The organism is Cellulomonas gelida (assembly GCF_006538725.1).
Classification (GTDB): domain Bacteria; phylum Actinomycetota; class Actinomycetes; order Actinomycetales; family Cellulomonadaceae; genus Cellulomonas; species Cellulomonas gelida.
The window spans coordinates 1-56,874 of record NZ_BJLQ01000022.1 but is presented as its reverse complement, the minus strand read 5'-3'; the positions used below and the strand labels follow the sequence as shown (position 1 = coordinate 56,874).

48 protein-coding genes and 1 pseudogene are annotated in these 56,874 nt (G+C 74.2%); 36 read left to right on the top strand and 13 right to left on the bottom strand.

Annotated elements, in window-relative coordinates; translation table 11 throughout:
• The first annotated feature begins 280 nt into the window (after positions 1-280).
• On the top strand, positions 281-1,795 hold the full coding sequence (arfA, locus tag CGE01nite_RS10965; protein ID WP_141370909.1) for an arabinosylfuranosidase ArfA: 1,515 nt from the start codon (positions 281-283) through the stop codon (positions 1,793-1,795).
• A 27-nt stretch (positions 1,796-1,822) separates the two neighbouring features.
• Here the strand turns inward: arfA and CGE01nite_RS10960 are convergent, their stop codons facing one another.
• Both CGE01nite_RS10960 and CGE01nite_RS10955 read right to left on the bottom strand, forming a co-directional pair.
• Complete coding sequence (locus CGE01nite_RS10960; RefSeq protein WP_048343192.1) at positions 1,823-2,359, bottom strand: GNAT family N-acetyltransferase; 537 nt, start codon at positions 2,357-2,359, stop codon at positions 1,823-1,825.
• 98 nt (positions 2,360-2,457) lie between these two features.
• Positions 2,458-3,297, bottom strand: coding sequence for an HAD family hydrolase (locus tag CGE01nite_RS10955; protein WP_082156378.1), 840 nt, complete (start codon positions 3,295-3,297; stop codon positions 2,458-2,460).
• A gap of 117 nt (positions 3,298-3,414) precedes the next feature.
• Between CGE01nite_RS10955 and CGE01nite_RS10950 the strand changes: the two genes are divergently transcribed.
• Positions 3,415-3,684 carry a glutaredoxin family protein gene (locus tag CGE01nite_RS10950; RefSeq protein ID WP_048343171.1) on the top strand — a complete coding sequence of 90 codons (270 nt, stop codon included), beginning with the start codon at positions 3,415-3,417 and terminating at the stop codon, positions 3,682-3,684.
• Between the two features lie 24 nt (positions 3,685-3,708).
• Positions 3,709-4,341 (top strand): redox-sensing transcriptional repressor Rex, encoded by a 633-nt coding sequence (locus CGE01nite_RS10945; RefSeq protein WP_048343172.1) that lies wholly within the window; start codon positions 3,709-3,711, stop codon positions 4,339-4,341.
• Positions 4,342-4,428: 87 nt separating this feature from the next.
• Here CGE01nite_RS10945 and CGE01nite_RS10940 read toward each other — a convergent pair whose 3' ends face one another.
• A complete protein-coding gene (locus tag CGE01nite_RS10940; RefSeq protein ID WP_048343173.1) occupies positions 4,429-4,989 on the bottom strand; it encodes a YceI family protein in 561 nt (186 codons plus the stop codon).
• Positions 4,990-5,218: 229 nt separating this feature from the next.
• Here CGE01nite_RS10940 and CGE01nite_RS10935 point away from each other — a divergent pair, with 229 nt between their 5' ends.
• From CGE01nite_RS10935 to ccsB, 6 genes are all read left to right on the top strand, one after another.
• A complete protein-coding gene (locus tag CGE01nite_RS10935) occupies positions 5,219-5,746 on the top strand; it encodes a MarR family winged helix-turn-helix transcriptional regulator (protein WP_229747484.1) in 528 nt (175 codons plus the stop codon).
• A 49-nt stretch (positions 5,747-5,795) separates the two neighbouring features.
• A complete protein-coding gene (locus CGE01nite_RS10930) occupies positions 5,796-6,536 on the top strand; it encodes a histidine phosphatase family protein (RefSeq protein WP_048343175.1) in 741 nt (246 codons plus the stop codon).
• 100 nt (positions 6,537-6,636) lie between these two features.
• On the top strand, positions 6,637-7,200 hold the full coding sequence (locus tag CGE01nite_RS10925; protein WP_141370923.1) for a TlpA family protein disulfide reductase: 564 nt from the start codon (positions 6,637-6,639) through the stop codon (positions 7,198-7,200).
• On the top strand, positions 7,197-8,159 hold the full coding sequence (locus CGE01nite_RS10920) for a cytochrome c biogenesis CcdA family protein (protein ID WP_417282011.1): 963 nt from the start codon (positions 7,197-7,199) through the stop codon (positions 8,157-8,159). The genes CGE01nite_RS10925 and CGE01nite_RS10920 overlap by 4 nt, the downstream gene beginning before the upstream one ends.
• 1 nt (position 8,160) lies before the next feature.
• A complete protein-coding gene (resB, locus tag CGE01nite_RS10915) occupies positions 8,161-9,978 on the top strand; it encodes a cytochrome c biogenesis protein ResB (RefSeq protein WP_141370907.1) in 1,818 nt (605 codons plus the stop codon).
• The gene (ccsB, locus tag CGE01nite_RS10910; protein WP_141370905.1) at positions 9,975-11,087 is read left to right on the top strand and encodes a c-type cytochrome biogenesis protein CcsB; all 1,113 of its coding nucleotides are present in this window, start codon (positions 9,975-9,977) and stop codon (positions 11,085-11,087) included. Before resB ends, ccsB begins: the two co-directional genes overlap by 4 nt.
• 26 nt (positions 11,088-11,113) lie before the next feature.
• Here the strand turns inward: ccsB and CGE01nite_RS10905 are convergent, their stop codons facing one another.
• On the bottom strand, positions 11,114-12,589 hold the full coding sequence (locus tag CGE01nite_RS10905) for an HNH endonuclease signature motif containing protein (protein ID WP_141370903.1): 1,476 nt from the start codon (positions 12,587-12,589) through the stop codon (positions 11,114-11,116).
• Positions 12,590-12,675: 86 nt separating this feature from the next.
• Positions 12,676-13,017 carry a PLD nuclease N-terminal domain-containing protein gene (locus tag CGE01nite_RS10900; protein WP_141370901.1) on the bottom strand — a complete coding sequence of 114 codons (342 nt, stop codon included), beginning with the start codon at positions 13,015-13,017 and terminating at the stop codon, positions 12,676-12,678.
• A gap of 112 nt (positions 13,018-13,129) precedes the next feature.
• Between CGE01nite_RS10900 and CGE01nite_RS10895 the strand changes: the two genes are divergently transcribed.
• Positions 13,130-13,513: a DUF4229 domain-containing protein gene (locus CGE01nite_RS10895; protein ID WP_141370899.1), complete on the top strand. Its 384-nt coding sequence runs from the start codon at positions 13,130-13,132 to the stop codon at positions 13,511-13,513.
• A 4-nt stretch (positions 13,514-13,517) separates the two neighbouring features.
• Here CGE01nite_RS10895 and CGE01nite_RS10890 read toward each other — a convergent pair whose 3' ends face one another.
• Together CGE01nite_RS10890 and menE are read right to left on the bottom strand one after the other, a co-directional pair.
• Complete coding sequence (locus tag CGE01nite_RS10890) at positions 13,518-14,387, bottom strand: 1,4-dihydroxy-2-naphthoate polyprenyltransferase (protein ID WP_048343179.1); 870 nt, start codon at positions 14,385-14,387, stop codon at positions 13,518-13,520.
• A complete protein-coding gene (gene menE, locus CGE01nite_RS10885) occupies positions 14,384-15,589 on the bottom strand; it encodes an o-succinylbenzoate--CoA ligase (RefSeq protein ID WP_141370898.1) in 1,206 nt (401 codons plus the stop codon). Before menE ends, CGE01nite_RS10890 begins: the two co-directional genes overlap by 4 nt.
• A gap of 158 nt (positions 15,590-15,747) precedes the next feature.
• Between menE and CGE01nite_RS10880 the strand changes: the two genes are divergently transcribed.
• Both CGE01nite_RS10880 and CGE01nite_RS16980 read left to right on the top strand, forming a co-directional pair.
• Positions 15,748-16,839, top strand: coding sequence for a DUF3048 domain-containing protein (locus CGE01nite_RS10880; protein WP_048343180.1), 1,092 nt, complete (start codon positions 15,748-15,750; stop codon positions 16,837-16,839).
• A 141-nt stretch (positions 16,840-16,980) separates the two neighbouring features.
• Positions 16,981-17,139 carry a hypothetical protein gene (locus CGE01nite_RS16980; RefSeq protein ID WP_170210946.1) on the top strand — a complete coding sequence of 53 codons (159 nt, stop codon included), beginning with the start codon at positions 16,981-16,983 and terminating at the stop codon, positions 17,137-17,139.
• Positions 17,140-17,175: 36 nt separating this feature from the next.
• On the opposite strand, the gene CGE01nite_RS10875 is transcribed toward CGE01nite_RS16980, so the two are convergent.
• Positions 17,176-18,135 carry a 1,4-dihydroxy-2-naphthoyl-CoA synthase gene (locus CGE01nite_RS10875; protein WP_369796550.1) on the bottom strand — a complete coding sequence of 320 codons (960 nt, stop codon included), beginning with the start codon at positions 18,133-18,135 and terminating at the stop codon, positions 17,176-17,178.
• A gap of 44 nt (positions 18,136-18,179) precedes the next feature.
• Here CGE01nite_RS10875 and CGE01nite_RS10870 point away from each other — a divergent pair, with 44 nt between their 5' ends.
• The 3 genes from CGE01nite_RS10870 (at position 18,180) to CGE01nite_RS10860 (ending at position 22,893) form a co-directional block, all read left to right on the top strand.
• Entirely contained in the window at positions 18,180-19,151 is a 972-nt protein-coding gene (locus CGE01nite_RS10870) for an o-succinylbenzoate synthase (RefSeq protein ID WP_141370896.1), read from the top strand.
• Positions 19,151-21,055: a 2-succinyl-5-enolpyruvyl-6-hydroxy-3-cyclohexene-1-carboxylic-acid synthase gene (menD, locus tag CGE01nite_RS10865; RefSeq protein WP_371857581.1), complete on the top strand. Its 1,905-nt coding sequence runs from the start codon at positions 19,151-19,153 to the stop codon at positions 21,053-21,055. The genes CGE01nite_RS10870 and menD overlap by 1 nt, the downstream gene beginning before the upstream one ends.
• A 119-nt stretch (positions 21,056-21,174) precedes the next feature.
• The gene (locus CGE01nite_RS10860) at positions 21,175-22,893 is read left to right on the top strand and encodes a S1C family serine protease (RefSeq protein ID WP_141370892.1); all 1,719 of its coding nucleotides are present in this window, start codon (positions 21,175-21,177) and stop codon (positions 22,891-22,893) included.
• A 198-nt stretch (positions 22,894-23,091) separates the two neighbouring features.
• Here CGE01nite_RS10860 and CGE01nite_RS10855 read toward each other — a convergent pair whose 3' ends face one another.
• Positions 23,092-24,468 carry an isochorismate synthase gene (locus tag CGE01nite_RS10855; protein ID WP_141370890.1) on the bottom strand — a complete coding sequence of 459 codons (1,377 nt, stop codon included), beginning with the start codon at positions 24,466-24,468 and terminating at the stop codon, positions 23,092-23,094.
• A 103-nt stretch (positions 24,469-24,571) separates the two neighbouring features.
• On the opposite strand from CGE01nite_RS10855, the gene CGE01nite_RS10850 reads away from it, so the two are divergent.
• The 19 genes and pseudogenes from CGE01nite_RS10850 (at position 24,572) to CGE01nite_RS10765 (ending at position 46,772) form a co-directional block, all read left to right on the top strand.
• Complete coding sequence (locus CGE01nite_RS10850; protein WP_048341904.1) at positions 24,572-25,273, top strand: demethylmenaquinone methyltransferase; 702 nt, start codon at positions 24,572-24,574, stop codon at positions 25,271-25,273.
• Between the two features lie 161 nt (positions 25,274-25,434).
• Positions 25,435-26,727, top strand: coding sequence for a geranylgeranyl reductase family protein (locus CGE01nite_RS10845; RefSeq protein WP_141370888.1), 1,293 nt, complete (start codon positions 25,435-25,437; stop codon positions 26,725-26,727).
• A 34-nt stretch (positions 26,728-26,761) separates the two neighbouring features.
• The gene (locus CGE01nite_RS10840; RefSeq protein ID WP_048341902.1) at positions 26,762-27,124 is read left to right on the top strand and encodes an NADH-quinone oxidoreductase subunit A; all 363 of its coding nucleotides are present in this window, start codon (positions 26,762-26,764) and stop codon (positions 27,122-27,124) included.
• A gap of 87 nt (positions 27,125-27,211) precedes the next feature.
• Positions 27,212-27,763, top strand: coding sequence for a NuoB/complex I 20 kDa subunit family protein (locus tag CGE01nite_RS10835; protein ID WP_013882779.1), 552 nt, complete (start codon positions 27,212-27,214; stop codon positions 27,761-27,763).
• The gene (locus CGE01nite_RS10830; RefSeq protein ID WP_141370886.1) at positions 27,760-28,554 is read left to right on the top strand and encodes an NADH-quinone oxidoreductase subunit C; all 795 of its coding nucleotides are present in this window, start codon (positions 27,760-27,762) and stop codon (positions 28,552-28,554) included. The genes CGE01nite_RS10835 and CGE01nite_RS10830 overlap by 4 nt, the downstream gene beginning before the upstream one ends.
• Complete coding sequence (locus CGE01nite_RS10825; RefSeq protein WP_141370884.1) at positions 28,554-29,897, top strand: NADH-quinone oxidoreductase subunit D; 1,344 nt, start codon at positions 28,554-28,556, stop codon at positions 29,895-29,897. Before CGE01nite_RS10830 ends, CGE01nite_RS10825 begins: the two co-directional genes overlap by 1 nt.
• Positions 29,897-30,775, top strand: a complete 879-nt coding sequence (gene nuoE / locus CGE01nite_RS10820) for an NADH-quinone oxidoreductase subunit NuoE (protein WP_048341898.1) — start codon at positions 29,897-29,899, stop codon at positions 30,773-30,775. Before CGE01nite_RS10825 ends, nuoE begins: the two co-directional genes overlap by 1 nt.
• Position 30,776: 1 nt before the next feature.
• On the top strand, positions 30,777-32,117 hold the full coding sequence (gene nuoF / locus CGE01nite_RS10815; protein ID WP_048341897.1) for an NADH-quinone oxidoreductase subunit NuoF: 1,341 nt from the start codon (positions 30,777-30,779) through the stop codon (positions 32,115-32,117).
• Positions 32,114-34,717, top strand: a complete 2,604-nt coding sequence (locus CGE01nite_RS10810) for an NADH-quinone oxidoreductase subunit G (RefSeq protein ID WP_141370882.1) — start codon at positions 32,114-32,116, stop codon at positions 34,715-34,717. Before nuoF ends, CGE01nite_RS10810 begins: the two co-directional genes overlap by 4 nt.
• Entirely contained in the window at positions 34,717-36,081 is a 1,365-nt protein-coding gene (gene nuoH, locus CGE01nite_RS10805) for an NADH-quinone oxidoreductase subunit NuoH (protein WP_141370880.1), read from the top strand. The genes CGE01nite_RS10810 and nuoH overlap by 1 nt, the downstream gene beginning before the upstream one ends.
• A gap of 154 nt (positions 36,082-36,235) precedes the next feature.
• Positions 36,236-36,946, top strand: coding sequence for an NADH-quinone oxidoreductase subunit NuoI (gene nuoI / locus CGE01nite_RS10800; protein WP_141370921.1), 711 nt, complete (start codon positions 36,236-36,238; stop codon positions 36,944-36,946).
• Positions 36,943-37,938, top strand: a complete 996-nt coding sequence (locus CGE01nite_RS10795) for an NADH-quinone oxidoreductase subunit J (RefSeq protein WP_141370878.1) — start codon at positions 36,943-36,945, stop codon at positions 37,936-37,938. The genes nuoI and CGE01nite_RS10795 overlap by 4 nt, the downstream gene beginning before the upstream one ends.
• On the top strand, positions 37,935-38,234 hold the full coding sequence (gene nuoK / locus CGE01nite_RS10790; protein ID WP_048341894.1) for an NADH-quinone oxidoreductase subunit NuoK: 300 nt from the start codon (positions 37,935-37,937) through the stop codon (positions 38,232-38,234). The genes CGE01nite_RS10795 and nuoK overlap by 4 nt, the downstream gene beginning before the upstream one ends.
• 10 nt (positions 38,235-38,244) lie before the next feature.
• On the top strand, positions 38,245-40,248 hold the full coding sequence (gene nuoL / locus CGE01nite_RS10785) for an NADH-quinone oxidoreductase subunit L (RefSeq protein ID WP_048341893.1): 2,004 nt from the start codon (positions 38,245-38,247) through the stop codon (positions 40,246-40,248).
• Positions 40,249-40,256: 8 nt separating this feature from the next.
• Positions 40,257-41,795 (top strand): NADH-quinone oxidoreductase subunit M, encoded by a 1,539-nt coding sequence (locus CGE01nite_RS10780; RefSeq protein ID WP_141370876.1) that lies wholly within the window; start codon positions 40,257-40,259, stop codon positions 41,793-41,795.
• Positions 41,792-43,519: an NADH-quinone oxidoreductase subunit NuoN gene (nuoN, locus tag CGE01nite_RS10775; protein ID WP_141370874.1), complete on the top strand. Its 1,728-nt coding sequence runs from the start codon at positions 41,792-41,794 to the stop codon at positions 43,517-43,519. The genes CGE01nite_RS10780 and nuoN overlap by 4 nt, the downstream gene beginning before the upstream one ends.
• A 94-nt stretch (positions 43,520-43,613) precedes the next feature.
• Positions 43,614-44,621: a polyprenyl synthetase family protein gene (locus CGE01nite_RS10770; RefSeq protein WP_048341890.1), complete on the top strand. Its 1,008-nt coding sequence runs from the start codon at positions 43,614-43,616 to the stop codon at positions 44,619-44,621.
• 51 nt (positions 44,622-44,672) lie between these two features.
• Positions 44,673-44,846 (top strand): annotated as a pseudogene (locus tag CGE01nite_RS17545) (zinc ribbon domain-containing protein); the annotation flags it as partial.
• Between the two features lie 474 nt (positions 44,847-45,320).
• Positions 45,321-46,772 (top strand): RDD family protein, encoded by a 1,452-nt coding sequence (locus CGE01nite_RS10765; protein ID WP_229747483.1) that lies wholly within the window; start codon positions 45,321-45,323, stop codon positions 46,770-46,772.
• Positions 46,773-46,780: 8 nt separating this feature from the next.
• Here CGE01nite_RS10765 and eccCa read toward each other — a convergent pair whose 3' ends face one another.
• A complete protein-coding gene (gene eccCa / locus CGE01nite_RS10760; RefSeq protein ID WP_048341887.1) occupies positions 46,781-50,749 on the bottom strand; it encodes a type VII secretion protein EccCa in 3,969 nt (1,322 codons plus the stop codon).
• Positions 50,750-50,894: 145 nt separating this feature from the next.
• Between eccCa and CGE01nite_RS10755 the strand changes: the two genes are divergently transcribed.
• Positions 50,895-52,283, top strand: coding sequence for a hypothetical protein (locus CGE01nite_RS10755; protein ID WP_141370868.1), 1,389 nt, complete (start codon positions 50,895-50,897; stop codon positions 52,281-52,283).
• The gene (locus tag CGE01nite_RS10750; RefSeq protein ID WP_141370866.1) at positions 52,283-53,533 is read left to right on the top strand and encodes an RDD family protein; all 1,251 of its coding nucleotides are present in this window, start codon (positions 52,283-52,285) and stop codon (positions 53,531-53,533) included. The genes CGE01nite_RS10755 and CGE01nite_RS10750 overlap by 1 nt, the downstream gene beginning before the upstream one ends.
• A gap of 85 nt (positions 53,534-53,618) precedes the next feature.
• Here CGE01nite_RS10750 and CGE01nite_RS10745 read toward each other — a convergent pair whose 3' ends face one another.
• From CGE01nite_RS10745 to CGE01nite_RS10735, 3 genes are all read right to left on the bottom strand, one after another.
• Complete coding sequence (locus tag CGE01nite_RS10745; protein ID WP_141370864.1) at positions 53,619-55,004, bottom strand: hypothetical protein; 1,386 nt, start codon at positions 55,002-55,004, stop codon at positions 53,619-53,621.
• A complete protein-coding gene (locus tag CGE01nite_RS10740) occupies positions 55,004-56,353 on the bottom strand; it encodes a S8 family serine peptidase (RefSeq protein ID WP_141370862.1) in 1,350 nt (449 codons plus the stop codon). The genes CGE01nite_RS10745 and CGE01nite_RS10740 overlap by 1 nt, the downstream gene beginning before the upstream one ends.
• A partial coding sequence (locus CGE01nite_RS10735; RefSeq protein ID WP_218022618.1) for a hypothetical protein occupies positions 56,350-56,874 on the bottom strand: 525 nt, incomplete at its 5' end. The genes CGE01nite_RS10740 and CGE01nite_RS10735, both read right to left, overlap by 4 nt.

Sequence of the window (56,874 nt, the reverse complement as noted above, 5' to 3'; positions counted from 1 at the left end):
CTCGCGCTGCCCCGGCAGCGCGTGGCAGAAGGGCTCGGCCGACCACGGCCGGGCCCTTCTGCGCATCCGGACCGTTCTGCGCATCCGGACCCATCTCGCATCCGGACCTTGGCGGCGCATCCGGGCGTTCTGCGCGCCGGGCGTGGCTTTTCTCGCGAGTTTCTACAACGATGGAGAAGCCGGGCCGACCCCGCCCCGTCGGGACCGCGTCGCGTCACGTCACTGCCGTCGTGACGGTCCGGTCCCACGACACCCGTTCGCCGTCCCAGAAGGTCCTCGCATGATCCCCGTGAGCATCACCCTCGACCCTGCGTTCCGTGTGGGCCCCGTGCGACGTCGCACGTTCGGCTCGTTCGTCGAGCACCTCGGCCGCTGCGTCTACACCGGTATCCACGACCCGGCGCACCCGACGGCCGACGCCGACGGCTTCCGCAAGGACGTCATCGAGCTCACGCGCGAGCTCGGGGTGAGCACCGTGCGCTACCCGGGTGGCAACTTCGTCTCGGGCTACCGCTGGGAGGACGGCGTCGGTCCGGTCGAGCAGCGGCCGCGTCGGCTGGACCTCGCGTGGCACTCGACCGACCCGAACACCGTCGGCGTCGACGAGTTCATGCGCTGGACCAAGGCGGCCGAGGTCGAGCCGATGATGGCGGTCAACCTCGGCACGCGCGGCGTGCAGGAGGCGCTCGACCTGCTCGAGTACTGCAACGTCAAGGGCGGGACGCGGCTGTCGGACCAGCGCCGCGCGAACGGCTCGCCCGAGCCGCACGACATCCGGATGTGGTGCCTGGGCAACGAGATGGACGGCCCCTGGCAGATCGGGCACAAGACCGCCCACGAGTACGGGCGCCTGGCCGCCGAGACCGCCCGCGCGATGCGGATGGTCCAGCCGGACCTCGAGCTCGTCGCGTGCGGCTCGTCGGGCGTGGGGATCCCGACGTTCGGCGAGTGGGAGCGGGTCGTGCTGTCCGAGGCGTACGAGCACGTCGACCTGATCTCGGCGCACGCGTACTACTGGGAGGAGGACGGCGACCTCGGGTCGTTCCTGGCCTCCGCGGTCGACATGGACCACTTCATCGACTCGGTCTCGGCGACCGCCGACGCCGTGCGGGCGCACAAGAAGCTGTCCAAGCGCATCCACATCTCGTTCGACGAGTGGAACGTCTGGTACCAGCACCGCGCCGAGTCCCAGCCGCCGGTGGGCGATGACTGGCCGGTCGCCCCCGTGCTGCTCGAGGACACGTACAACGTCGCGGACGCGGTCGTCGTCGGGAACCTGCTCATCAGCCTGCTGCGGCACACCGACCGCGTGCACGCCGCGTCGCTCGCGCAGCTCGTCAACGTGATCGCGCCGATCATGACCGAGCCCGGTGGCCGGTCCTGGAAGCAGACGATCTTCCACCCGTTCGCCCAGGCGTCGCGGTTCGCGCGCGGCGACGTGCTGCGCGTCGCGCTCGACGTCGCGACGTACGAGACCGCCAAGTTCGGCGACGCCGCGCTCGCGGACGCGGTCGCGACCTACGACGCCGAGACGGGCGACGTCGCCCTCTTCGCGGTGAACCGGTCGACGACCCAGCCCGCGCTGCTCGACGTGGACCTGCGCTCGATCCCGGGCCTGCGGCTCGTCGACGCGAGCACGCTGGCCAACCCGGACCACACCTGGCAGGCGACCGCGGACGACGACACGTCCGTCGCGCCGCGCGCCAACGCGACCGCTCAGGTCGCGGACGGGCGCCTGCGCGTCGAGGTGCCGCCGGTGTCGTGGAACGTGGTGCGCCTGCGCACGGGGGAGTGAAAGCCCGCGGCCGTCACAGGAAACGGGTCACAGGACGCGCTCGAGGACGTAGTCGTCCTCGATGCGCGACCCGACCCGGAAGTGCTTGGTGCCCACGCGCCGGAAGCCGTGCCGGTGGTAGAAGCGCTGCGCGCGCTCGTTGAGCTGGTTCACGCCCAGCCAGCAGCCGACGGCCCGGCGGTCGCGCGCGTCGTCGAGGGACGCGCCCATGAGCAGGTCCGCGACCCCGGCGCCGTGCCGCTGCGGGCGCACGTAGCACTTCGAGAGCTCGACGGTGGGCCACAGCGACAGCGCCGACCGCACGTCGGTGTCCGCGGGCATGCCCGAGACGAGCATCGCGTACCCCTCGAGCTGCTCGCTCTCGTCGTCCTGCGCGACCAGGACCGTCCGCCGGCCGTCGGTGAGGTAGCCCTCGAACGAGGACTGCGACAGCACGGTCTCGACGAACACGCGCTGGTCCTCGGGGGTCGAGCCGGGCGGGCACGCCAGGGGGAACGTCAGGGCGGCGAGCTCCGCCAGGGCGGCGGCGTCGTCGCGTCGAGCGGGGCGGACGAGAACGGTCACGACGAACCACACTAGGCGCCCTCGTGCCGCAGATCGGGCCCTGACCAGGGCGCTGGCACCCAGGTGCGGCGACGAGTTCGGCGTCTGCGGTGCGGGGATCAGCGGTCGGTGCGCGCGGTGAGGGCGCGGCGCGCCGCCCGGGCGGTCACGGCGAGCGCCCAGGCCGTGCCGGCGTAGGTCGCCGCACGCGCGCCGCGCCGCACGCGGTGCCGCGCGGGCCGGAAGTCGCGCATGGGCCAGCCGAGCTCGGTTGCGCGGCGGCGCAGCCGGCGGTCCGGGTTGATCGCGCACGGGTGCCCCACGGTGCTCAGGAGCGGCACGTCGTTGGTCGAGTCGCCGTACGCGAACGACTGCGCGAGGTCTAGGCCCGCGCGGTCGGCGAGCTCGCGCACGGCGCGCGCCTTGGCCTCGCCGTGCAGCAGGTCCCCGACCAGGCGTCCGGTGTAGAAGCCGTCGACCTCGTCCGCGACGGTGCACAACGCGCCCGTCGCGCCCAGCCGCCGTGCGAGCAGCTCGGCGATCTCCCGCGGCGAGGCGGTCACGAACCAGACCGGGACGCCCGCCGCGCGGTGCGCGTCGAGCAGGGCCCGCGTGCCGGGGTAGATGCGCAGGTGCAGCACCTCGTCGTACACGTCCTCGGCGATCGCCGTGACCTCGGCGACCGAGTGGCCGCGCATGATCGTCAGCGCCTCACCGCGGAGGCGGTCGATCTGGCGGCGGTTCTCTCCGAGCATCCGGTACCGCAGCTGGTGACCGGCGAACCGCACGAGGTCCCACGGCCGGAAGAACCCGCGCCGGTACAGGCCCACGGCCAGGTGGAACGCGCTCGCGCCGCGCACGATCGTGTTGTCGACGTCGAAGAACGCGGCCGGCCGGGGCGTGCTCGCGGCGTCGGCGACGGGGTCGTCGGCGCTGGACGCACCACGCGGCTCGGACACCCGGTCACTGTAACGAGCGCGCGGGCCCGCAACGATCCGGGGCCGGGCCGGTGCGTACGGGCAGGCGGGTGCCGCTCGTCGCCCCACGCGGGGCCCCGGCGGGTCTAGTGTCGGCACGTGCACGACGAGCCGACGACCGCCCCCCGTGTGGTGCTCTTCTCTCGCGACGGCTGCCACCTGTGCGCCGACGCACGCGCGCTCGTCGCGGCGGAGGCGGCGCTCGCGGGCACGACGTGGCGCGAGGTCGACGTGGACCGCGACACCGAGCCCGGCCGCGACCTCGGCGAGCTGAGCGAGCTGGTCCCCGTGGTCGAGGTGGACGGCGTCCGGCAGGGCTACTGGCGGATCGAGTCGGCGCGGCTGCGGCGCGCGCTGGCTGCGCGCTGAGCCCGGTCCGGAGCGCGTGACCCGATGAGCACGGCCCAGGTCCCCGGCGCCACCGTGGCGCGCCTGCCCGGGTACCTGCACGCGCTCGAGGCCGTGCGCGGGACGGGGGTCGTGACCTCGGAGGAGCTCGCGCGCGCCGCGGGCGTCAGCCCGGCCCAGCTGCGCAAGGACCTGTCGTTCCTGGGCTCGTACGGCCGACGAGGCGTGGGGTACGACGTCGCGCACCTCGAGCGGCAGATCGGTGCGGTGCTCGGTGTGCAGACGCGGCGCACGGTCGTGATCGTCGGGATCGGGTACCTGGGTCACGCGCTCGCGAGCTACGGCGGGTTCGCCGAGCGGGGGTTCGACGTCGCGGCGCTCGTCGACGCGGACCCGCAGGTCGTCGGGACGCGCGTGGCCGGGCTCGTGGTCGAGCCGGTCGACGCGCTCGCACAGGTCGTGGCGCGCACGGGCGCGACGGTCGGGGTGATCGCCGTGCCGGCGCCGTACGCGCAGGACGTGTGCGACGGGCTCGTCGGGGCGGGTGTGACGGGCTTGCTGACGTTCGCCCCGCGCGCCCTGCGCGTGCCGGACGGCGTGACGGTGCGCGCGGTCGACGTCGCGAGCGAGCTGCAGATCCTCGCGTTCCACGACGCGCGCCGGCACGAGGGCGTCTGACCACGACGAAGGGCGGGCCCGCGCGCGTGTGCGACGGACCCGCCCTGCGGCGGTGCGGACTCGCTCAGAGGCGAGCCGACGCGACGCTCAGGCCTGCTTGATGGCCGAGACGTCGAGCGTGATGGTGACCTTGTCCGAGACGAGGACGCCGCCGGCCTCGAGGGCCGCGTTCCAGGTGAGGTCGAAGTCCTTGCGCGAGATCGTCACGGACGCCTCGAACCCGGCGCGCGTGTTGCCGAACGGGTCGACCGCCGAGCCGTTGAACTCGGTGGCGAGCTCGACGGGGCGCGTGACGCCGTGGATCGTGAGGTCACCGGCGATGACGTAGTCGCCGCCCTCGGCGCGGATCGCGGTCGAGGCGAACGTCCACTGGCCGAACTTCTCCACGTCGAAGAAGTCGCCGCTCTTGAGGTGGCCGTCGCGGTTCGCGTCGCCGGTCGAGACCGTCGACGGGTCGAGCGTCGCCGTGACGGCGGTCGAGGCGAGGTCCTCGCCGACCGTGATCGCGCCGTCGGTGACCGCGACGGTGCCGCGGACCTTGGAGATGCCGGCGTGGCGGACCGTGAAGGCCGCCTCGGTGTGCGACGGGTCGATGGCCCAGGTGCCGGTGGTGAGGCCGGTGGGGAGGGTGCTGGTGGCGGTGCTCATGGGGTGCTCCTCGTCGTGGGGGCCGCGTCGCTCGTGGTGCTCGGGGCTGCGGCTCTCGGGTCGATCGTTGAAGTCTCAACAACCTGTTAGTTCAAAGTTGTACTACAGTGGTGGGTGGAGCGCAAGCCGACGTGTCGCGCGTCACAGCCCCGCTCACGACGCTCGACCGGCCCGTCCCCCGCGCCGTCGACCCCCCGCGCGGCCTGTGCTCGACCGAGAGAGGTGACCCGTGACCGACCCGACCACCGTCGAGCGCGCACCCGACGCTCCCGACGCGCCCCCGCAGGCTCCCGTGCGCTGGCTCAGCGCCGACGAGCAGCTGTCCTGGCGTGCGTTCCGCACGGCGACCGCGATGCTCTCCGACGTGCTCGCGCACGAGCTCGAGAAGGACTCCGGACTGTCCGTCCACGAGTACGAGGTCCTGGTCCGGCTCTCGGAGGCGCCCGGCAGGACCATGCGGATGTCCGAGATCGCGACGGGCCTCGCGCACTCGCGCAGCCGGCTCACCCACACCGTCCGGCGCATGGAGGAGCAGGGCCTCGTCGAGCGGCAGCAGTGCCCCTCCGACGCGCGAGGCGTCGACTGCACCATGACCGAGCTGGGCTGGCGCCGGCTCGTCGACGCCGCGCCCGGCCATGTGCGGTCCGTGCGGGCGCACCTCGTCGACGTCCTGACGCCCGCGCAGTTCGCCGCGCTCGGCGAGGCGATGGAGGCCGTGCGCGTCCACCTCACCGGTGGTGCGTGTCACCCCGCGTGAGCCGGGACGGGGCCCCGAGCACACGGGTGCGTGAGGGACACTGACTGCCATGGTCGCGACCACCGTCCACCTGATGCGTCATGGCGAGGTGCACAACCCCGAGGGTGTGCTCTACGGCCGTCTGCCCGGCTACCGCCTGTCCGAACGCGGCCGCGCGATGGCGCGCATCGTCGCGGTGCACCTGTCGGGCCGTGAGTACGACGGCGCGTGGCTCAGCGAGCTCGGGCAGGACGACGAGGCCGCCGACACCGTCGCGCAGAGCGCGGGGAGCGGGCTGAGCGCGGGTCCGCGCCGCGACGTGGTCGCCGTGATCGCCTCGCCGCTCGAGCGTGCGCAGGAGACCGCGACGCCGATCGCCGCCGCGTTCGGCGTCGAGATCGGCACGGACGCGCGCCTGATCGAGGCCGCCAACCACTTCCAGGGCATGACGTTCGGCGTCGGCGACGGCTCGCTGCGCCACCCGCAGCACTGGCCCTACCTGCGCAACCCGTTCCGCCCGTCGTGGGGCGAGCCGTACCGCGAGCAGGCCGACCGCATGCTCGCGGCGGTCGACGACGCGCGCGCCGCTGCGCGCGGTCACGAGGTCGTGCTCGTCTCCCACCAGCTACCCGTGTGGATCACGCGGCTCGCGCTCGAGAACCGCCGGCTGTGGCACGACCCGCGCAAGCGGCAGTGCTCGCTGGCCTCGCTGACGAGCCTGCGCTACGAGGACGACGAGCTCGTCTCGATCACCTACACCGAACCCGCCGCGGCGCTGCTGCCGGGCGCCGCGACCGTGGCCGGGGCGTGACGTGAGCGCGTCGGAGGGCCGTCGTCCGCGCGCCCGCACCGGAGCGGCCCGTGCCGGAGCGCCCCGTGCCGTGCGCCGGGTTCCGGTCCTGGCCGCCGTGATGGCCACCGGGCTGGTCGGCGTGCTCGCGGGCTGCGGCTCGGCCGACGAGTCGGCGTCGAACGACGTCGTCGGGCAGAACTACCAGTCGGGCGACGGCTCGACGAAGACCTGGGCCGCGGGCGACCGCGAAGGGCCTGTGGCGCTCTCCGGCACCGACTACGAGGGCCAGGCGCAGGACGTCGCGGCGTGGCAGGGTGACGTCGTCGTCCTCAACACCTGGTACGCGGCCTGCCCGCCGTGCCGCGCGGAGGCACCCGACCTCGTCGCGCTCGCGAACGACTACGCCGACCGCGGCGTGCACGTGCTCGGGCTGAACTCGCGCGACGAGGCCGGTGCGGCCGAGGCGTTCCAGCGCACGTTCGAGATCCCGTACCCGAGCATCGACGACCGCAGCGGCGCCGCCGTGGCGGCGCTGCAGGGCATCGTGCCGCTCAACGCCGTTCCCACCACGGTCGTGCTCGACCGCGACGGCAAGGTCGCCGCGCGCATCGTGGGCCTCGCGGACGGCTCGACGCTGCGCACCCTGGTCGACGACCTGCTCGACGAGTCGGTGGCGTCGTGACGATCGCCGCGCTCGCGGCGTCGGTCGGCGCCGGAGCCCTGGCCGTGCCCGTGGCCGCGCCGGTGCTGGCGGACGCGGGCGACGCGTTCGGTCGCGCCGCCTCCACCGGGTCGCTCGCGCTCGCGATCCCCGTCGCCGTGCTGGCCGGGCTCGTCTCGTTCGCGTCGCCGTGCGTGCTGCCGCTCGTGCCCGGCTACCTTGCGTTCCTGGGCGGGATGACCGGTGCCACCTCGGGCCGCACGGCCGTGGGCACGGGCTCGGCGCCGGCGGTCGCGGGTGGCGTCGTGCGGGGCACGGTCCCCGGGCTGCCGACCGTCGGTGGGCCGTCCGGTGCGCGCGCCGCCGACGAGGGGCGGGCCGCCACGGCGACCGCGGCCGGGCGTGGTCGCGTGCTCGCCGGCGTCGGGCTCTTCGTCGCGGGGTTCTCGCTCGTCTTCGTCCTGTTCGGCGTGCTCGCAGGCACGCTCGGCGCGGCACTCGTGCAGTGGTCGGACACGCTGTCGCGGGTCCTCGGCGTCGTCGTGATCCTCATGGGCCTCGCGTTCGTGGGGTTCGTGCCGTTCCTGCAGCAGGACAAGCGGCTGCACCTCGCGCCGCGCGCCGGGCTGTGGGGCGCGCCGCTGCTCGGCGTGACGTTCGGGCTCGGCTGGACGCCGTGCATCGGCCCGACGCTCGCGGCGATCTACACGCTCTCGCTCGACCAGGCGTCCGCGGCCCGCGGCGCGCTCCTCGCGGTCGCCTTCTGCGTCGGCCTCGGGCTCCCGTTCCTCCTGGTGGCGCTCGGCGTCGAGGGGTCCGCGCGTGCCCTGGCGTTCCTGCGTCGGCACCGGCTCGCGATCATGCGGGTCGGCGGCGGCCTGCTCGTCGTCCTGGGCCTCGCGCTCGTCACCGGTGTCTGGTCGCAGTGGGCGCAATGGCTCCAGAACGTGTTCACCGACAGCTTCGTGCCGGTGGTGTGACGTGACCTCTTACCGCCCCGACGGTCTCGAGGACACGTTCTCGACGACCGACACGCGCGAGCCCGCAGGCGATGCCGCCCCCGCGGAGGCGCGCGACTCGGCGCCGCAGCTGCCCACGCTCGGGCTCGTCGGCTGGGCCCGCTGGGCCTGGCGCCAGCTCACGAGCATGCGCGTCGCGCTCCTGCTCCTCATGCTCCTGGCCGTGGCCGCCGTGCCCGGCACGATGTTCCCGCAGAACGCGCAGGACCCCGCCCGGGTCGCGGAGTACCTCGTCGACCACCCGACGACGGGGCCGTGGCTCGAGCGGCTCGGCCTGTTCGACGTGTACTCGTCGATCTGGTTCTCCGCGATCTACCTGATGCTGTTCATCTCGCTCGTCGGCTGCATCCTGCCCCGCACGCGCGCGCACCTCGCGGGGCTCCGCGGCCGGCCGCCGCGCACGCCGCGACGGCTCACCCGCTTCCCCGCGCAGGCCGACGCGACGAGCGACGCCACACCCGAGCAGGTCGTGCTCGCGGCGCGCGCCGTCCTGCGCCGCGGGCCGGCGTGGCTGCCGTTCGCCCGGTCCTACCGCGTCGACGTGCACGACGAGGGCCGCGGCACGTGGTCCGTCTCCGCGGAGCGCGGCTACCTGCGCGAGACCGGGAACCTGGTGTTCCACCTCGCGCTCGTCGGGCTGCTCGTCTCGGTCGCGGCCGGTCAGATGCTGCACTACCGCGGGCAGGCGATCATCCTGCAGGGCCGCGGCATGGCCAACGCGGTCAAGGAGTACGACACCTTCGAGAAGGGCTCGGCGTTCCGCGAGGACAGCCTGCAGCCCTTCACGGTCCGCCTCGACGACTTCACCGCACGGTTCGACGACGAGACGCTCGAGCCGCGCGACTTCGCCGCGTACGTCACGGTCACGGACCCCGACGGCACGGCGAACGCCGAGGTCATCAAGGTCAACCACCCGCTCGAGCGGGACGGCGGCAAGATCTACCTGCAGGGCAACGGCTACGCGCCCGAGCTGACGGTGCGCGACGCGTCCGGCGAGGTCGCGTTCGCCGGGGCCGTCCCCTTCCTCCCGCAGGACGAGGTCTACACGTCGCGCGGCGTCGTGAAGGTGCCCGACGTCTCGGGCGACCAGCCGCAGATCGGCCTCGTCGGCTACCTCCTGCCGACCGCGGTCGAGGTGGCCGACGGCCTGTACCGCTCGACCGACCCGCAGGCCGACGCTCCGCTGCTCGTGCTGTCCGTGTGGTCGGGCAACCTGGGCCTCGACACCGGGGTCCCGCAGAACGCCTACCAGCTCGACGAGGCCCGCATGACGCAGGCAGTCGACGACTCGGGCGCCGCGATCACGCTGTACCTGCGGCCGGGCGAGACCGTCGAGCTGCCCGACGGCCTGGGCTCCGTGACGTTCGGCTCGGTGTCGCGCTTCGTCGCGCTCGACCTGCGGCACGACCCCGCGCTGACCTACGTGCTGGTGTTCTCGCTCGCCGCGTTCGCGGGGCTGGCGGCCTCGCTGTTCGCGCCGCGCCGGCGCCTGTGGATCCGCGCGAGCGCGGGCGACGGCGCGTCCGAGGCGGACCCCGCCGAGTCGGCGAGCGGCCCGCCCGGCGACGGCAGGGCATCGGTGGCGCATCGATCTACAGTGGTGACGGCCGCCGGGCTCGCGCGCGGCGACGACGTCGGGCTGCAGCCCGAGCTCGAACGCGTGCTCCTCGCGGCGCTCGCGTCCGCCGGGACCGCACCGCACCCGCCGGACCGCACCGCGACCGGACGGACCGACCGAACGACGGACTCACGCGACGTCAGTGATGGGGAGATGGCATGAACACGGGTGACCTGAGCACGCTGCTGGTCTGGGCCGCAGCGACCGCCTTCACCATCGCGCTCGTCGCCTACACGATCGACCTGGCACGGCTCGCCGACAACGCGCAGCGCCGTCGGCCCGAGCTCGACGCCGAGGCGGGCGAGGACCGCGCGGGCGTGCCCGCGGCCGTCGCGGTCGGGAGCGCGGGGGCCGCGTCCCCGGTCTCCCAGCACCTCGGGTCCGGCTCGGGCCCGGTGACCCGGTCGGCGAGCGCGTCGGCGATCGCCGGGTCGGCCGACGAGGCCGCGATCGGCCGCTCGCCGCGCGCCGAGGGCATCGCGCGGAGCACCACCTACCTGGGCTGCGTGCTGCTCTTCGCGGCGATCGTGCTGCGCGGCATCGCGGCCGGCCGGTGGCCGACAGCCAACATGTACGAGTTCACGCTCGTCGGCGTCTTCGTCGCGACCACCGTCCTCGCAGTCGTCCAGCGCCGTCGCGTGATCGCCTTCCTCGGCGTCGTCGTCATGGGCATCGCGGTCACCGCGCTCGTCGTCGCGATCGAGAGCTTCTTCGTCCGGGCCGACGCCGTGCGGCCCGCGCTGCAGAACTACTGGCTCGTGCTGCACGTCGGTGTCGCGATCATCGCGACCGGCATCTTCACCGTCGCGTTCGCCACGTCGGTCCTGCAGGTGCTGCGCTACGGCCGTGAGACCGGCCGCTCGCACCTCGACCACCCGTGGAAGTCCGCGGACGGCGTGCGCCAGTCGATCTCCGGCCTGGCCGTGACCGGCCCACGGTTCCGCTGGCTCGACCAGGTGCCCGACTCGCGCCGGCTCGAGGCGCTGTCCTTCCGGCTCAACGCGCTCGCCTTCGTGCTCTGGACGCTCACGCTCATCGGCGGGGCGATCTGGGCCGAGGACGCGTGGGGTCGCTACTGGAACTGGGACTCCAAGGAGGTCGGCACGTTCGTCGCGTGGGTCGTCTACGCGGCCTACCTGCACGCGCGCACGACCCGCGGCTGGAGCGGCAGCAAGGCCGCCTACTTCGTGTTCGTCGGCTACGCGGTCGTGCTCGCGAACTTCACGGTCGTCAACCTCGTCATCCCGGGCCTGCACTCGTACGCCTTCTAGCCCGCCGCCCGACCCCCGGCCGGTGCTCACGGCGGACGGTCGGGGTGCTCGACGAGGTCGGAGGCGACGACGGCACCGTGTCGCGTCCGGACCGTGTACGAGACCTGGCGGATCGCGCCCGGCACTGCGCCGGGTGAGCGGCTGACCACCAGGTCGCGGCGGTGGACCTCGTGATGGTGGAAGCTGCACAGCAGCGCTCCGTTCTCCACCGACGTCTCGCCGCCGTCCCTGTCCCACCAGCGCACGTGGTGGACCTCGCACCACCGGGCGCGCGCGCCGCATCCCGCCCACACGCAGCCTCGATCACGGGCGATCACCGCCCGGCGGAGGTACCCGGAGTACAGACGCTGGCCGCGCCCCACGTCGACCGGCCGCCCGGCAGCGTCGACGACGACGCGCGTCAGCTCGCAGTCGCACAAGAGCCGGGCGACCTCGCTGACCGGGATGGGGATGCCTTCCTCGTCGGCGGGTGGCGCGACCCCGCGTAGGCGCTCGGCGAGCACCTCCGCCGGGGCGAGCCCGGCCGGACCGACCGCGGCCTCGCCCGTGCTCTGGGCGGGTGAGCTGGAACCGCCCTGGTGCAGGCCGCGGGAGAGGGCGGTCCAGGTGTCCTCCGTGAGCACGACGGAGACGTGAGGAGCGACGGCCGCCGCGGAAGGGGAGCCGGGCGAGGACAGCGTGTGCTCCGCGATCGCGGCGAGCGCGTCTGCGCGGCGCTGCTCGACCGTGCGCTCGTCGTCCGTGGTCGGCCGTGGGCTCGCGGCCTCGAGCGCCAGGCGCAGGCGGTGACCCGCGCGCAGGTCGAGCAGGCCGCGCACCTGCGTCCCGCCCGGCGTGTCGGTCACGTGCAGGTGCCTGCGCTCGCGCTGGGCGGCGTGGTCCCGCTCCAGAGCCACGGGATCGACGGCGGCCGCCCACCGGTCGACGGCACGCGCGAAGTCGCGCCCGTCGAGCCGACGCCCGAGCGCCACGAGCGCCTGCTGCTCCTCGGGCTGGGCGAGCGCCGCGGCGACCGCCGGTGATGCCGTGGCGGCGGTGCGGGCCAGCACGTCGACGTGTCGCTGGGAGAGCGAACGACTCGCGAGCCCGTGCTCGACGGCCGGCATCGACGCGAGCACGTCGGCGGCGCGGACCTCCGCGGACGCGGCTGGCGCTCCGCCGCGCGTGACCCGGCCCCGCCACGAGGCGAAGTCGCGGTCCCCGCGCCCGGACCAGCCGCCGGCGCGCTGCTCGGCGTGCAGGAGGTGGGCTCGTGCGGCCGTCAGTGCGGCCACCGTGTCGTCGATCCCTGTGATCACCGACTGCCGGCGCGAGCTCGTCCACCTCGCGCCGTCACGTGCCGGGGCGAGCAGGGACCGCGCGAGGTCGACCAGCGAGGCGACCGCGCTCGTGACGTCGACGGTGTGCTCACGGGGTGCGGGAGAGGCGTGCGCCGTGGCAGCGGTGGCAGCCTCGGTCACCGTCGCCACGGGGGCATCGGAGGCGCAGAGCGTCGAACGCATGTACGAATCGTACCGAGATGCACCGACACGCCGGGCTGGTCGTCCACAGGGGGCGAGCGGCAGTGAGCGCCCGCTCGTGCGCGGGGTCAGCCGGTGGCGGGGCCCGTGGAGTCGCGGGGCTCGTCGTCGGTGCCGCGGGCCTCGCGGCGGCGGCGTTCCTGCTCGAGACGCCACAGGAACTCGGGGTCGTCGTCGGGCGCGACCGGACCGGAGGTCGCGTGCCCGGCGGCCTCCTGCGGACGCACGTTGGCGCGGCGCGTCCGGCTCACGGCCAGCCACACGACCCCGCCGATGAGCGGGAACAGCACCACGAGCAGCACCCAGAGCGCGGGGTGCACGCCGAGTCGCTCGTCGTCCTCGCTGCGCACGATGTCGATCACGCAGTAGACGACCAGGCCGATCAGCAGCAACGTCCCCAGGTACCTCATCCCGGCAGGCTATCTGCTGCCGGGGGCGGCCGGGCCGCGGGTGTGGCCGAGATCGCCCCGGACGGGGCCGCGACTGGCCCGTGCGGGCACGCGGCCCGCCTACGCTGGGTGCGTGCCCGCCGTCATCTACACCGTCCTGCGCCTCGCGCTGTTCGCGGTCGCGACGACCGCGCTGTGGTTCATCGGGATGCGCTCGTGGCTCGCGCCGATCGGGGGGATGTTCGTCGCGTGGGCGCTGTCGTACGTGCTGCTCGCACGGCAGGGCCGCGCCGCGGCGGCGTGGGTCGAGCAGCGCTCGGCCGCGCGGGCCGGGACGCGTCGCCGCACCGCCGCCGACGAGGACGCGAGCTACGAGGACGCGATCGTCGACGCGGCCGCTCCCCACGACGACCAGGCGCCGACCGACGAGCAGGCTGCCGACGAGCACGCGCCCGCCGAGCGTGCTCCCGACGAGCAGGTGGCCGGGAGCGCGCGGGACGACGAGACCCGCGCCTGACGCGTCAGAACGACAGGCCGAGCCCCAGCAGCACGCCGAATGCGAGCTCGAGCATCCCCGTGCCGGCCAGCACGGGCACGAGCGCACGACCGTGCGCACCGAGCAGCACGATCACCGCGAGCACCCCGGCCGGCGCGAGCAGCACGCTCACCATGAGCGCCCACGGCGCGGCGAACGCGCACACGATCCCGAGCAGCACGGGCACGACGACCAGCCCGGCGTAGCTCCACCGCGCCCGCCGGTCGCCGAGGCGCACCGCGAGGGTGCGCTTGCCGGCGAGCACGTCGGTCGGGATGTCGCGCAGGTTGTTGACCATGAGCAGCGCGCACGCGAGCAGCCCCACGGCCACGGCCCCGACCCAGGCGACCCACGACAGGCGCCCGGCCTGCGTGTAGGTGGTGCCGAGCACGGCGACCAGCCCGAAGAACGTGAAGACGCCGACCTCGCCGAGCCCGAGGTACCCGTAGGGCTTGCGCCCGCCCGTGTAGCCCCACGCGGCCGCGATGGCGAGCGCGCCGACGGCGAGCAGCCACCACGTGCCGGACGCGGCGACGAGCCACAGTCCGAGCAGCGCGGCGACGCCGAACGCGACGAACGCCGCGTTGCGCACGTCTGAGGGGCGGGCCGCGCCGGACGCGGTGAGCCGCATGGGCCCGACGCGTTCGAGATCCGTACCCCGGATCCCGTCGGAGTAGTCGTTGGCGTAGTTGACGCCGACCTGCAGCGCGAGCGCGACGCCGAGCGCGAGCAGCCCGCGTCCGACGTGCGCGGCATCGAGCTGTGCGGCGGCGCCGGTGCCGACGAGCACGGGTGCAGCCGCGGCGGGCAGCGTGCGGGGTCGCGCTCCGGCGACCCATTCCTGCGGTGTGGTCACGCGGCGCTCCCGGGTGAGGTGGGGTGGAGGCGGGCCTCGACGAGCGCGCGGGCGGTGCGACGGTCGGGTTTGCCCGGACCGCGCAGCGGCAGCGCGTCGACGACGATCAGGTGGCGCGGCGCGTGCGGCGCGCCGAGGGTGCGGGTCACGTGCGCGCGCACGTCGTCGAGCGCGGGTGCGGGGGTGCCCGGGTCGAGCACGACGAGGCACGCGACGCACTGGCCCCACTCGTCGTCGGGGACGCCCACGACGAGCGCGTCGGCGATGCCGGGCAGCGTCACGAGCGCCGCCTCGACGGCCGCGGGCGCGACGTTCACGCCACCCGTGACCACGACGTCGTCGGCGCGCCCGAGCACCGTGAGCCGGCCGTCGTCGAGGCGCCCGAGGTCGCTCGTGCGCAGGAACCGGGTGCCGTCCCGCTCGACGAACGTCGTCGCGTCGAGGTCGGGGCGGTCGCGGTAGCCCGCGGTCAGGACGTCGCCGCCGAGCAGCACGCGACCGTCGTCGTCGAGCAGGACCCGGACGCCGTCGAGGGGCTCGCCGTCGTACACGCAGCCGCCGCACGTCTCGGTCATGCCGTACGTGGTGACCACGCGCAGGCCCGCCTCGCGGGCACGGGCGAGCAGGGCGGCGGGCGCCGCGGCGCCGCCGAGCAGGATCGCGTCGAACGTGCGTGCCGCGGCGGTCGCGGTGGCGTCGTCCAGGAGACGGACGAGCTGCGTCGGGACCAGCGAGGTGTACCGCGGCACGTCGACCGGCGCTGCGGGGTCCGCCTCGTCGAGGGCGCCGACGGCCGCCGTGAAGGCCTCGGGCGTGAACGGGCCGTCGGGCACGGCCACCGGGCGCGTCCCCGCGAGCACGGACCGCACCAGCACCTGCAGGCCGGCGACGTGGTCGACGGGCAGCGCGAGCAGCCACCGGCCGGGCCCCGAGGTGCGGCGCTCGGTCGCCCGCCCCGAGGCGCGCAGCGCCGTCGCGGTCAGGAGGGCCTCGCGCGGCTCGCCCGTCGAGCCGGACGTCGCGACGACGAGCGCGACGTCGTCCGCGACCTCGCCCGTCGGCGTGCCGGCCGGTCCGCCGGCGGGTGGAGTGGGTGTGCCGGGCACGACGCGCAGCGCGGGACCCGTCCCGTCGAGCGCGGCTCCCAGCAGGTCGAGCAGGAGGTCGGCACGCGCAGCGACGTCATGCAGCGGCCGGGTCACGCGCCCAGCCTAGGTCGCGCACCCTCGTCGGCCGAACGGCACGGACCGGACGTGATGTGCGGAACACGGGTGAGGAACGCGAACGGACGTGGTGGGATGCACGCGCGCACGGCCGTCCGTGGCACCCTTGGTCCCGCTGACCCCGGGGGGAGACACCGATGACGCCCACGTCCATCCGACGTCCGCGCACGAACCGCGTGCGCGTACTCGGCCTGATCGGCGCGCTCGCGCTGACCTTCACCGCCGCCTGCAGCTCCGCCGAGCCGCAGCAGCCACCCACGCCGGTGACCGAGCAGCCGACGATCGACGCCGACAAGCAGCCCGTCCCGACGCCGTCCGTCGCGCCGACGTGGCCGCTCACCGGCATGCCGGTCGAGGGAGAGCCCGTCAACCGCCCGGCGATCGGCGTCAAGGTCGAGAACACGTCGGCCGCGCGCCCGCAGACCGGCCTGGAGCAGGCCGACGTCGTCTGGGAGACGATCGTCGAGTTCCAGGTGTCGCGGTTCGTCGCGGTGTACCACTCGCAGGTCCCGAAGTCGGTCGGCCCGATCCGCTCGGTCCGCCCCATGGACCCGACGATCCTGGCCCCGCTCAACGCGATGCTCGCGTTCTCCGGCGGTCAGCCCGGCATCGTCCAGGTGGCCAAGGACTCCGGGCTGCAGCTCCTGAGCAACGACGCGGGCGTCAAGGGCATGTCGCGCTCGAGCGCGCGCCCCGCACCGCACAACGTGTACGGCGACATGGCGACGCTGTGGAGCCTCGCGGACGCCAACCACCAGAACTCGCCCGCGGAGCAGTTCGGCTTCGCGCGCTCGGCCGACCAGGCGACGGCGGTCGTCAGCGGCACGGCGGCCGGCACCCTGGCGTTCCGCCTCTCGGCGGCGTCGAGCCCGAGCTGGTCGTGGGATGCGGGCAGCGGCACGTGGCTGCGGTCGGAGGGCTCCACGCCCGCGATGGCGGCGAGCGGCGACCGGCTCTCGGCCGTCAACGTCGTCTCGATCGTCGCCGAGCACCCCGACACCAAGTTCAAGGCGCAGGGCGGTGCCCTGGTGCCGACGTACAAGCTCAAGACGGAGGGCGAGGGCACCCTCGCCACCGGCGGCAAGACCATCGCGGTGACCTGGAAGAAGGCCGACCCGGCCGACCCGATGCGGCTGTACCTGCCGGACGGCACCGAGGCGCTGCTCGCCCCCGGCAACACGTGGGTCGAGCTCGTGCCGAAGGGCTCCGGGTCGCTCACGATCAGCTAGGTCCACCCCGCGTCGGCCGGGCCGTCCACCCTCGGGTGGAGGCCCGGCCTTCGTGCACCCGCCCGCGGTCGGTCCACCGGCCCGGCAGGACGGTCCCGGCGGCCGACGCGCCGGCCGGTGCCCGGACGCGAACCTGGGTGCATGACCACGGAATCCGCCCACGAACTCGTCGAGCACGACGTCGCCTCCGCAGGCGCGGTCGTCGCGGCGGGGGTCGTCCTGCTCGCTCTCGTCGTCGGCGCCGCGTTCGTCGTGGCACAGGTCGTCGACGTCATGGCCTGGTTCGCGGCCGGCAGCTGAGCCGGGCCGTCCCTCCGGCTGCGACGACGCGCGACCTCAGTACGCGTACGGGAAGCCCGACCAGTCGGGGTCCCGCCGCTGCAGGAACGCGTCGCGCCCCTCGACCGCCTCGTCCGTCATGTAGGCCAGGCGCGTCGCCTCCCCGGCGAACACCTGCTGACCCGCGAGGCCGTCGTCGGCCAGGTTGAACGCGAACTTCAACATCCGGATGGCCTGCGGCGACTTGGTCGCGATGATCCGGGCGTACTCCAGGCCCGCGTCCTCGATCTCGTCGTGCGTGACGACGTCGTTGACCGCGCCCCACGCGTGCGCCTCGTCGGCCGAGTACTCGCGGGCGAGGAAGAAGATCTCCCGCGCGCGCTTCTGCCCCACCTGGCGCGCGAGCAGCGCCGAGCCGTAGCCGCCGTCGAACGAGCCGACGTTCGCGTCGGTCTGCATGAACCGCGCGTGCTCGCGGGACGCGATCGTCAGGTCCGCGACGACGTGCAGCGAGTGCCCGCCGCCCGCGGCCCAGCCGTTCACGAGCGCGACGACGACCTTGGGCATGGTCCGCATGAGGCGTTGCACCTCGAGGATGTGCAGCCGCCCGGCGCGCGCGGGGTCGATCGCCTCGGCGGTCTCGCCCTCGGCGTAGCGGTAGCCGTCGCGCCCGCGGATGCGCTGGTCCCCGCCCGAGCAGAACGCCCACACGCCGTCCTTGGGGCTCGGGCCGTTGCCCGTGAGCAGGACGGTGCCCACGTCGGAGGTCATGCGCGCGTGGTCGAGCACGCGGTACAGCTCGTCGACCGTGTGCGGGCGGAACGCGTTGCGGACCTCGGGACGGTCGAACGCGACGCGCACGACGGGCAGGTCGCGCGAGGTCGGCCCGGACCGGTCCACGCCGCGGTGGTACGTGAGGTCCGTGAGCCCCTCGAAGCCGTCGACCACGCGCCAGCGCTGGGGGTCGAACGTGTCGGAGACGCGGGTGGGGACGGGTGCGCGGTGCTCGGGGCTCACGTCGCTCACCCTAACGAGCCGTGCGCGGCCCGTAACCTGGACCGATGCTTGCCCCCGACGTCGTGGTGTGGTCGGTGCCGATGCGCACCCGGTTCCGCGGCCTGACCTCGCGCGACGGCGTGCTGGTCCGCGGTGACGCCGGATGGGCGGAGTTCTCGCCGTTCTGGGAGTACGACGACGAGGAGTCCGCAGCCTGGTGGCGCGCCGCGCACGAGGCCGCCGAGCTCGGCTGGCCCGTCCCGGTCCGTGACCGTGTGCCCGTCAACGTGACCGTCCCCGCCGTCGACGGGCCCACCGCTCGCCGGATCGTGCTGGCGTCGGGCGGCTGCCGGACCGCGAAGGTCAAGGTCGCCGAGCGCGGGCAGGACGTGTCCGACGAGATCGCGCGCCTCGAGGCCGTGCGTGACGCGCTGGGCCCCGGAGGGGCGATCCGGGTGGACGCGAACGCAGCGTGGGACGTCGACGAGGCGGTGCGCCGGCTCGTCGTGCTGGACCGTGCGGCGGGTGGCCTCGAGTACGCCGAGCAGCCCGTGCCCACGGTCGACGACCTCGCAGCGCTGCGGCGCCGCACGCACGTGCCGATCGCGGCCGACGAGTCGATCCGCCGCGCGGCCGACCCGCTCGCGGTGGCGCGGGCGCACGCCGCGGACGTCGTCGTGCTCAAGGTGCAGCCGCTCGGCGGCGTGCGCGCGTGCCTCGAGCTCGCCGAGCGGATCGGGCTCCCGGTCGTCGTGTCGTCGGCGCTCGAGTCCTCGGTGGGGCTCGCGGCCGGCGTCGCGCTCGCGGCCGCGCTGCCCGAGCTGCCGTACGCGTGCGGGCTGGCCACGGCGCAGCTCCTCACCGCCGACCTCGTGACCGACCCGCTGCTGCCCGTCGACGGCGCGCTGCCCGTGCGACGCCCCGAGCCGGACCCGGCGCTCCTGGCCGCTGCCGCGGCCGAGGACGCGCTCGCCGCGCGCTGGCGGGCCCGCACGGCCGCGGTCCGTGGCCTCGCCGACACCCGGGACCAGGCATGATGTCCCGCGTGACGACGGCCGACGCTCCGGGATCGCCCGCGGTCGCGGCCGCGCGCGTGCTGGTGCAGGCGCTCGCGGCGCTCGGCGTCGAGGACGTCGTGCTCGCACCCGGCTCGCGCAGTGCACCCCTCGCGTACGCGCTCGCGGACGCCGCGGCACACGACGACGAGCGCCCGGCCCACGCGCCCGCGCTGCGCCTGCACGTGCGCGTCGACGAGCGCGCCGCCGCGTTCCTCGCGCTCGGGCTCGCCAAGGCGTCCGCGCACGCGGACGACGGCCCGACGACCGCGCGCCCGGTCGCGGTGGTCACGACCTCGGGCACCGCGACCGCCAACCTGCACCCCGCGGTCCTCGAGGCCCACCACAGCGGTCTGCCGCTCGTCGTGCTCACCGCGGACCGGCCGCACGAGCTGCGCGGCACGGGCGCGAACCAGACCACCGACCAGGTGGGCATGTTCGGCTCGGCGGTCCGGCTCGCGGTCGACCTGCCCGCGCCCGTCGGCCTGCCGCACGAGGCGCGCGACCTGCGCCGCGTCGCGTCGCGCGCCGTCGCGGCCGCGACGGGCGCGCGTACCGGCGACCCCGGCCCGGTCCACCTCGACCTCGCGTTCCGGGACCCGCTCGTGCCGGGTGACGAGGCGTGGCCCGCACCCTCGTCCGAGGGCCTCACGCACGTGCAGTCGCGCCCGGTCCCGGTGGTCCCGACGACGACGGGCGCGATCCCCGCGGTCGTCCAGGCCGCGGGCGGCGTCTCGACCCGCACCGGCGACCAGGCGGACGGTCCCGAGCGGACGACGCGTCGAGGCCCGGGCCGGCTCGGGGGCGTCCCGACCGTCGTGGTCGCGGGGGACGGCGCCGGGGCCGCGGCACGCCGCATCGCCGAGGTCAACGCGTGGCCGCTGCTCGCCGAGCCGTCCTCGGGCGCCCGCGGCGGTCCGTGCGCGATCAGCGCCTACCGCCTGCTGCTCGCCGACCCGCGGCTCGGCGGCCGCGTGCGGCGCGTCGTCGTGCTCGGCCGCCCCACGCTGTCGCGGCCCGTGCTCGAGCTGCTCGGGCGCGCCGACGTCGAGGTGATCGTGCTCGCGCCGCGCGGCGCGGACTGGTTCGACGCGACGCGCTCGGCCGACCAGGTGCTGCTCGAGGCGCCCGCGCGCATGCGTCAGGGCCGCATGCCCGGCCCCGCGGGCTGGCTCGAGTCGTGGCGCGCCGCCGACGAGGCCGCGCGCGCCGCGATCGACGCGGTGCTCGACGAAGGCCCCGAGGCGGTCCGTGGCCGCCGCTCACGCACGGGAGCGCGCGTCACCGGACCTGTGCTCGCACGCGCGCTCGCAGCTGCGAGCACACCGCAGGACGTGGTCGTCGTCGGCTCGTCGAACCCGGTGCGCGACCTCGACCTCGTGGCGCGCTGGGACACCCCGCCGCTCGTCCTGGCCAACCGGGGCCTCGCCGGGATCGATGGCACGCTGTCCACCGCCACGGGCATCGCGCTCGGGCTGCCGAGGCGCCGCGTGCGCGCGCTGGTCGGCGACCTCACGTTCCTGCACGACGCGGGCGGCCTGCTGCGCGGGCCGGGGGAGCCCGCGGTCGACCTGCAGATCGTCGTCGCGAACGACGACGGCGGGTCGATCTTCGCGACGCTCGAGCACGGTGAGCCGCACCGCGCCGCGGTGTTCGAGCGGGTCTTCGCCACGCCGCACGGAGCCGACCTCGCGGCGCTGTGCGCGGGGTACGGCGTGCGGCACACGCGCGTCGTCGAGGTCGACGGGTTGCTGCCCGCGCTCGCCGCGCCCGGTCGTGGCGTGAGCGTCGTCGAGGTGCGGGTCGACCGCACCGGCCGACGCGCGCAGACGCAGCTGCTGGCCCGCACGGTCGCCGCCGCGGCCGCGCGCGTGCTCGACGCCTGAGGCATCGCCCCGCGCTCCGGGGGCGCGCACGGAACTTCCAGCGAACTCACAGGTTCACGCAAGCCTGCGCCCAGACGGACGTCGTTCCATGGAGCTCGACCCGAGGAGGAGCTCGCACCATGACGACCCCGACACCTGAGAACCACCCGCAGGCAGAGCCCACCCAGCCGCTGCCCCCGGTCCCCGCGCCGCCGACCGCGCCTCAGAACGCCTCGCAGGACGAGGCGACGCCCGGGACGGCCGCGTCGGAGCACACCGCGCCGGTGCAGGCGCAGCCGACGCAGCCGACGCAGGCGTACCCGACGCACGCACCCGTGACGCCGACCGCCGCGATCCCGGCAGCGCAGGCGCCCGCGCCCGCGGTGCAGCCCGGCTACGCGCCGCTCTACGCCGGGCCCCAGCCCGTGGCGCCCCAGCCCGCGGCACCCCAGCAGCCCGGCCCGAACCCGTGGGCGATCGGCGCGCAGCCGACCGAGCCCCCGGCGCCGGGCGCCGACCCGGCCCGCGCGCAGCGCCGCGGCCGCGTCTGGATCCCCGTGACCGCCGCCGCGGCCGCCGCGCTCGTCGCCGCCGCCGCGACGCTCGGCGTGACGTCCGCGCTCGACCGCGACGCCGCCGCAACCGGCACCTCGAACGGCTCGAGCTCGTTCGCCCAGCTCGGCCAGAGCGCGAACGACGCCGTCCCGGTCTCGGGCTCGACCGACGACTCACCCGACTGGCAGGCCGTGGCCGCAGCCGTCCAGGCGTCGGTCGTCGCGATCCAGACGACGAGCCAGTCCGGCACCGCGCTCGGCTCGGGCGTCGTGATCGACGACGCGGGCCACATCGTCACCAACAACCACGTGGTGGCGGGCGCGCAGGACGACAAGGTCCAGGTCACCCTCACGGACGGCCGCATCTTCACCGCCGACGTCGTCGGCACCGACCCGACGACCGACCTCGCCGTGATCAAGCTCGTCGACCCGCCGAAGGACCTCGAGGCCGCCGCGCTCGGCACCTCCGAGGGCGTGCGCGTGGGTCAGGCGGTCATGGCGGTCGGCAACCCGCTCGGGCTGCAGAACACCGTGACCACGGGCATCGTCTCGGCCGTGGACCGCCCGGTCTCGACCCAGGACGAGTCCGGGTCGCAGACCACCGTGACGAACGCGATCCAGGTCGACGCGTCGGTCAACCCCGGCAACTCCGGTGGCCCGCTGTTCGACGCGCAGGGCCGCGTGATCGGCATCAACTCGTCGATCGCGACGACGTCGCAGCAGTCGGGCTCGATCGGGCTCGGCTTCGCGATCCCCGTCGACCTCGTCAAGAACGTCGCGGGGCAGCTCATCGAGAACGGCACCGCGCAGCACGCGTTCCTGGGTGTCGGGCTCGACGACGGCACCGCGACCGCCGACGGCGTGACGCGCGCCGGTGCGGTCGTCAAGCAGGTCAACGAGGGCTCGCCTGCGGCGGACGCCGGGCTCCAGGTGGGCGACGTGGTCGTCGGGATCGACGGCGACGCCGTGGGCGGCGCCGAGTCGCTGACCGCATTCGTCCGGGCGCACGCGTCGGGTGACAAGGTCACGCTGACCGTCGTGCGCGACGACAAGGCGATCGACGTCGAGGTCACGCTCGCGACCAAGGAGGACACGACCAGCTCGCAGCCCGGCCAGGGTCAGGACGGGCAGGGCCAGAACGGGCAGGGTCAGGACGGCCAGGGTCAGGACCAGCAGGGCCAGAACGGCCAGGGCCAGGACCAGCAGGGCGACCAGGGCGGCCCGCAGCGCGGCGGCCAGGTCCCCGACCTGCAGAACATGACGCCCGAGGAGCTGTGGGAGTGGCTCCAGCAGAACCAGGGCTGAGTCGAGCCTGAGCTGAGCTCTCGGCAGGGCTCCCCCTGGCCCGCGCCGAGACCGCGCGGGACCCCACCCGGTGACAGGGTCCCGCGCCCGGGCCCGGTCGGATCGGCGGACAGCCGACCGGCCGGGCCTCGTGCTGTCCGGGGACGTCGGCGGACGCGCAGCGGCGCGCGGCGGCGCGCGGCGTTCTCGTGGAACCGGTCAGTCGGAGCTGATGGCGGTACGCATGGGGACGAGCTTCGCCTCGGACTCGGCGAGCTCGGCGGCCGGGTCGGACGCGGCGACGATCCCGCAGCCCGCGAACAGCCGCACGCGGTGCGGGTCGTCGGGCGACGTCTGGGCCGAGCGCAGCGCGATGCCCCACTCGCCGTCGCCGTCGGCACCGAACCAGCCGACCGGTCCCGCGTACCGCGCCCGGTCCATGCCCTCGATGCGTCGGATGAGCGTCGCAGCCGCCTGCGTGGGCGTGCCGCACACGGCGGCGGTGGGGTGCAGGGCAGCGGCGAGCGCGAGCGACGACGGGTGCGCGTGCGCCTCGCCGCCGAGCACGCCCGTGACGTCGGACGCGAGGTGCAGCACGTTCGGCAGGTGCAGCACGAACGGCACGTCGGGCACGTTGGTCGACGAGCAGAACGGCTCGAGCGCGTGGGCCACGGAGCGGACCGCGTACTCGTGCTCCTCGAGGTCCTTGGACGAGTGCGCGAGGATCGCCGCGCGGGCGAGGTCCGCGGCGTCGTCGCCCGTGCGGCGGATCGTCCCGGCGAGCACGCGCGAGGTCACGAGGCCCTTCTCGGAGCGGACGAGCAGCTCGGGCGTCGCGCCCAGCATGCCGTCGACGCTGAACGTCCAGCACGAGGGGTAGCCGTGCGCGAGGCGCTGCAGCGCCCATCGCGCGTCCAGCGGGTGCTCGGTGCGCGCCTCGACGTCGCGCGCGAGGACGACCTTGTCGACCTCGCCGTCGCGCACCGCCGCGATCCCGGCGGCGACGACGTCGCGCCAGCCGTCCGCGGTGACCGCGCCGTCGGTGTACGTCACGGCGCCGGGGGAGGCCGGGGGCACGCGCACGCCGGCGAGCTCGTCGAGGTCCGGCACGGGCCCGAGCGCGGCGCCCACGGTCATGGTCGTGAGCCACGCGCGCCCGCCTCGTCGGCCCACCACGACCCGCGGCACGACGACGACGCCGCCGGCCGCCGAGCGCTCGTCGAACGCGAACGACCCGAACGCGACCGGCCCGGTACCCGGCACCTGGACCTCGTCGCGCACGACCGCGTGCGCGAGCAGCTCATGCCACGCGCGCTCGGCGTCGGCGAACCGACCGGGGCCGCCGACCTCGAACCGCAGCACCTCGCCCCAGCCGACCAGCCCGTCGCCGCGGCGCACCCACGCGAGCGGGGCGGCACCGTCGGCCGTCTCGGCGCCCGGGGCGGGCAGCAGGTCCAGCAGGTCCGTCGGGTCGGCCTCGGGGAGCGTCCCGTCCGTCGCGTCGGACGACGGAGCGCCCGCGAGGTCGAGCGCGACGGTCCGCACGACGAGGGGGTGGGGGAGTCGCTCCGCAGGGGCGGAGGTCAGCGTGCTCATCACCGACCAGGGTAGGCCCGCGTGCGCGATGGTCCGCGCCACGCGCCGGGCCCTGCGGCCGGGGACGTCGTGCCGAGCGCGTCCGGGCTGGCACGATGGGCCCATGGCGCGAGCGAACCTGGACAAGCAGCCCGACGAGGTCGCAGCGATGTTCGACTCCGTCGCGCAGCGTTACGACCGGACGAACGACGTGCTCTCGATGGGCCAGGACCGGCAGTGGCGCAGGGCCACGCTCGCGGCGCTGGGCGCGCAGCGGGGCGAGACCGTGCTCGACCTCGCAGCCGGGACGGGCACCTCGTCGGAGCCGCTCGCCGACGCGGGCGTGCTCGTCGTCCCGTGCGACCTGTCCGAGGGGATGCTGTCGGTCGGCAAGCGGCGCCGGCCCGACCTGCCGTTCGTCGCGGGCGACGCGCTGCACCTGCCGTTCGCCGACGAGTCGTTCGACGCGGTCACGATCTCGTTCGGGCTGCGCAACGTGCCGGACGTCCCGGCCGCGCTCGCGGAGATGCTGCGCGTGACCAAGCCGGGCGGGCGGCTCGTGGTCTGCGAGTTCTCGACGCCGACGTTCGCGCCGTTCCGCGCGGTCTACACCGGCTACCTCACGCAGGCGCTGCCGAAGGTCGCGCGCGCGGTGGCGAAGGACTCGGACTCGGCGGCCTACGCCTACCTGGCCGAGTCCATCAAGGACTGGCCGGACCAGCGCGCGCTGGGCGTGACCATCAAGCGCGCAGGGTGGACGAGCGTGGCGTTCCGGAACCTGTCCGGCGGCATCGTCGCTCTGCACCGGGGGACACGACCGGCCTGAGGCGGTGCCTGCGGCACGCCTCGACGGTGTCCGATTCCCGCTGTTCATCAGGCGTACGCGGGCTCGTCGGACGAGGTGAGGTAAGCCTTCGCAGACACCCTCCGGAGGCCCCTATAGACTCGCCCGAGCGCAAGTGAACAACGTCACAAGTGGAGTGTTCAGTGGTGGTCGCAACCGATGACGCAGACGTCATCGTCGTGGGCGCGGGTCCTGCCGGGGCCGCGACCGCGTACCACTGCGCCCGCGCGGGACTCGACGTGCTGCTCCTCGAGAAGGCGTCGTTCCCGCGGGACAAGGTCTGTGGCGACGGTCTGACCCCGCGTGCGGTCGCCGAGCTCGTGCGGATGGCCGTGCCGATCCGTGAGCAGGACGGCTGGATCCGCAACAAGGGCCTGCGCGTGCTCGGCGGTGGGCACCGCCTCGAGCTGCCGTGGCCGGAGATCTCGTCGTACCCGTCCTACGGCCTCGCGCGCTCGCGCATGAGCCTCGACCACCTGCTCGCCGACCACGCACGAGCCGCTGGCGCCAAGCTGCACGAGCTCACGAACGTCACGGGCGCGGTGCGCGACGAGCGCACGGGTCGCGTCGTCGGCGTCACCGCCCGGCCCGTGGACCACGACGGCAAGAGGGCCGGCGACGAGGTCACGTACCGCGCCCGCGTGGTCGTCGCGGCCGACGGCGTCAGTGCGCGCCTCGCGACGGGCGTCGGCCGCACCAAGCGCGACGACCGCCCGATGGGTGTGGCGGTCCGCACGTACTTCCGCACCCCGCGGCACGACGACGCGTGGATGGAGTCCCACCTCGAGCTGTGGGACGGCGAGCCGGGCCGGTCGAACCTCATGCCCGGGTACGGCTGGATCTTCGCGCTCGGCGACGGCACCGCGAACGTCGGCCTCGGCTCGGTGAGCTCGACGGCCGCGGCGACCAAGGTCGACTACAAGGCGCTGTTCGCCGCGTGGATGCGCAACGCGCCCGCTGAGTGGGAGTTCACTCCCGAGAACCAGGTCGGCCCGGTGCGCGGCGCCGCGCTGCCCATGGGCTTCAACCGCGGCCCGCTGTACGCCGACGGCCTGCTGCTCGCGGGCGACGCGGCCGGCATGGTCAGCCCGTTCAACGGCGAGGGCATCGCCTACGGCCTGCAGGCCGGGCGCGTGGCCGCCGACGCGATCGCGCAGGGCCTGGCGCGCGGGACCGCAGCCGGCCGCGAACGTGCGCTCGCCACCTACCAGGGCCGCATGAAGGACGACCTGGGCGGGTACTACACGCTCGGCCGCGTCTTCGTGAAGCTCATCGAGCACCCCGAGATCATGCGGCTGTGCACGCGCCACGGACTGCCCCGGCCGCTGCTCATGAAGTTCGTGCTCAAGCTCCTGTCCGACTGCTACGAACCGCACGGCGGTGACATCGTGGACCGCACGATCGCCGGCCTGGCCCGGATCGCCCCCGCCGCATGACCACGCTGCCCTCAGCGCCGAGGAAGGACGCCTGATGAACAACCCGTACGTGCCGCTGCTGTGGCTCATGGGCATCGCCGCCGTCCTCGCGCTCGGCGGCGTCGGCGCGAGCGCGATCATCGGGCCCAAGCGCTACAACCGCGCGAAGCTCGAGGCGTACGAGTGCGGGATCCAGCCGACGCCGCACGCGATCGGTGGCGGGCGCTTCCCGATCAAGTACTACCTGGTCGCGATGACGTTCATCGTCTTCGACATCGAGGTCGTCTTCCTCTACCCGTGGGCGGTGAGCTTCGTGGAGCTCGCGCTGTTCGGGCTCGTCGCGATGCTCGTGTTCCTGGTGCTCATCACGGTGCCGTTCGTCTACGAGTGGCGTCGCGGGGGCTTCGAGTGGGACTGAGGTCACGAACGGTCGGTCCCGGGTGTCCGACCATCAAGGCAGCCACGGCAACGAGCACGTCCCGCACGACGACGAGGAGGTCCTGACATGGGGATCGAGGAAGCACCCTCGGGTTTCCTGCTGACGACGATCGAGGACCTCGTCGGCTACTTCCGCAAGGGCTCGCTGTGGCCCGTGACGTTCGGTCTCGCGTGCTGTGCGATCGAGATGATGTCCGCGGGCGCGCCGCGGTACGACCTGTCGCGGTTCGGCATGGAGGTCTTCCGTGCGTCGCCGCGCCAGGCGGACCTCATGATCGTCGCCGGCCGCGTGAGCCAGAAGATGGCCCCGGTCGTGCGTCAGGTCTACGACCAGATGTCCGAGCCGAAGTGGGTCCTGTCGATGGGCGTGTGCGCCTCGTCGGGCGGCATGTTCAACAACTACGCGATCGTGCAGGGCGTCGACCACATCGTGCCCGTGGACATCTACCTGCCGGGCTGCCCGCCGCGGCCGGAGATGCTCATCAACGCGATCCTCACGCTGCACGACCAGATCCAGAACGAGCCGCTGGGCGTGAACCGCAAGGAGGCCGCCGCGGCGGCCGAGGCGGCGGCGCTGGCGGCCACGCCCACCTCGCACATGACGGGTCTGCTGCGATGAGCGACGACGTGAAGAAGGACGCCGCCGAGGCGACGAAGCCCGGCGAGGGGACCCTCGGCGCGCAGGCGACCAGCGAGGCCGCGCTCGAGGCGGGCTCGCAGAACGTCCCCGCGGCGGGGCCGCGCACGCCGCTCGACCTGGTCGACGTCCGGCGTGGCATGTTCGGCGCGCAGGGCTCGGGCGACACGAGCGGCTACGGCGGCCTGGTCACCACGGTGGTCCTGCCCGGCCCGAGCGAGCGTCCGTACGGCGGCTGGTTCGACGAGGTCGTCGACATCCTCACCGAGCTGCTCGACGCGTCCGGCACGGGGTTCGCGAACGCGGTCGAGTCCGTGGTCGTGGACCGCGGCGAGCTGACGCTCAACGTCGCGGCCGCGCACGTGGTCGAGGTCGCGCAGCACCTGCGCGACGACCAGGACCTGCGGTTCGAGCTGGGCCTCGGCGTGTCCGGGGCGCACTACCCGCACGACGAGGGTCGCGAGCTGCACGCCGTGTATCACCTGACGTCGGTGACCCACTCGCGCACGCTGCGGCTCGAGGTCGCGGTGCCCGAGGGCGACCCGCACATCCCGTCGACCACGAGCGTCTACCCGGGCCACGACTGGCACGAGCGCGAGACGTTCGACTTCTTCGGGATCATCTTCGACGGGCACCCCGGCCTCGCCCGGATCGAGATGCCCGACGACTGGCCCGGTCACCCGCAGCGCAAGGACTACCCGTTGGGTGGCATCCCGGTCGAGTACAAGGGCGCCACCATCCCGCCCGCGGACCAGCGGAGGTCCTACACCTGATGAGCACCACACCCCACGCCACGGGCCACATCGTCGACGACGAGACGACGGGCATCCCGTCGTTCGAGGCGTCCGGCGGCGACTGGTCCGAGATCGCCGAGGAGGCTGCTCGCCTCGGCGAGGAGCGCATCGTCGTCAACATGGGTCCGCAGCACCCGTCGACCCACGGCGTGCTGCGCCTCATGCTCGAGATCGACGGCGAGACCGTCACCGAGGCGCGCGCCGGAATCGGATACCTGCACACAGGTATCGAGAAGAACATGGAGTTCCGCACCTGGACCCAGGGCGTGACCTTCTGCACGCGCATGGACTACGTGGCGCCCCTGTTCCAGGAGGCCGCGTACTGCCTCGCGGTCGAGAAGCTGCTGGGCATCACCGACGACGTGCCCGAGCGCGCGAACGTCATCCGCGTCCTGATGATGGAGCTCAACCGCATCACGTCGCACCTGGTGTGCATCGCGACCGGCGGCAACGAGCTCGGCGCGACGACGATCATGACGGTCGGCTTCACGGCGCGCGAGGAGCTGCTCAAGATCTTCGAGCTGATCTCCGGCCTGCGCATGAACCACGCGTTCATCCGCCCCGGCGGCGTGGCCCAGGACATCCCCGCGGGTGGCATCGAGGCCACGCGCGAGGCGCTCACGAGCGTCGAGCACTACCTGCGCCAGCTCGAGGACCTCATGCTGGCGAACCCGATCCTGCAGCTGCGGCTCAAGGGCGTCGGCTACCTCGGGCTGGCCGGCTCGATGGCGCTCGGCATCACCGGCCCGATGCTGCGCTCGGCCGGCCTGCCGTACGACGTGCGCAAGACCGCGCCGTACTGCGGCTACGAGACGTACGACTTCGACGTCCCCACGGCCGAGACGGCCGACTCGTGGGGCCGGCTCGAGGTGCGCCTCGAGGAGATCTACCAGTCGATCAAGATCGCGCGGCAGGCGCTCGACCGGCTCGAGAAGAACCCCGGACCGGTCATGGTCGAGGACAAGAAGATCGCCTGGCCCGCACAGCTCGCGATCGGGTCCGACGGCATGGGCAACTCGCTCGCGCACATCAAGGAGATCATGGGCACCTCGATGGAGGCCCTGATCCACCACTTCAAGCTCGTCACCGAGGGCTTCCGCGTGCCCGCGGGCCAGGTGTGGCAGACGGTCGAGCACCCGCGCGGCGAGCTCGGCGTGCACCTGGTCTCGGACGGCGGCACGCGCCCGTACCGCGCGCACTTCCGTGACCCCAGCTTCAACAACCTGCAGGCGACGTCGATCATGTGCGAGGGCGGGCAGGTGGCCGACGTCGTCGTCGCCGTCGCGTCGATCGACCCGGTGCTCGGAGGGGTGGACCGCTGATGTCCGTCGAGGAGCTCGTCCCGCGCGGCGAGGGTCAGGCGCACCGCACGTCGTACGACGACGCGACGCGTGCGCGGCTGGACGCGGACGCCGCGCAGATCGTCGCGCGCTACCCGCAGGAGCGCTCCGCGCTGCTGCCGCTGCTGCACCTGGTGCAGTCGGAGGACGGCTACGTGAGCCCGCGCGGCATCGCGTTCTGCGCCGCGACGCTCGGCATCACGACGGCCGAGGTCTCGGCGGTCGCGACGTTCTACACGCAGTACAAGCGGCACCCCAACGGCGAGTACACCGTCGGGGTCTGCACCAACACGCTGTGCGCCATCATGGGCGGCGACGCGATCTACGAGCACCTGTGCGACCACCTCGGCGTCAGCCACGACGAGACCACCGAGGACGGCAAGATCACGCTCGAGCGGGTCGAGTGCAACGCGGCTTGCGACTACGCGCCCGTGATGATGGTCAACTGGGAGTTCTTCGACAACCAGACGCCGGCCTCGGCGGCCGAGGTCGTCGACCGCCTGCGGGCCGGCGAGGACGTCGCCCCGTCGCGTGGCGCGGACAAGGTCGTCTCCTTCAAGGAGATGTCCCACGTGCTGGCCGGGTTCCTGGACGGCCGGGCCGACGAGGGTGTCGGGGCCGGCGAGCCGACGCTGCGAGGCACGGTCCTCGCACGCGACGAGGGCTGGACCGCGCCGCCGTTCCCGGGCGACGACAAGCCCGCGCGCTCGTCGTCGCGGGCGAAGGCCGCACCGCGCACGGCGAAGCCGACGACGGGCGGCGAGCAGTCGAGCGCCGAGCGCCCCGTGACCACGGCCGCGGACGCGTCGTCGGCCGAGCAGGACAAGAAGCAGGCCTCGTCCGACGCGAAGGAGGACTGAGGTGGCCACCACCCTCACCCCCGTGCTGAGCGACCACTGGGACGCCGACCGCTCGTGGACCCTGGCGACGTACGAGGCCAACGGGGGCTACCGCGGCCTGCGCCGCGCGCTCACGCTGCCCCCGGCGGACGTCGTGACCATGGTCAAGGACTCGGGCCTGCGCGGCCGCGGCGGCGCAGGCTTCCCGACGGGCATGAAGTGGGGCTTCCTGCCCGCGCCCGACGGCGGCCCGCGCTACCTCGTCGTGAACGCCGACGAGTCCGAGCCGGGCACGTGCAAGGACATCCCGCTCATGATGGCGAGCCCGCAGCACCTGATCGAGGGCGTGATCATCACGTCGTTCGCGATCGGCTGCCACCACGCCTTCATCTACGTGCGCGGCGAGGTCGTGCACGTGTACCGCCGGCTGCTGCGTGCGGTCGAGGAGGCCTACGCCAAGGGCTACCTCGGCACGAACATCCTGGGCTCGGGCTACGACCTCGAGGTCACGGTGCACGCCGGTGCCGGTGCGTACATCTGCGGCGAGGAGACCGCGCTGCTCGACTCGCTCGAGGGCCTGCGCGGCCAGCCCAGGCTCAAGCCCCCGTTCCCGGCGGTCGCGGGCCTGTACGCGCGCCCGACCGTGGTGAACAACGTCGAGTCGATCGCGTCGGTGCCCGGCATCGTCGTGGGCGGCGCCGACTGGTTCAAGCAGATGGGCACCGAGCGCTCGACGGGCCACGGGCTGTTCTCGCTCTCGGGGCACGTGACGCGCCCCGGGCAGTACGAGGCGCCGCTGGGCATCACGCTGCGCGAGCTGCTCGAGATGGCGGGCGGCATGCGCGGCGGCCGGGCGCTGAAGTTCTGGACCCCGGGTGGCTCGTCGACGCCGATCTTCACGGCCGAGCACCTCGACGTCCCGCTCGACTACGAGTCGGTCGGCGCGGCGGGCTCGATGCTCGGCACGCGTGCGCTGCAGATCTTCGACGAGACCACCTCGGTGGTCCGCGCGGTCACGCGCTGGATCGAGTTCTACAAGCACGAGTCGTGCGGCAAGTGCACGCCGTGCCGCGAGGGCACGTTCTGGCTCGCCCAGATCATGCAGCGCCTCGAGCGCGGGCAGGGCACGCCGGCCGACATCGACCTGCTGCTCGACCTGTGCGACAACATCCTGGGCCGCGCGTTCTGCGCGCTGGGTGACGGCGCGACGAGCCCCGTCACCAGCGCGATCCAGTACTTCCGGGAGGAGTTCGAGGCCGGGTGCCACACACCGGCCGACGTCCTGTTCCCGCCCGAGCGCAGCGCGCTCTTCGACTACACGCCGCGCCGCTCCGGCTCGGCCCTCGCGGGGGTGCACGCATGACGATCACCTCGGACCGCTCGCAGGCCGCCGGGACCCCGCTGGTCCCGGCCGCACCGGCACCGGTGCCGACCGAGCCCGCGGCCACGGTCACGTTCAGCATCGACGGCGTCGAGACGACCGTGCCCAAGGGCACGCTCGTGATCCGCGCGGCCGAGCAGCTCGGGATCGCGATCCCGCGGTTCTGCGACCACCCGCTGCTCGCCCCCGCGGGCGCGTGCCGCCAGTGCCTCGTCGAGGTGTGGGCGCCCGGACGCGACGGCAACGTCGCGAAGATGCCGAAGCCGCAGGCCTCCTGCACGCTCGAGGCGACCCCGGGCATGGAGGTCAAGACGCAGCACACGTCCGCCGAGGCGGACAAGGCGCAGCACGGCGTCATGGAGCTGCTGCTCATCAACCACCCGCTCGACTGCCCGGTCTGCGACAAGGGCGGCGAGTGCCCCCTGCAGAACCAGGCGATGAGCAACGGCCGCGCGACGAGCCGCTTCGTCGACATCAAGCGGACGTTCCCCAAGCCCATCGCGATCTCGACGCAGATCCTGCTCGACCGTGAGCGCTGCATCCTGTGCCAGCGCTGCACCCGGTTCTCCGAGGAGATCGCGGGCGACGTGTGGATCGACCTGCAGAAGCGCGGCGCGCAGCAGCAGATCGGCACGTTCGACGTCGAGGTGCTCGGCTTCGCGGGCGAGGTTCCCGTCGGGGCCTCGACCGTGGACACGAGCGGCCGGCCGTTCGCGTCGTACTTCTCCGGCAACACGGTGCAGATCTGCCCGGTCGGTGCGCTGACGTCGGCCGCGTACCGCTTCCGCGCCCGCCCGTTCGACCTGGTCTCCACGCCCGGCGTCTCCGAGCACGACTCGCAGGGCTCCGCGATCCGCGTGGACCACCGGCGCGGTGTCGTCATGCGGCGGCTCGCGGGGGAGGACCCCGCGGTCAACCAGGAGTGGATCACCGACAAGGACCGCTTCGGCTTCCGCTGGCAGTCCTCGCCGGACCGCCTCACGACGCCGCTCGTGCGGGACCGCCTCGCGGACGGCTCGCGCGGCGAGCTGCGGCCCGCGAGCTGGTTCGAGGCGTACGGCGCCGCTGCGGCGGGCCTGCGCACGGCGCTCGAGGACGGCGGCGTGGGCGTGCTGCCCGGCGGTCGCGTGACGCTCGAGGACGCGTACGCCTACGCCAAGTTCGCGCGCGTCGCGCTCGGCACGAACGACGTCGACCACCGCGCCCGCCCGCACTCGGACGAGGAGGCCGCCTTCCTCGGCCACCACGTCGCGGGGCGCACGCTCGACGTCACGTTCGCCGACGTCGCGGCGGCTCCCACCGTGCTCCTCGTGGGCCTCGAGGCCGAGGAGGAGGGCGGCATCCTCTTCCTGCGCCTGCGCGAGTCGGTCCTCAAGGGCACGACGACGGTCTACTCGGTGGCCGCGCTCGACAGCCGTGGCCTGCAGCGCCTGTCCGGCACGCTCGTGCCGGCGGCTCCCGGCACGGAGGCCGAGGTGCTCGACGGCGTCGTGGGTGACGCCGACGAGGACGTGCTGTCCTCGCTGGCACAGGCCCTCGCGACGCCCGGGGCCGTGGTGCTCGTGGGCGAGCGCGCGGCGTCGTCGACCGGTGCGCTCTCCGCGGTCCTGCGGCTCGGTGCGCGCACGGGTGCCCGCGTGGCGTGGGTGCCCCGGCGCGCGGGTGAGCGCGGTGCGGTCGAGGCGGGCACGCTGCCGACCCTGCTGCCGGGCGGCCGCCCCGTCGCGGACGCCGGTGCGCGCGTGGACCTCGCCGCCGCGTGGGGAGTCGAGGCGCTGCCGACGGCTCCCGGCCGGTCGGCGTCGCAGATCGTCGCCGCAGCGCGCGACGGCGGCCTGGGCGCTCTCGTCGTCGGCGGCGTGGACCCGGCGGACCTGCCGGACCCCGCCCTCGTGCGCGACGCGCTCGACAAGGTCGGCTTCGTCCTGTCGCTCGAGGTGCGACCGTCGGAGGTGACCGAGCGCGCCGACGTGGTGCTCCCGGTCGCGCCGCCCGTCGAGAAGCCCGGGACGTTCGTGACCTGGGAGGGCCGCCCGCGGCCCTTCCCGCAGGCGCTCGTCTCGCACGCGCTGCCCGACCACCGCGTGCTGCACGGCCTCGCCGCGGAGCTCGGGGTCGACCTGGGCCTGGACTCGGTGGCCGACGTGCACGCCGAGCTCGACCAGATGGGCGGCTGGGACGGCGCACGCGTCGACGCGCCCGACGTCGCCCCCGGCGAGCCGCCGGCGGTGCCGGCCGGGCACGCCGTGCTCGCCACGTGGCACCACCTGCTCGACTCCGGTCGCCTGCAGGAGGGTGAGCCGCACCTGGCCGGGACCGCGAAGCGGCCCGTCGCCCGCGTCTCCGCCGCGACGGCCGCGTCGGTCGGCGTCGCCGACGGTGACCTGCTCGCGGTCGGCACCGACGCGGGGACGATCACCCTGCCCGTGCTGGTCACGGACATGCCGGACTTCGTCGTCTGGCTGCCGACCAACTCGCCCGGCTCCGCCGTGCGCGACACGCTGCACGCCGTCGGCGGTGCGCTCGTCCGGCTCACGCCGGGCGCCGCCCCGCTCGCCCCGGCGCACGACGAGGAGGCCTGATGCACAGCGTCCTGGCTGCGGGGATGGCGACGGCGGCCGAAGGCTCGACCGCCGCCGACTTCAGCAACGACACGTGGTGGATCTGGCTCATCAAGTCGGTCGGGATCCTGGTCTTCCTGCTCACGAGCGTGCTCATCGCGATCTGGTTCGAGCGCAAGGTCGTGGCACGCATGCAGGTGCGCCCCGGCCCGAACGTGCACGGCCCCTTCGGCCTGCTGCAGTCCCTCGCCGACGCCATGAAGCTCCTGTTCAAGGAGGACATGACGGTCAAGGCCGCGGACAAGGTCGTCTACATCGTGGCGCCGCTCATCGCGGTGTTCTGCTCGCTGCTGACGTTCGCGGTGATCCCGCTCGGCCCGACCGTGAACATGTTCGGCGTCGAGACGCCGCTGCAGCTCACCGACTTCCCGGTCGCGGTGCTCTACATCCTCGCGTGCGCGTCGGTCGGCGTGTACGGCATCGTGCTCGGCGGCTGGTCGTCCAACTCGACGTACCCGCTGCTCGGCGCGGTGCGCTCGACCGCGCAGGTCATCTCCTACGAGCTCGCGATGGGCATGTCGCTCGTGAGCGTGTTCATCCTCGCGGGGTCGATGTCGACGTCCGAGATCGTCTCGTCGCAGACCCAGCTGTGGTGGTTCCTGCCCCTGCTGCCCGCGTTCGTCATCTACATCGTGTCGATGGTCGGAGAGACCAACCGCCTGCCGTTCGACCTCCCCGAGGCCGAGGGTGAGCTGGTCTCCGGCTACATGACCGAGTACTCGTCGATGAAGTTCGCCTGGTTCTTCCTCGCCGAGTACATCAACATGCTCAACGTCTCGGCCGTCGCCACCACGCTGTTCCTCGGCGGCTGGCGCGCGCCGTTCATCCCCGCGGACAGCTTCCTGCAGCAGGGGTACTGGCCCGTGCTCTGGTTCCTCGCCAAGCTCTGGGCGCTCATGTTCTTCTTCGTCTGGGTGCGCGGCTCGGTGCTGCGGTTCCGGTACGACCAGTTCATGAAGCTCGGCTGGAAGGTCCTGATCCCGGCCTCGCTCGTCTGGCTCGTGCTCGTCGCGGTCGTCCAGGGCCTGCGCCAGTTCCCGCAGTTCGCCGACCTCGAGCTGCGCACGATCCTGTTCGGGATCGCGGGCGTCGTGATCGTCGGGGTCGTGATCTCGCTGCTGATCCCCGAGAAGAAGCCGGCGCCGGCCGCCACCCGGCCGCGCGTGCTCGACGCGTTCGCCGACGGCTACCCGGTGCCCCCGCTGCCCGGCCAGGTCCTTCCGCCGTCGCCGCGCCGTGCGCGCGTGACGGCCGGGGCCCCCGCCGACGAGACCACCACGGGCGCCGATGCGCCGACCGACCCGAAGGAGGTGCACGGTGGCTGAGCCGCGCAAGAAGCCGCCCGCCCCGCGCCCGCAGCAGCCCGCTGGTTCGCGTCCGGCAGGCTCGCGTCCGGCAGGTTCGTCGCCGCGTCCGGCCGGTGCCACCCCCGCGCCGGGCAAGGCGGTCGCGCCGCGCACGGCCGCCGGTGAGGTCGGCGTGCCCGCCGTGCCGCAGTACGAGTCGCTCATCCCGAAGGCGTCGGGCGTGCGCGCACTGCTGGCCCCCGTCGGCGGGTTCGGCGTGACGCTGTCCAACATGTTCCGCAAGACGGTCACCGAGCAGTACCCGCGCGAGACCGTCCCGACGAAGCCGCGCTACCACGGTCGCCACCAGCTCAACCGCTACGCGGACGGGCTCGAGAAGTGCATCGGCTGCGAGCTGTGCGCGTGGGCGTGCCCCGCGGACGCGATCTACGTCGAGGCGAGCGACAACACGCCCGACGCGCAGTTCTCGCCCGGTGAGCGGTTCGGCAGCGTCTACCAGATCAACTACCTGCGCTGCATCTTCTGCGGGCTCTGCATCGAGGCGTGCCCGACGCGCGCGCTGACCATGACGAACGAGTTCGAGCTCGCCGGCCCGACGCGTGCCGGGATGATCTACGAGAAGGACGACCTGCTCGCGCCGCTGCGTGACGGCATGCTCGCCGCACCGCACCCGATGGTCGAGGGCACGACGGACACCGAGTACTACCGGGGCGAGGTCACGGGCCCGACCGACGCGCAGCGGGCGTGGGTGCGCGAGCACCGGCCCGACGACCCGACGCTCCCCGAGGGCGCCGGCCTCACGGCCGCCGAGCAGGTCGGCCCGACGGCCGCGGTCATGGCCGAGCACGTCGCCGGGGCGCACCGCCAGGGCGGTGTCCGATGAGCGCGCTCGTCGCGGGCGCGACCGAGCTGGCCGCCGGGGCGCTCCCGGCTGTGAGCGGCCTGCTGCCGCGCGCGGTGGACTCGGCGGGCGACCCGTCCACCGCCGAGGCCGTGCTGTTCTGGGTGCTCGCGCCGATCATGGTGATCGCCGCGTTCGGCCTGCTGTTCGCGCGCAAGGCCGTGCACGCCGCGCTGTGCGTGATCCTCGTGATGATCAGCCTGGCGTTCCTGTACGTCACGCAGGGCGCGGTGTTCCTCGGCGTCGTGCAGGTCGTCGTCTACACGGGCGCGATCATGATGCTGTTCCTGTTCGTGCTGATGCTGGTCGGCGTGAGCTCGGCCGACTCGCTGGTCGAGACCATCCGCGGCCAGCGCTGGATCGGCTGGCTCGCGGGGCTCGGCCTGCTCGTCGTCCTGGCGGGCGTGATCGGCACCGCCACGTACCCCGACCCGGTCGGTCTGGGCACGGCGAACGAGAGCACGAACCCCCGGGGCATCGCGCACCTGATCTTCGGTCAGTACGTCTTCGCGATGGAGGTCGTGGGCGCGCTGCTCGTGACCGCGGCGCTCGGTGCGCTCGTGTTCACGCACCGTCGTCGCCTGACGCCGCGCCTCGGTCAGCGCGAGCGCGCCGACGCGCGCGTGCGCGCCGGGCAGACGCTCGCCCCGCTGCCCGCACCCGGCGTCTACGCCAAGCACAACGCGATGGACGTCCCCGCGCTCGACCCGTACGGCCGCCCGATCACGAGCTCGGTGCCGCGCGTGCTGCGCGTGCGCGGCCAGGAGGCCGACGCCGCCGAGTACGCCGCGCGCATCGACCGGGTGATCGCGGGCAAGTCGGCCGTCGAGCGCGGCGCCCTCGGGTACGAGGAGCAGCACCAGACCCCGCCGCCGCAGGCCGACCCGGCCGGCGCGTCGGTCGGCGCACCGCAGATCGGCGACGCGGTCGCGGGCGTGGACGCCTCGGCGCCGGACTCGGAGGAGGGCAAGTGACGCTCACCCACTACCTCGTGCTCTCGGGGATCCTGTTCTCCGTCGGCAGCGCGACGGTCCTGCTGCGCCGTAACGCGATCATCGCGTTCATGGGCGTCGAGCTCATGCTCAACGCCACGAACCTGGCCCTGGTGACGTTCTCGCGCATGCACGGCGAGCTCACCGGGCAGGTGCTCGCGTTCTTCGTCATGGTCGTGGCCGCCGCCGAGGTCGTCGTCGGCCTGGCGATCATCGTGGCGATCTTCCGTACTCGTCGATCGGCCTCGATCGACGACGTCAACCTCCTGAAGAGCTGAGGGAGCGCGCGTGCACACCCTGACCTCTGTCGCCGACGGGCTCGTCCCCGCGGTGACGCTGGCCACCGAGACCGTCTCCCCGGTGGGGGAGACCGTCAGCGGAGGGATCTTCGCCGTGGCGCCGCTGCTCGTCGGGCTCCCGCTGGCGTCCGCCGCGATCCTGCTGCTGCTCGGCCGTCGTGCCGACCGGTGGGGTCACTGGCTCGGCGTGCTGGCGTCCGGCGGCGCGTTCGTCGTCGGCCTGCTGACCTTCCTGCGGATCCTGGACCGCCCGGCCGACGAGCGCGTGCTCGACGTCCACCTCGGGACCTGGATCGACGCGGGCGCGTTCCACCTCGACGCGGGCATGCGGCTCGACCCGCTGTCCCTGACGTTCGTGCTGCTGGTGACGTTCGTCGGCACGCTGATCCACGTCTACTCCGTGGCGTACATGGACCACGACGCGGACCGGCGCCGGTTCTTCGCCTACCTCAACCTCTTCGTCGCGGCCATGCTCGTGCTGGTCCTGGCGGACTCGTTCCTCCTGCTGTTCGTCGGCTGGGAGGGCGTGGGTCTGGCCTCGTACCTGCTCATCGGCTTCTGGAACCACCACATGCCCTACGCGGTCGCCGCCAAGAAGGCGTTCGTGGCGAACCGCATCGGTGACGTCGGGCTGCTGATCGCGATGGGGCTCATGTTCGCGCACTTCGGGGCGCTGGACTTCGCGACCGTCCTGGACGACCCGGGGGCCCACGCGAGCGAGGGCACGCTGACCGCGATCGGGCTCATGCTGCTGCTCGCCGCGTGCGGCAAGTCGGCGCAGTTCCCGCTGCAGTCCTGGCTCGGCGACGCGATGGCGGGCCCGACGCCGGTGTCCGCGCTCATCCACGCCGCGACCATGGTCACGGCGGGCGTCTACCTCATCGTGCGCTCCGGCGGCGTGTTCGAAGCGGCGCCCACCGCGCAGCTCGTCGTCGTGATCATCGGTGCGATCACGCTGCTGTTCGGGGCGATCGTCGGCTGCGCGAAGGACGACATCAAGAAGGCGCTCGCCGCGTCGACGATGTCGCAGATCGGCTACATGGTGCTCGCCGCGGGCCTCGGCCCGATCGGCTACGCGTTCGCGATCTTCCACCTGGTCACGCACGGCTTCTTCAAGGCCGGCATGTTCCTCGGCGCGGGCTCGGTCATGCACGGCATGGACGACCAGGTCGACATGCGGCGCTTCGGCGGCCTGGCCCCGTACATGAAGATCACGTGGATCACGTTCATGATGGGCTGGCTCGCGATCCTCGGCATCCCGCCGTTCGCCGGGTTCTTCTCCAAGGACAAGATCATCGAGGCGGCGTTCATCCCGACCGACGGCGCGCAGTGGCGCGCGTGGGTGTTCGGCACCGTGACGCTGCTGGGCGCCGGGATCACCGCGTTCTACATGTCGCGCCTGTTCTTCATGACGTTCGAGGGCGAACGCCGTTGGACGACGAAGAAGGACGGCTCGGAGCAGCACCCGCACGAGTCCCCGGCGCTCATGACCTGGCCGATGATCATCCTGGCCGTCGGCTCCGTGGGTCTGGGTCTCGTGCTCTCGCTGGGCGGCCGCTTCGTCGGCTGGCTCGAGCCCGTGACCGGGCACGCCGAGCACGGCGAGCCCGTGCTGCCGGCCTGGCTGCTGATCGCGCTCACGCTCACCGTCGTGATCGCGGGCCTCGTGCTCGCGTGGCGCCGCTACGCGGTCTCGACCGTGCCGGTCGTGCCGCCGCTCGGCACGTCGCTCACGCGTGCCGCCCGCGTCGACCTGTACCAGGACGCGGTCAACGACGCGGTGCTCGTCGAGCCCGGCCAGCACCTGACCCGGTCCCTGGTCTACGCCGACCACGCGGTCGTCGACGGTGGGGTCAAGGGCCTCGCGCACTCGACCGTCGGCCTCGGCAGCCTGCTGCGCCGCGCGCAGACCGGTTACGTCCGTACCTACGCCGCGACGATGCTCGGAGGCCTGCTGGTCCTCCTGGTCGTCGTGCTCGTCGTCCAGAGCTGAGGAGAGCGATGTCGCCCGACTTCCCCTGGCTGACCACGCTCATCGCGTGGCCGGTCCTCGGTGCGCTGCTGCTGTGGTTCGCGCCGAAGGCGCTGCGCCCGCGTGCGCGCGTCCTCGCCCTGGGCATCGCGCTCGTCGAGCTCGTCGTCGTGGTCCTCGCGATCTCCGCGTTCGACACCGGGACCGCCGGCGCCGTCCAGCTGTCCGAGACGCACCAGTGGATCCCCGCGATCGGCGCGTCCTACGCGGTCGGCGTCGACGGGGTCGGCCTCGCGCTGATCACCATGTCGGTGCTGCTCGTGCCGCTCGTCGTGCTGGCGGCGTGGCGCGAGCAGGGCTCGGACGCGGCGTCGTCCGACTCGCTGCGCAAGTACCTGGCCCTCGTGATCGTGCTCGAGGCGTTCATCGTCGCGGTGTTCGCCGCGCGCGACGTCTTCCTGTTCTACGTCCTCTTCGAGGCCATGCTCATCCCGGTCTACTTCATGATCGGCGGCTTCGGGGGAGCGGGCCGGCGCTACGCCGCGGTCAAGTTCCTGCTGTTCTCGCTCGCGGGCGGCCTGATCATGCTGATCGGCGTGATCGCCCTGTACCTGCAGGGACCGGGCGGCCCGGACGGCTTCCTCACCGAGAAGCTGACCGGGGTGGCGCTCGACCCGACCACGGAGAAGTGGCTGTTCGTGGCCTTCTTCATCGCGTTCGCGATCAAGGCCCCGATGTTCCCGGTCCACACGTGGCTGCCCGACGCGGCCGAGCAGGCTCCGGCAGGGACCTCGACGCTGCTCGTCGGCGTGCTCGACAAGGTCGGCACCTTCGGGATGCTCACGCTGTGCCTGCCGCTGTTCCCGAACGCCTCGCGCTGGGCCGCGCCCACCGTGATCGTGCTGGCCGTGGTCTCGATCCTGTACGGCGCGCTGCTCGCCATCGGCCAGAAGGACCTGCTGCGGCTCATCGCGTACACGTCGGTGTCGCACTTCGGGTTCATCGTGCTCGGCATCTTCGCGTTCACGTCGACGTCGATCGCGGGCTCGTCGTTCTACATGGTCAACCACGGGCTCTCGACGGGCGCGCTGTTCCTGCTCGCCGGGTTCCTCGTCGCGCGCCGCGGGTCGCAGCAGATCGCCGACTTCGGCGGCCTGGCCAAGGTCGTGCCGGTGCTCGCCGGCCTGTTCCTGGTCTCGGGCCTCTCGGCGCTCTCGCTGCCCGGCCTGTCGACGTTCGTGTCCGAGTTCATGGTCATCGTCGGGACGTTCGCGCGGCACCCGGCCGCCGCGATCGTCGCGACGCTCGGCGTGGTGCTCGCCGCGATCTACGTGCTGTGGACCTACCAGCGGATCTTCTCGGGACCCCCGCGCGACGAGTTCTCCGGCATGCGTGACGTCAGCGCGACCGAGCGCTGGGCCGTGGCCCCGCTCGTCGCGGCGATGCTCGTGCTCGGCTTCGTCCCGGCCCCCGCGCTCGACCTCGTGCGACCGCCCGCCTCCGTCACCCTCGACGTCGTCGGGGTGCAGGACGTCCCGTCCGTTGCTCTCGAAGGGAGCGACCAGTGACCTTCACGGCACCGGACATCGCGTGGGGGGCACTGTCCCCCGTGCTGATCGTGCTCGCGGCCGGCGTGCTCGGCGTGCTCGTCGAGGCGTTCGTGCCCGACCGCGTGCGTCGCCCCGTGCAGCTCGTGCTCACGTTCGGCGCGCTCGTCGGCTCGATCATCGCCGTCGCGGCGCTGTGGAGCGGCGTGCGGTCCAGCGGCGGGCGCGACGTGCTCGAGGGCTCGTTGCTCGTCGACGGGCCGACGCTCGTCCTGCAGGGCGCGCTCGGCGTGCTCACGCTGCTCGCGCTGCTCGTCGTCGCCGACCGCACCGCCACGGGCGAGGACGCGTTCGCGCCGAGCGCCGCGTCCGTCCCCGGGTCGGAGTACGAGGACCTCGCGCGGCGCAAGGGCATCACGCAGACCGAGGTCTACCCGCTCCTGCTGCTGGCCACCGGCGGCATGATGATCCTGCCCGCGACGGGCGACCTGCTCACGCTCTTCGTCGCGCTCGAGGTGCTGTCGCTCCCGCTGTACCTGCTCACGGGCATGGCGCGTCGTCGTCGCCTGCTGTCGCAGGAGGCCGCGCTCAAGTACTTCCTGCTCGGCGCGTTCGCCTCGGCGCTGCTGATCTTCGGCGTCGCACTGCTCTACGGGTACGCCGGATCGCTGCGCTACTCCGACATCGCCGCCGCGGTCGCGACCCCGTCGGCGCTCGACCCCCTGCTGCTCGTCGGCGCGGTGCTGCTGCTCGTCGGCCTGCTCTTCAAGGTGGGTGCGGTGCCGTTCCATGCGTGGACGCCCGACGTCTACCAGGGTGCGCCCACGCCGATCACCGGTTTCATGGCCGCGTGCACCAAGATCGCCGCGTTCGGCGCGCTGCTGCGCGTCTACTACACGGTGTTCCCCAGCCTGCAGTGGGACCTCGACGTGGTCCTGTGGACCGTCGCGATCGCGACGATGGTGCTCGGCACGGTCGTCGCACTCGTGCAGACCGACGTCAAGCGCCTCCTCGCGTACTCCTCGATCGCGCACGCGGGCTTCGTGCTCACCGGTGTCATCGCGCTCGACGACGCCGGCATCAGCGCGGTGCTGTTCTACCTGCTGGCGTACGGCGTCGCGACGATCGGTGCGTTCGGCATCGTGTGGCTCGTGCGCGAGCGCAGCGTCTCGGCCGCGTCGGACGACGACGAGAGCGACGAAGCCCTGCGCGCGTCGGTGCTCGGCGAGGCGACCCACCTGTCCCAGTGGGCGGGCCTGGGCCGGACGAGCCCGGTGCTCGCCGGCGCGTTCGCGCTGTTCCTGCTCTCGTTCGCGGGCATCCCGCTCACGGCCGGGTTCATCGGGAAGTTCGCGGTGTTCTCCGCGGCGGTCGAGGGCGGCGCGTGGCCGCTCGCGCTCGTCGGCGTGCTGAGCTCGGCCGCCGCCGCGTTCTTCTACGTGCGCATCATCGTGCTGATGTACTTCACGTCGCCTGCGCACGAGTCGGCGCCGGATGCGCCCGGCGCCGTCGAGGCGGGTGCTCCGACCGCCGGTGCGGACGTCGCGCTCACGACCGACGACGGCGCCGGCGCCGTGGCGACGCTTGTCGCGGCGCCCGCGCCGACGACCACGACGACGGTCGTGCCGTCGGAGGGTCTCGCGGCGGTCGCGATCGGCGTCTGCGCGCTCGTGACGGTCGTGCTGGGCGTCTTCCCGACGCCCGTGCTCGACCTCATCTCCGACGTCGCGCGGTTCCTGCCCTGATCCCCGCGGCCCGTCCGGCCCGGCTTGTCCGGAGTGTCCCGACCCCCCGGGGCGCGGTGCGGAAGCACGCGCCCCGGCGGGATAGGTTCGTCCCGTGACTTCGACCGCGGCCATCCCCCTGGCCGACCCGGCCCTGGCTGATCGCCTGACCTCGCGCCTCGCCCTCGTGGAAGAGGCGCTGCGTGACGCCGTCGCGCACGCGGACGCCCTCGCCGACGACGCCTCCCGGCACCTCGTCAACGCAGGCGGGAAGCGGCTGCGGCCGCTGCTGACCCTGCTCGTCGCCGAGCTGGGCGACGGGACGCGACGGGAGGTCGTGGACGCGGCTGTCGTCGTGGAGCTCACGCACCTCGCGACGCTGTACCACGACGACGTGATGGACTCCGCTCCGCTGCGTCGCGGGGCGCCGTCCGCGCACGAGGTGTGGGGCAACTCGGTGGCGATCCTCACCGGCGACCTGCTGTTCGCGCGCGCGTCGTCGACCGTCGCCGGGCTCGGCCCGGAGGCCGTCCGGATCCAGGCCCGCACCTTCGAGCGGCTCTGCCTGGGCCAGCTGCACGAGACCGTCGGGCCGCGCGACGGCGACGACCCCGTGGAGCACTACCTGCAGGTGCTCGCCGACAAGACCGCCTCGCTGCTCGCGACCTCGGCCCGGCTCGGCGCGATGTTCGCGGGATGCACGCCGGCCGTCGTCCACACGGTCACGGAGTTCGGCGAGCGCATCGGCGTCGCCTTCCAGCTCGCCGACGACGTCATCGACCTGACCGCCGACGGCGCGCTGACCGGCAAGACGCCGGGCACCGACCTGCGCGAGCGCGTCCCGACGATGCCGGTGCTGCTGCTGCGTGCGCGGTGCGCGAGCCCCGACGCAACGGACGAGGACCTGGCCCTGCTCGCCCGGCTCGACGGCGACCTGACCGACGACGCCGCACTGGCGTCGGCCGTCACGGCGTTGCGCGAGCACGCGGTCGTCGGGCAGACCCGGGACCGGGCCGTCGCGCTCGCGCGTGACGCCGTGCGCGTGCTCGAGCCGCTGCCCGCGGGCCCGGTCAAGGATGCGCTCGTGTCGTTCGCCGACGCGCTCGTGGACCGCGCCTCCTGACTCCGGGCCCTCTCCGAGGGCCCGCGACGCCCCGCCGCGCCACCTGGACGTGTGAACACCCGCGGGTCGGGGCGCCCATCTCTGGCACGATGCTCGCGGCGGGCACCGTGGCAAGCGCGTGACCGACCGGCCCGAGCGGAAGGGGACGTGGTGAGCGCGAGACTGTGCAGCACGTGCGGCGCGGAGCTCGACAGCGGCGCGATGTTCTGCGCCGAGTGCGGCGCGCGCGTCACGGCGGTGCCCCCGTCGCCCGTCGTGCCCTACCCGCACGCGGCGGCGCCGTACACGCCGCTGCCGCCCGTGCCGTCGTCCGGGCCGGTCGCGCCCGCGCCGGGTCCCCTGGCCACGAGCCAGCCGCCGCCCGGACCGCACGCCGCGCCCGTCGCCCCGGCACCAGGCGGCGCCGGCCCGATGCCCCCGCCGCCACCCGCCGCAGGACCGACCGGTGCAGGACCGGCTGGTGCAACTCCGGCCGGCTCCGCACCTGCGGGCTCGATGCCGACGAGCGCTGTTCCGACGAGCGCTGTCCCGACGAGCATTGCTCCGACGAGCGTTGCTCCGACCGGCGTTGCTCCCACCGGTGCCGTGCCCTCGAGCGGTGCACAGGCTGGGTCGGCGCGGACCGTCGCGGCGCCCACGGCTCGGGGTCAGATGCGCGGTGGTGAGGCGTTCCCGGTCGTCCCCGGCAGCGTCGCGCCCGTGGGCCGCCGCGTTGCTGCGTTCGCCATCGACGGTGCGGCGCTCCTGCTCCTCGGCGGCGTGGGCGTCGCGATCACGTTCGCGACCGCGGGGGAGCCCGAGGTCAGCCCGGCCTCGGTGACCGCGTCGTTCGTCCCCTCGGCGCTCGCCGGGCTCGGTGGTCTCGCCCTGTGGGTCAGCGAGTCGATCACCGGCGCGACGCTCGGTGGTGCGCTGCTGGGCATCCGGACCGTCTCGGCGGAGACCGGGCGGCCTGCGGGTCTCCTGAGGATCCTCCTGCGCCAGCTCGTCGTCGGGCTGGGCGCGCTGGTGTGCCTCGTCGGGCAGTGGCTCGTCGTCGCCTCGGGCGTGTTCGACAAGACGCCCGCGCAGCGCGGCTGGCACGACAAGGCCGCGGGCACGATCGTCCTGCTGGCGAGCGCGACCGGAGTGGCGCGCGCGGAGGACCCGGCGCGCGCGTGGGACCAGGCCGTGGCGCGTGCGGTCGGGCCCGTGCCACCTCCGCCCCCGCCGCCGGCCCCACCCGCACCAGCCGCGGCTGCTGCGCACGCCGCGCCTGTCCAGCACGAGCCCACCGCGTCCAGCGTCCCTGCGCCGGCCGTCGAGCCTGCCGCTTCCGTCGCGCCGGCCCCGTCGTCGCCGGCAGCGACCGGGTCCGGCGCTCTCGAGGTGCCGCCGGCGATCGGCCTCGTGCCGCTGCCGCCCGGCGTCGGGACCGGCCGACACTCGCAGCAGACCCCGGGCGGCGCGCTCATCACCGGGTTCCCGGGCGCCACCGAGCCCCCCGCACCAGCACCGACGACCGGCATGTCCGAGCCGCTGTCGGGAGACGCCATGTCCGCGACGACCCTCGGCGACACGCCCCCGACGGGCCACGAGCGCGTCGAGCCCACGGCACCCTCGGCCGGCGCGACGGTCGGCGAGCACGCCGGACGGCCGAACCTGCAGCCGCTCGCCGAGCAGCCGTCCGCCGTCCAGCCGTCGCCCGTCCAGCCGTCGCCCGTCCAGCCGTCGCCCGTCCAGCCGTCGTCTGTGCAGCCGACACCCGTGCCGCGCTGGAGCGGCGACGAGGTCGACGAGATCGAGCTGACGCGGCTGCGCACACCCGCGGCGGGCATGGAGCCCGTCCCGCAGGGGCTACGGCTCGCGTTCGACACGGGCGAGCGTCTGGACGTGGTGGGCGACGGCGTCGTCGGACGCGCGCCTCAGGGCGATGTCACGCACGTCGTCGCGATCGACGACCCCGCCCGCTCGCTGTCCAAGACCCACCTTGCGTTCGGCCCCGCAGGGCCGGGCGAGCTGTGGGTGGTGGACCGCGGCTCGACCAACGGCACCGTCGTCGTGCGCCCCGACGGGACGGCCGCCGCGCTCCCTGCCGGGACGCGGGCGACCGTCACCGTGGGCTGGTCGCTGCGCATCGGCGAGCGGACGGTCCGGGTCGAGAGCCGCTGACGCGGGACTCAGGTCGTCGATGGCGTCCAGGCCAGCTGGACGACCTGCAGGCCCGCGTCGCGCGTGACGAGCTGCGCGCGGCCGGGTACCGACGGCACCGGCCGCGCGGAGCCCACGAGCGCACCCTCGTCGGGGCTCCCCGACATCACCAGGCCCGGCGCGGCGAGGTCGCGCACGGCCTGCACGACCGGGTCGAACAGCGCGCGTGACGCACCACCCGTCCGGCGCGTGAGGACCAGGTGCAGGCCGACGTCGCTCGCCTGCGCGAGCAGCGGGACGAGCGCGATGAGCGGGTTCCCGGACGAGGTCGCGACCAGGTCGTAGTCGTCGACGAGCACGTACACCTCGGCGCCTGACCACCACGACCGCGCGCGGAGCTGCTCGGGCGTGACATCGGGGCCCGGCAGGCGCCCGCGCAGGTACGCGGCGAGGTCGGTGAGCTCCGCTGTGGCCTGCTCGTGCGTCGTCAGGTAGCTCGTGAGGTACTCGTCGGGGATCTCGCCGAGCAGCGCGCGGCGGAAGTCCACCGCGATGATCTGCGCCTGCTGCGGCGTGTGCAGGCGCTGCACCTCGCGTGCGACGAGGCGCAGGAGCCCGGACTTGCCTGCACCCGAGTCGCCGAACGCGTACAGGTGGTGCTCCTCGCGCACGTCGAGCATCACGGGGGCGAGCGCGGCCTCGTCGATGCCGAGCAGGATGCCGGGAGCGCGCGGGGCGCGCACCCGCAGCTCGTCGAGCTCCACCTGCTCCGGCAGGAGCCGCAGCTTGGGCGGGGGAGCGCCGCGCCACGACTGCGCGACGGTCTGCACGAGGTGCTGGACGCCTGCGCCGAGCGTCTCGGCCGCACCATCACCGTCGATGCGCGGGAGCGCGGTGAGCACGTGGTGCTTCGAGACGACCATGCCGCGGCCCGGACGCTCGCGCGGGACCGACGCGGCGATCTTGCGGTCGAGCTCGGAGTCGGTCGGGTCGCCCAGGCGCAGCTCGAGGCGGGTGCCGAACAGGTCCTTGACCTGAGTGCGGAAGTCCATCCAGCGGCTCGCGGCGGCCAGCAGGTGCATGCCGAACGTGAGGCCGCGCCCGGCGAGCGCCTGCAGCCGTGGCTCGAGCTCGTCGAACTCCGCGCGGACCGTCGACCAGCCGTCGACCACGAGGAAGACGTCGCCGTAGCCGTCGTCGACCTGACCCGCGGCGCGGCGCTGCCGGTAGGTCTCGATCGAGTCGATGCCGTGCGCGCGGAAGTACCGCTCGCGCGCGTCGACGATCCCCTCGACCTCGGCGACGATCCGCCGCACCACGTCGGGCTCGGCGCGGGTCCCGACGCCCGCGACGTGCGGCAGCCCGACGAGCGGCGTGAACGTGCCCCCGCCGAAGTCGAGCACGTAGAACTGCACCTCGAGCGGGGTGTGCGTGAGCGCGAGGCCGGTGACGACCGACCGCAGCACGGTGCTCTTGCCCGAGCGCGGGCCGCCGACGACGGCCATGTGCCCGCCCGCGCCCGCGAGCGAGACCGTGAGGTTCTCGCGCCGCTGCTCGAGCGGACGGTCGACGATGCCGAGCGGGAACGTGAGCGGCCCTGCGGCCCGCCAGCCGGGGGACACGAGCCCGAGCGCGGGGTCGACCCCGAGGTCCGGCATGAGGCGGTCGTACGTCTCGGGCACGACGAGCGGCGGCAGCCACACCTGGTGCGCGGCGGGACCCTTGCCCGCCATGAGCGAGACCGCGATGTCGAACGTGGCGCGCTTCTCCTGGTCCTCCTCGAACGGCTCGTCGGGCTCGTCGCGGACAGTCGAGGCGGACAGGACCGGCGCAGCCGTGAACGACTCGAGGCGCGCGCGTCCGGTGGCCACAGGGCCCGCGCCCACCGCGGTGCGCCGCCGCGCCGGGGGCGGGCCGGAGACGTACGAGGCGCGGAACTGGATCATCGAGGTCGGGTCGGGCTTGAGGAACCCGACGCCGGGAACGGGCGGCAGCTCGTAGGCGTCCGGCACGCCCAGGACGGTGCGCGACTCGGCGGCCGAGAACGTCCGCAGTCCGATCCGGTACGACAGGTGGGACTCGAGGCCGCGCAGGCGGCCCTCCTCGAGGCGCTGGCTGGACAGCAGCAGGTGCATCTGCAGCGAGCGGCCGAGCCGCCCGATCGCGACGAACAGGTCGACGAACTCGGGCTTGGCCGCGAGCAGCTCGGAGAACTCGTCGGCCACGATGAGCAGCGCGGGCAGCGGCTGCAGGTCCGGCCGGTCGGTGCGCCGGGCCTTCTCGTAGTCCGCGACGTTGGCGAAGTTGCCGGCCGCGCGCAGCAGCTCCTGCCGGCGCACCATCTCGCCCTGCAGCGCGTCCTGCATGCGGTCGACGAGCGTGAGCTCCTCGCCCAGGTTCGTGATGATCGCCGAGACGTGCGGCATGTCGGCCATGCCGGCGAACGTGGCGCCACCCTTGAAGTCGACGAGGACGAAGTTGAGGTCCTCGGAGGAGTGCGTGAGGGCGAGCGCGAGCACGAGCGTGCGCAGCACCTCGGACTTGCCCGAGCCGGTGGCGCCGATGATGAGCCCGTGCGGGCCCATGCCCTGCTGCGCGGACTCCTTGATGTCGAGCGCGACGGGCTGCCCCTGCGGGGTCAGGCCGATCGGCACGCGGAGGCGGTCGCGCGGCAGCCGCGGGCGCCAGGCGCGCGCGAGGTCGAGGTCCCGCACGTCGCCCAGGCCCAGCAGGTCGACGAGCTCCGCGGAGACCTGGCCGTCGGCGCGCTGCGGGCCCGCGTCGACGTACAGCGGCAGCAGACGACGCGCGGTCGCCTCCGCCTCCGCGACGGACAGCTGGTCGCCCTTGAGCCGCGTGGGCTCGAGACCGGTGCGCAGCACCTCGACGGGGACGCCGCCGTCGGGCAGCGCCGCGCCGAGCAGGAAGCGCAGCACGTTCGGGTCCTCGAGGTCCTCCCAGTGCTCGGGCAGCTCGAGCACCGTGATGCCCAGGACGCCGTCCGACGTGAGGATCCCGTTGCCGACCGGCACGTGCCCGCCGTCGACGACGACGAGGACGTGCGGCGTGGGCGTCGCCGACGGCGCCGCACGGCCGAACCGGGGGCGGTCGGCCAGGCCCTCGGGGAGCAGGCCCTCGATCTCGGGCAGGGTCGTGCCGATCATGCGGGCCGGGCCGACCGCGTCGCGCTCGCGCGTCGAGTGCGCGTGCGGCAGCCACTTGACCCAGTCCCACGCGGGCATGGCGCGCTCGCTCGCGAGCACGGCGATCTGCAGGCGGTCAGGGGAGTGGAACGTCGCGAGCTGCGCGACGACCGCGCGGGCCAGCGCCCGCGCCTCCTGCTCCGCGCCGGCGACCTCGATGCGCGCGGCGCTGCGCACGTCGACCGAGAGCGGGATGTCCTGCTGGACGCGGTGCGTCACGAGGAACCGGTGCGCGGCGGACGCCGCGACGGGGTCGAGCTGGGCGAGCGGGGGCGTCTGGGGCGCCTCCAGGCGCAGCGAGAGCTGCTGGGCGCCCGTGCCGAGGCGCGCTCGCAGGAACTCCGGGTGGTCGGGCGTGCGCTCCCACGCGCGCGAGCGCTCCTCGGCGACTGCGGGCAGGGCGCCGGGCTCGGGTGCGTACCACTGCGCGGCGCGGCGCTGGGCGCGTGCCGCCTGGCGGACCGTGCGGCGCAGGTCCGCGAGGTACGCGAGGTACTCGCGGCGCGCCCCGACGACGGTCGCCTGGTGCTGCGCGCGCTGGCGCCAACCGTTGACCGCGACGAAGCCGAGCGACGCCACGAGGAACATGCCGCCGGCGATCATGCCCTTGCCGCCGGGCTGCGACATCGCGATGAAGACGATGGAGCCCACCGAGCCGAGCATCGGCACGAGGTTGGACAGGACACCGCTGACGCCGTCGGACGGCTGGATCTCGGGCGGCGGCTGCATGACGACCTGACCCGTGGGCACGGGTGGTGGGCCGGCCTGCACGTTCCGGTCGGCGACGATCGACATGAGCCTCCCTGCTGCCCGGCAGGTGCCGGAGATCGACAGACGGCGCAACGGTACCGGCAACCGGGGCGATCCGGACCCGTAGCATGTGGGCGGTCGGCGGGAGCGTCGCGCATCGTCCGACGAGGCAGCGAACGAGGAGGTGGACGTGACGGCACCCGCCGCGTCGGCCGCTGCCGTGCCACAGGCCCAGGTGCGGCTCGTCGTCGCGGTCGGCACCGAGCAGCGGCACGTCGCGCTACGCCGCGACGTCCTCCTGGGCGACGCGCTGCGCGCCGTCCTCGTGCCCCTGGACGCCCCCGGCACGCTGGTCCTCGACTCCGCGGGCCGCCTGCTCGACGTGCGGGCGCCGGTGGGCGACCAGGTGGGCGACGGTGCCGCGGTCCACGTCGTGCGCCCCGCGCCGCGCCCGCGCGGACGTCGTCAGGTCGACCCTGAGGTGATCGCGCGCCGGCCCCGCCCGCAGGCCGGTCTCCTCGCGCTGGCGGGCGCGCTCGGCACGGTCCTGCTGCTCTCCGCGATGCTGGGCCCGGTCGCCGACCTCCCGAGCGCGGTCTCGACGGGCCTGACGGTCGCGCTGCTGCTCCTCGCGTTCGTCGTCGCCACCACGGGGCGGACCGGACGGGGGACCGCGACCTCGGCGGCCGTCGTCGCGACGCTCGCCGCGCCGTTGCTCGCAGCAGCCGCGGGTGCGTGGGCGGCCCTGCCGGACGACGACGCGCAGCGGCGGCTCGCGGTCGTCGTCGCCCTGGTGTGCGCGACGGTCGTCGCGGGCGTCCGCGCGATCGTCACGCGCGCGCTGCGGGCGGGCGACGACGAGGCCGTGGTCGTCCTCGGTGCGCTCGCCCTGGTGGCCGCGGTGCAGTCCGCGACCCTGCTGCTCGACCTGCCGCAGCAGGTCGGCCCGGCGCTGCTCGTGGGGCTCGCGCCGCTCGTGCTGCGTGGCGCACCGCGCGTCGCGCTCGCGATCCCCGACGAGCAGCTCGTCGACGTCTCGCAGGTCGCGCGGACGGCCGAGTCCGTGCGCTCGCCACGGCCGCGCGCGCTCGGCCGCGTGAGCGCCCGCCTGGTGGCGCGGACCGTCGAGGGGGCGGAGCGCCGGGTCACGACCGCCGTCGCGCTCGCCTGCACCGCGACCGTGCTGCTGGTCCCCGCGGTCCTCGCGACGCCCGAGCGGGGCTCGGTCGCCTCGTGGGGCGCGCTCGTGCTCGTCGGGTGCGTGCTGCTCGCGTTCGTCCTCCTGCCGCGCGCGTCGCGGGGGATCGCCGGCCGCTGGCTCCCTCGGCTCGCCGCGGGGCTCGTGCTGCTCGAGGCGGGTCTCGCCGTGCCCACCGACTGGCGGGTCGCTGCGGCGGTCGGCGCGCTCGTGCTCGGTGCGGTCGTCGCGGCGGTCAGCGCCGCTCTCGCGCGGGGCTGGCACTCCGTCGTGGCGTCGCGGCTCGCGGACGGGTTCGAGGGGCTCGCCGTCGTCCTGGCGCTGCCCGCCGCGGTGGTGGCCTCAGGACTCGTCGACGTGCTGCGAAGGATGGTGGGGTGATGAGCGAGCTGACCTGCGGTGCGTGCGGGCGTCCGCTGCGCGAGGGGGCGCGGTTCTGCACCGGGTGCGGCGCGCCCGCGGCACCCGTGCTGGTCGTGGAGGCGCAGCCGCCGACGCGACGCGCGGCGGGCACCCGGGCCGCGGGCGGCCGGAGCCGGCGTCCCGCCGGGCAGGCGCGGGCCGGGCAGGCGCGGGCCGGGACCGGCGACCTGACTCGTGCGGGAGCGGCACCCGCGCAGGGCGCGGCGCGACGCGCGGACGCGGCCGCGCTGGGCGCCGCTTTCGACGGGGTGCGCACCGTCGGCGTGGGTGCGCGGCTCGGCGCGTTCGCACTCGACACGCTGACCGTGGCGGCCGTCGCCGGCGCGGTCTACGGCGTGACCCGCAACGTGCTGCTCGCCGCGATCGTCGTCGCCGAGCTCGCGGTCGGCCTCGTCGTCTGGGAGGCGCGCACGGGACGGACGGTCGGCAACCTGGCGCTCGGTCTCCGCGCGGCGCGCGCCGAGTCCCCCTATGCGCCCGGCCTGTCCCGGGGTGTGTCGCGAGCGCTCGTGCTGCTCGCCGGGCACCTCGCCGCCGGTGTCGGCCAGTGGGTCGTCGTCGGCTCCGTCGCCGGCGACCGGAGCCCGTTGCGTCAGGGCTGGCACGACAAGGCAGGGCGTGCCGTGGTCGTCGACGTGCGCGGCTCGCGGAGCCCAGCGGCGGCTCTCGCCGCTCCCGGCCACAGCGACGTGCCGGCGGGGTACGCGTGGGCCGGGTCGCCGTCGGCGGCAGGACCTGTCGCGGGGGCGAGCTCGCCCGGTGCGGTGGCGACCCTGGCGCGACCGGTCGAGGCCCACGCACCGGGCGCCGCGGCCGTCGCGGTCGGGCCGCAGGCGCCCCGTGCCGCGACCCCGCAGGGCCCGTCGCGCCCGCGCACGTACGTGCTGACGCTCGACACGGGCGAGGCCATGAGCGTCAGCGGGCCGGGCGTGATCGGCCGCGCGCCGCGTCCGCGGGACGGCGACCGGTGCGACCACGTCGTGACGATCGACGACCCGGAGCGCTCGCTGTCGCGCACGCACGCCCGGTTCGGCATCGACGCTCGGGGCTTCTGGGTCTGCGACGCCGGTTCTGGGAACGGGACCGTGCTGGTGCTGCCGTCGGGGCAGAGCGTGGTCGTCGCCGCCGAACGTCCGACGCCCGTGCCGACCGGTGCGACGATCCGCATCGGCGACCGGACGGTGCTCGTGGAGCAGCTCGCCGGCTGACCGCGGCTCGGACGACGCAACAGTGGTCCCGTCCGGAGAGCGGACGGGACCACGGTGCGGTGCTGCCAGGGTCAGCGCTGGTGCGTCACCAGGTCTCGTCGTCCTCCGTGGCGTCGACCGTGATCGTCGGGGCGTCGGCGCGCGAACCGCGGCTCAGGCCGGACGCGCGCGCGGCTGCCTCGACCTCGTCCTCGAGCTCGGGCGCCAGGTAGCCGAGCGACCCTGCGCGGCGCTTGGTGTCCTTGCTGCCACCCGCGCCACCCATCGCGCCGCCCATCAGGCCCGAGGCGCCGCCACGCGCACCCGGTGCACCGCCGCGTGCGCCGCCTGCCGCACCGCCCGCGGCACCGCCTGCGGGGACCGCCGACGTGCCGAGCACGGTGCCCCCGAGCTGGCCGGTCGCGGCACCGCCGAGGCCCGCCAGACCGCCGCCGCCACCGAACCGCGCTGCACCGAACGCGCCGAGCGCGGTTCCGCCGACAGCCACACCGCCGGCGAGAGCACCACCTGCGGCACCTCCGGGCCCGCTGCCACCGGGGCCGGTCGTGGAGTTCCCGAGCCCCGGGTGCGAGCCCAGCGAGCCGCCGCCCGGTGCGCCGCCGATGCCACCACCGCCCCCACCGCCGCCGATGGGGCCGCCGGTGACCGGGTTCGGCCCGTACACCGTGCCCTGGCCCGGGCGGTCGTCGCCGTGGGTGTCGCCGTCGTCGCCAGGATCCGAGCCCGGGTCCGTCCCGGGGGGAGTGCCGTCGTCGTCGTTGTCGCCCGGGGGCTGCGTGTCGTCGATCGGCCCGTCGTCCTTGCCGTCGTCGTCCTTGCCCCCGTCGCCGCCTGGGTCACGCGGGGTGCCGATGTCGTCGCCCGGGTCGCGCGGGTCGCCCGGGACGGAGAGGACAGGGCCCTTCGTGCCCGGGGGGACGTACGGGGTCCGCGTCCGAGGGGTGGAGCCGCCGCCGGGCGTGCGGCCCGTGGGGTCCTCCTCGCGGTTGCGGTCCGCGACCGTCGGCAGCAGCCCGGTCAGGGTGTTCAGCGTGGTCGCCGCGGTCGTCACCGCCGTGGCGGCGGCGCTCTCGCGCGCAGCAGCCAGCCCGGCCTCGATGTACGGCAGGCCGGTCGACGAGCCTGCCTCGATCAGTCGTTCCCGCTCGGTGTACGTGAGGTAGCCCCGCGGGAGCCCCCGGTAGTCCTCCTGCGCGGTCGCGATCGCCGCCGCAGCGTCCTTCGCGATCCCGGCGATCCCGACGAGCGCATCGACCCGGCTGAGCATGGCGCGGGCCACGTTCGCCAGGCTCTCCTTCGCGGCATCGCCGGACAGGCCCTCGATACCGAGGTCGCTCGACATCCGCCGGAGAGTCGTGCTCACAGCCTGCAGCGGCTCCTGCAGCGACTCGAGCTCGGCCGAGTCCGCCAGCGCGGCGCTCGTGTCGGCCTGCAGCGTCTTGGCGAGCTCTGCTGCCTTGGTCTCGGTCATCACTGTCCCCCTCGTGGGTCCGGGCCGGGCTCGTGCGTCGTGGGTGGGCCGCCGGGCCCGGTCGAGGTGTCCTGGTGCGCGCGGCTGCGGCGGACCGCGAGGCCGACGACCGCGACCAGCGCCGCGAGCAGCGCCGCGGCACCCACGAGCACCGGGGCGCGCGATGCCGAGCCGGCGGCGTCGTCGCCGGCGGGGGGCTTCTCGGTCGCGGTCGTCGGCGCGGCGCTGGGCGCGGCACTGGGAGACGACGTCGCGGGCGCGCTCGGCTCGCTGCTCGCGAGCGGAGTCGGGTCGGCGACCTCGGAGAGGCTGGGTGTCGCGTCCGGGTCGTCGACGAGCAGCGGGTTCTCGTCGGGGTACGTCGTCGGGTCGTGCTCGAGCATGTGCCGGACGTTCACGACGCCGTACCCGTAGCCCTCGGCCCAGTACAGCTCGTGGTCCTCGCCGTCGGTGTTGCGCACCAGTGTCTGAAGGATCTGGTTGCTCGTCGCGTCCGGGTAGGCCGACCAGACCAGGGCGAGCGCCGCGGATGTGTACGCGGTCGCGCTCGACGAGCCGTTCGTCACCCGGTAGCCGTCGAAGGCCTCGGTGAACTGCCGGATCTGCTCCCCGGGGGCGACGACCTGCCCGCCGGCCGCGCCGTCCCACAGCTTGCCGTCGGGGCCGATCGAGTCCACCGCGACGACGCCGTTGAACGCGGCGGGGTACGAGCCGTTCAAGTCCGACGGCTGCGCACCCACGACGATCACGCCGGCGTGCAGTGCGCGGGCGATCGCGGGCGCGTCCACGCCGGAGGAGGTCGTCAGGGAGATCGAGATGATGTCGGCGCCGTCGAGCACCGCCTGGTCGATGGCCTGCCCGAACTGCCAGGCGGCGGCGTTCGTGTCCGGGGCCGGGCAGCGCACGTCCGCGTCTGCGGGCAGCGCCATGTTCGAGTAGAAGTGCACCTCGGCGTCCGGCGCGACCCCGAGCACGCCACGCTCACCGTCGATCCCCTCACCGTTGCCGACGATGAGGGAGACCATCGACGTGCCGTGCGCGGCGACGGGGCCGTCCGACGTCGCGGGCAGGAGCGGGCCCATCGTCTCGGCAGCGCAGTACGAGGGCTCACGGACGTGCAGGTCCGCGTCTGCCAGCTCGGGGACGTCAGGGTTGATCGCGGTGTCGATGACGGCGACCTGGATGCCCTTGCCCGTCGTGCGCTCGTGGCGCTCGTCCATCCCGGTCGCGGTGAAGTACCAGAGGCCGTCGTCGGGATCGACCGACGTCGTGGCCGAGGCCGGGGTGGCGAGCGCAGCCAGCAGCAGACCGGCGCCGAGTGCGCCCGTCGCGGCCCGCAGTCGGCTCACCAGGCCACCCGGTTGCCGTCTGGAGGCGCCGTGGGACGCACCGGGAGGTCGGGGGCGACGGGTCCGGCGGGGGGAGGGCCCGTGAGCGCGAGGGTGTTGAGGCGCGCGAAGATCGCGGCGACCTCGTCCTCGGTGGCCTCCAGGTCGGCCGCTCCCTTGTCCAGCGCCGTCCGCATGTTCTCGAGCTCGTCGCGAATGCCGCGCAGCTCGCGCTCGATCTTGGCGAGCTGCTCGCGGTACTCCGCGGCGAACACGGTTGCGGCGGGGAAGGGCGACCAGGTCGAGCTGTCCTGGTTGAGGCGCACGCGACGGGCCTTGTCGGTCGCTGCCTCGACCTCGTCGAACTGGTTCAGCAGGGCGTTGACCTGCTGCTTCAGGACGTCCAGGTCGTCGATTCGCAGGCCGCTGGCCATGTTCCCCCCGTGGTGCTCGATGTCGCCGTGCTCGATGGTGCGTCGCGCAGGCCGCGGCGGCTCACGCTCCGCCGGCCGCGACGGGCGCGTGCTGTGGTGCAGGTGTGG

What these genes read in the sequence shown, in the direction of transcription:
- CGE01nite_RS10900 (WP_141370901.1), bottom strand. Translation starts at nt 13,017, where the DNA reads ATGAGGTACCTGGGGACGTTGCTGCTGATCGGCCTGGTCGTCTACTGC.
- menD (WP_371857581.1), top strand. Translation starts at nt 19,151, where the DNA reads ATGTCCCGCGTGACGACGGCCGACGCTCCGGGATCGCCCGCGGTCGCG.
- CGE01nite_RS10905 (WP_141370903.1), bottom strand. Translation starts at nt 12,589, where the DNA reads ATGCGTTCGACGCTCTGCGCCTCCGATGCCCCCGTGGCGACGGTGACC.
- CGE01nite_RS10930 (WP_048343175.1), top strand. Translation starts at nt 5,796, where the DNA reads ATGGTCGCGACCACCGTCCACCTGATGCGTCATGGCGAGGTGCACAAC.
- CGE01nite_RS10870 (WP_141370896.1), top strand. Translation starts at nt 18,180, where the DNA reads ATGCTTGCCCCCGACGTCGTGGTGTGGTCGGTGCCGATGCGCACCCGG.
- arfA (WP_141370909.1), top strand. Translation starts at nt 281, where the DNA reads ATGATCCCCGTGAGCATCACCCTCGACCCTGCGTTCCGTGTGGGCCCC.
- CGE01nite_RS10780 (WP_141370876.1), top strand. Translation starts at nt 40,257, where the DNA reads ATGTCGCCCGACTTCCCCTGGCTGACCACGCTCATCGCGTGGCCGGTC.
- nuoH (WP_141370880.1), top strand. Translation starts at nt 34,717, where the DNA reads ATGCACAGCGTCCTGGCTGCGGGGATGGCGACGGCGGCCGAAGGCTCG.
- CGE01nite_RS10855 (WP_141370890.1), bottom strand. Translation starts at nt 24,468, where the DNA reads ATGAGCACGCTGACCTCCGCCCCTGCGGAGCGACTCCCCCACCCCCTC.
- CGE01nite_RS10835 (WP_013882779.1), top strand. Translation starts at nt 27,212, where the DNA reads ATGGGGATCGAGGAAGCACCCTCGGGTTTCCTGCTGACGACGATCGAG.
- CGE01nite_RS10810 (WP_141370882.1), top strand. Translation starts at nt 32,114, where the DNA reads ATGACGATCACCTCGGACCGCTCGCAGGCCGCCGGGACCCCGCTGGTC.
- CGE01nite_RS10750 (WP_141370866.1), top strand. Translation starts at nt 52,283, where the DNA reads ATGAGCGAGCTGACCTGCGGTGCGTGCGGGCGTCCGCTGCGCGAGGGG.
- CGE01nite_RS10860 (WP_141370892.1), top strand. Translation starts at nt 21,175, where the DNA reads ATGACGACCCCGACACCTGAGAACCACCCGCAGGCAGAGCCCACCCAG.
- eccCa (WP_048341887.1), bottom strand. Translation starts at nt 50,749, where the DNA reads ATGTCGATCGTCGCCGACCGGAACGTGCAGGCCGGCCCACCACCCGTG.
- CGE01nite_RS10840 (WP_048341902.1), top strand. Translation starts at nt 26,762, where the DNA reads ATGAACAACCCGTACGTGCCGCTGCTGTGGCTCATGGGCATCGCCGCC.
- CGE01nite_RS10795 (WP_141370878.1), top strand. Translation starts at nt 36,943, where the DNA reads ATGAGCGCGCTCGTCGCGGGCGCGACCGAGCTGGCCGCCGGGGCGCTC.
- CGE01nite_RS16980 (WP_170210946.1), top strand. Translation starts at nt 16,981, where the DNA reads ATGACCACGGAATCCGCCCACGAACTCGTCGAGCACGACGTCGCCTCC.
- CGE01nite_RS10925 (WP_141370923.1), top strand. Translation starts at nt 6,637, where the DNA reads ATGGCCACCGGGCTGGTCGGCGTGCTCGCGGGCTGCGGCTCGGCCGAC.
- ccsB (WP_141370905.1), top strand. Translation starts at nt 9,975, where the DNA reads ATGAACACGGGTGACCTGAGCACGCTGCTGGTCTGGGCCGCAGCGACC.
- CGE01nite_RS10880 (WP_048343180.1), top strand. Translation starts at nt 15,748, where the DNA reads ATGACGCCCACGTCCATCCGACGTCCGCGCACGAACCGCGTGCGCGTA.
- CGE01nite_RS10830 (WP_141370886.1), top strand. Translation starts at nt 27,760, where the DNA reads ATGAGCGACGACGTGAAGAAGGACGCCGCCGAGGCGACGAAGCCCGGC.
- CGE01nite_RS10850 (WP_048341904.1), top strand. Translation starts at nt 24,572, where the DNA reads ATGGCGCGAGCGAACCTGGACAAGCAGCCCGACGAGGTCGCAGCGATG.
- nuoE (WP_048341898.1), top strand. Translation starts at nt 29,897, where the DNA reads ATGTCCGTCGAGGAGCTCGTCCCGCGCGGCGAGGGTCAGGCGCACCGC.
- CGE01nite_RS10940 (WP_048343173.1), bottom strand. Translation starts at nt 4,989, where the DNA reads ATGAGCACCGCCACCAGCACCCTCCCCACCGGCCTCACCACCGGCACC.
- CGE01nite_RS10745 (WP_141370864.1), bottom strand. Translation starts at nt 55,004, where the DNA reads ATGACCGAGACCAAGGCAGCAGAGCTCGCCAAGACGCTGCAGGCCGAC.
- CGE01nite_RS10945 (WP_048343172.1), top strand. Translation starts at nt 3,709, where the DNA reads ATGAGCACGGCCCAGGTCCCCGGCGCCACCGTGGCGCGCCTGCCCGGG.
- CGE01nite_RS10825 (WP_141370884.1), top strand. Translation starts at nt 28,554, where the DNA reads ATGAGCACCACACCCCACGCCACGGGCCACATCGTCGACGACGAGACG.